The sequence below is a fragment of the Rhizobium sp. NLR22b genome (assembly GCF_019685295.1).
Classification (GTDB): Bacteria; Pseudomonadota; Alphaproteobacteria; order Rhizobiales; family Rhizobiaceae; genus Rhizobium.
This window is the reverse complement of sequence record NZ_JABDWM010000029.1, coordinates 1-42332: the sequence shown is the minus strand read 5'-3', so window position 1 is coordinate 42332 and position 42332 is coordinate 1. Positions and strand designations below refer to the sequence as shown.

Genomic DNA, 42332 nt, shown 5'->3' with positions numbered 1-42332 from the left:
AACACAAACCAGCAATCGCCAATCCGCTTGAGTTTCTTTAGAACGAAAGACTTCGTCGCCAGCAGCGCCGCCGCCCTCGTTCAGTGAGTGGGCTTATAGAACCTTCCCCTTTTCTAAGTCAACTGCCCTTTTCGAAAAAAATCATTTTTCTTTCAAGTCATTGTTTTTTCAGGCGAAGTTTCTGTGGAGCCTGTCAGTGCGATCATTTCCCGGATTCTGAGCCGCCTCCACCGAGCCGGAGAAGTAAACATTCGTCGACTTTTCGTGGAAAGAGCGCTCTTTCGTCTCTCGCGCCCCGACATGATCACAATCTGCTGGTCTTTACGGACACATGATTCACACAGGCAAACGCCGGTAGGCTGCCTTTCCAGTGCACGATTTGACTTCAGTGCCCAAAATATGCACATCTTTTGCCCCAGCCAGGATGGCCGAGACATGCTCCCAGAGACGTCAAATGTAAGGACGCGGACCCAACTGCCATGATGACGGAGAAAATGATGATCCGCTCGTTGGGCAACGAGCCTCCGCTTCTGGCCGACGGCAGGCGTGCGCCGGACAAGCGCGAAGTTTCCCTGCGCTGGCTCTCGGGCACGTTCCTCACCGGTATCACGTCGTCTGTTCTGATGGGCGTCGCGCTATTTGCCGCACTTGATGGCCGTCAGCAGCTGGCGATCCCTGCAGAGGCCTATGCGAGTGCTGCCGCAGAGGCCCATGTAGACACGACCGTGGTCCGCGGCGGCCGGCTGATCGCTCCTGCGATCGCCGCGAAACCTTCGGATCGGGCGATCATGGAAGTATCGACCGTCGTCCATGACGGCGAGAAGGAAGTCGTGCGCCGCCAGCCCTTCGCCCATGTGAAGATGACGCTGGCCGCCAACCATGTGACGACAGAGGACTACCCCGATTTCGATCCCCTGGCGATATTTTCCGCCGACGAACCGCAGCCCGCTCCGCAGAGCCGCACCGGCGCACTCTATGGCTCCGACGTTGAATCCGAAGTCAGCCTGAAGACCGTTCCCTTCCCGACCGCCAAGACCGGTATGAAAATGGCCTCTGGCCTGTCGCTCGAGGAGGTAGAGGAAAACGTCCGCTCCAACGGCTCCGTGCTGACCGACGGCAATACGCAGCTCGCGGCCCTCTACTACGTCGATCCACGTCGTTTCTCCAACGAGGAAACCGATGTCGATCTGACCGCGGGCCTGTCCGCCCGCGTGCTCGAGCAGAACATGACGGTCTCTGCGCCGGAATCAATCACGCCGCAGACCGAAGAATTCGCCGACGACGTCCTTCCGGTGCGCGCGGATACACCGATCGCCAAGGCGCTGACGGATTCAGGCTACCCACAGCAATATGCCGATGGCATTGCCAACTATATCTCGCAGCAACTCGGCGCCAGCGATCTCGAAAAGGGTGACGTGCTGCGCATCGGCATCATCCAGAAGGGCGAACAGGCAAAGATCATCCGGGCTAGCGTCTACCGCGGCACGCGCCATCTCGTCACCGTGGCTCTCGACGACAAGGGCAAGTATGTGCCCGGTAGCGAGCCGCCGATGCTGGATGCGATCGCCACGGCCTTCGATGACAATACCTTGGCTCCGCCGCCCGGACAGAACCTGCCGCGCGTCTATGACGGCATCTATCGTGCCGCCCTTTCCTATGGCATGACCAAGGACATGACCGCGCTGATCATCAAGCTGCTCGCAAGCAATGTCGATTTCCAGGCGCAGCTGAGACCGACCGATAAGCTGGAAGCCTTCTTCTCCGTCGCCGACAGCACCGGCCAGGCGACCGAGGATTCCGAACTGCTCTACGTCAACGCCCGTTTCGGCGATACGCAGACGCGCTTCTATCGTTTCCAGGATCCCGACGACGGTACGGTCGATTATTTCGACGAGAACGGCAAGAGCATCCGCCAGTTCCTGCTGCGCAATCCGGTTCCGAACGGCATTTTCAAATCGGGCTTTGGCATGCGCCGCCACCCGATCCTCGGTTTCGCCCGAATGCATACCGGCGTCGATTGGGCGGCACCGCGTGGCACAGCGATCATCGCCGCCGGCAACGGCACGGTCGAAAAAGCCGGCTGGGATTCCGGCGGCTACGGCAACCAGACGATCATCCGCCATGCCAACGGCTATGAATCCTCCTACAATCACCAGAGCGCCATCGCCAAAGGCGTCGTTCCCGGCGCGAAAATACGTCAGGGCCAGGTGATCGGCTGGGTCGGCACGACGGGTGAATCCACTGGCCCGCACCTGCATTACGAGCTGATCGTCAACGGCACCAAGGTAGATCCGCTGCGCATCCGCCTGCCGGGCGGCAAATCGCTGCAGGGCGAGCCGCTGGCGAAATTCGAAGACGAGCGAAAGCGTATCGATACGCTGCTGAACAACCAGACGCCGGATCAGGTGGCGAGCAAGTAATCTCAAGACGAAAATGGCGGCCAAAGCCGCCATTTTATTTCCCTGTAACCAATTTAAGCCGCTTGGCTTACCGTCTGCCGCGTTGTGAACTGCAACCGGTCCGAACCGTTCGTCACCTTGACAGTCGATCCGTCCGGCACCTGACCCGACAGGATCTGCTCGGCCAGCGGGTCCTGCACGAACTTCTGGATCACCCGCTTCAGCGGCCTTGCGCCGTAAATCGGGTCGTAACCCTTGTTCGCCAGCCAGTGCCGGGCTTCCTCGTCGAGATCGATGACGATCTTGCGTTCGGAGAGCAAGGCCACCAGCCGCTTCAACTGAATGTCGACGATCGCACCCATCTCTTCACGCTTCAAACGATGGAAGAGGATGATCTCATCGATGCGGTTCAGGAATTCCGGCCGGAAATGCCCACGCACGACGTCCATCACCTGCTCGCGAACCGTATCGCTATCGTCGCCGTCCCTGAGCTGGGTCAGATATTCGGCCCCGAGGTTCGAGGTCATGATGATCATCGTGTTGCGGAAGTCGACCGTCCGCCCCTGACCGTCCGTCAGCCGCCCATCGTCAAGCACCTGCAGCAGGATGTTGAAGACGTCGGGATGCGCCTTTTCGATCTCGTCGAACAGCACGACCTGATAGGGCCTACGACGCACGGCTTCCGTCAACGCCCCGCCTTCGTCATAGCCGACATAGCCGGGAGGTGCACCGATCAGCCGGGCGACGGAGTGTTTTTCCATATATTCCGACATGTCCATGCGCACCATCGCCGTTTCGTCATCAAAGAGGAAGCGGGCGAGCGCCTTGGTAAGCTCCGTCTTGCCGACGCCGGTCGGGCCGAGGAAGATGAACGAGCCGATCGGCCGGTTCGGATCTTGCAGGCCGGCGCGGGCGCGGCGGACGGCGCGCGACACGGCCTGAACCGCATCGCCCTGGCCGATCACCGATCTCGCCAGCTCGTCTTCCATCCGAAGCAGCTTGTCGCGTTCCCCCTCCAGCATCTTGTCGACCGGAATGCCGGTCCAGCGGGAAACGACATGGGCGATATTGTCGGGGCTGACCACCTCCTGCACCATCGCGCCGCGCTCGCCGTCCTGCTTCTCGGCTTCGACCAGCTGCTTTTCGAGATCGGGAATGACGCCGTAGGTGAGCTCGCCGGCGCGCTGGAATTCACCCTTGCGCTGGGCAATCGCCAGTTCGTTGCGGGCGTCGTCGAGCTGCTTCTTGAGATCGGCGGCAAGGCCGAGCTTCTGCTTTTCCGCCTGCCAGCGGGCCGTCAGCGCGTCGGCCTCCTCTTCAAGCGCGGTGAGTTCAGTCTCCAGCCGCTTCAGCCGGTCGGCGGAAGCAACGTCGGTTTCCTTCTTCAGCGCCTCGCGCTCGATCTTCATCTGAATGATCCGGCGGTCGAGTTCATCGAGCTCTTCCGGCTTGGAATCCACCTGCATGCGCAGTCGCGCGGCGGCCTCATCCATCAGATCGATCGCCTTGTCGGGCAGGAAGCGATCCGTGATATAGCGGTTGGACAGCGTCGCGGCCGCAACCAGCGCCGCATCGGCGATGCGAACCTTGTGATGCTGCTCGTATTTTTCCTTGAGTCCGCGCAGGATCGAGATCGTATCTTCGACCGTCGGTTCGTCGACGACAACGGGCTGGAAGCGGCGGGCAAGCGCCGGATCCTTCTCGACATGTTTGCGATATTCGTCGAGCGTGGTTGCGCCGACGCAATGCAGTTCGCCACGGGCAAGGGCAGGCTTTAAAAGATTGGAGGCATCCATCGCTCCGTCCGCCTTGCCGGCGCCGACCAGCGTGTGCATCTCGTCAATGAACAGGATGATCTCGCCGTTTTCCGCCTGGACCTCATTGAGGACCGCTTTCAGCCGCTCTTCGAATTCGCCGCGGTATTTCGCGCCGGCAATCAGGGCGCCCATGTCGAGCGCCATCAGCTTCTTGTCCTTGAGCGATTCCGGCACGTCGCCGTTGACAATGCGCAGCGCCAGACCTTCGACGATCGCCGTCTTGCCGACGCCCGGCTCGCCGATCAGCACCGGATTATTCTTGGTGCGGCGCGACAGGACCTGGATGGTGCGGCGGATCTCGTCGTCGCGGCCGATCACCGGATCGAGCTTGCCCTCGCGGGCTTCGCCAGTCAGGTCGCGGGCGAATTTCTTCAGTGAATCGAAGCCCTGCTCGGCACTGGCGGAATCCGCCGTCCGGCCCTTGCGGATATCGTTGATGACCTGGTTTAGGCCTTGGGCTGTCACGCCCGCATTCTTCAGCGTCGAATAGGTCGAAGCCGAGGATTCGATCGCCAGCGCCTGCAGCAGACGTTCGACCGTGACAAAACTATCGCCGGCTTTCTTGGCCACCTCCTCGGCGGTCGAAAGCACCTTGGCGAGCGGCTGCGCCAGATAGATGTTGCCGTTGCCGCCTGATATCTTCGGCAACTTGGCAAGAACCGCGTCATTGGCAAGGCGAGCAGCCTTGGCATCGCCGCCGGCACGCTCGATCAGCGAGGCCGCCATGCCCTGATCGTCATCGAGCAGAACTTTGAGCACATGTTCGGGTGAAAATTGCTGATGACCCTGCGCCAGCGCATAGGTCTGGGCCGACTGGATGAAACCGCGCACCCGCTCGGAATATTTCTCGATATTCATATTCTACCTCCATTGATCGCCCTGCCCTTACGAGGCGCAGACCGATGATTGAGATCGACCCCCTGAAAAGGCAGGCCGCGCTTGGCCCGTCTGGGATTTGGGCGAAGCAGTCGAGGAGAATATGGTACGCTGTTCCGGGAGTTTAAAGACCCCGTAAGACGAAAATCCCCGGCACGAAGGCCGGGGATTTCCAAGGAAATCCGAACAGATGGCAGAGCACCCGGCTCTCTCCGAAGGGAGCGGCCAGATCCTTATTCCGATGCGGCGTCCGCCAGAACCGGCGCCTCGGCGGAAGCCCCCTCGCCTTCGGAGGCTGCATCGCCGTCTGCGCCCCGACGCGGGCGACGGGGACGATTGCCGGGGCTGCGACGACGGGGCTGGCGTTCGCGTGACTGGCCGGCAGAGCCTTCCTCGTCCATGGCGACCTCGGCGGGAATGCCTTCGATCTCCGGCTGCGGGCCGGTTCCGTCGATGATTTCGGGCTGGGGTGCCGGGGCAGGCGCCGCAACGGGTGCCGGCGCTGGCTTTGGCTGTGCCTGCGGTTGATGCTGCCTGCTCTGCGGCGGCTGGACGACGACGACATCGTCGCCATCATTGTCGCTGGTATCGATGTCGTCGCTGTCGCGATCCGCCGCGTCGCGGTCATTGTAGTCGCTGCGATCGTCGCGCTGGAACCGCTCCTGCATCTGCGCCTGAGCGCTGGCGATGATCCGATTGTAATGTTCGGCGTGCTGAAGATAATTCTCGGCTATCACACGGTCGCCGGAGCTCTGGGCATCACGGGCAAGCTGCGCATATTTCTCGGCGATATGCTGTGCAGTGCCGCGAATCTTCACATCGGGGCCGGAGCTGTCATAGGTCCGGGTCAGCGGGTTGCCGCCCTTGCGGTTGAAATTGTTGTTATTGTTATTTCCGCCGCCGCCGCCATTGTTATTGTTGTTACCACGCCCTCGACCGCGCTTGTTTTGCTGTCCTGGCCTCATAGATCGTTCACCTGAATTCTCTGTTTGTGATGGATACATGGCACCAACCGCCATGACCGGAAGACCGGGTCAGGACCTTTGTGCCGCGAGCATACTGCGCCTTTGCGCCGACCTGCCGCTTGGTTCTCAAGTCAGTTTGACTGATTCACGCGTTGGGTCGTGTTTAACCGTTGAAACTCTCGTTTAAAAGAGCGGACCCCCGAGGCAAACCAAGTACCGAACGAATCTCGTTCATTCCTATCTGCCCAACACGTGCCCGCAACCTATATTGCTTCCCTCGGAAATCCAAGCCTTTTCTTCGCAATAGCAATAATGTCCGCCCCGATGCCGCAATTATCGCCTTTTACGCGAGCGCGAAAACGAGCGCCCTGTCGTTCTGACCATAATCCTTCACAGATTTGAGGCACCTGAAACCTTTCGCTTCGAAGAGCGCCGTCACATCGTTTCGCTGATCGTAGCCGATTTCCAGTCCGAGAACCCCGTCGGGCCTCATGAACCTTGCCGCATCCTTGGCTATGGCTTTGTAAGCGTCAAGCCCATCCGGGCCGCCATCCAACGCTGCAACCGGATCAAATTTCGTCACTTCGGGAGCGAGATCGTGAATGACACTGGAGGCAATATAGGGCGGATTTGAGACAATCGCGTGAAATGAGCCCTGGATGTTCTCGAACCATTTCGACTGCACGGCCTGAAAACGATCCTGCAACCCGTTTCTTTCTGCATTTGACTTCGCCGTCCTAAGTGCATCAGCCGATATGTCGCTGCCGATACCTGACGCCTCGGGACATTCGCTCAAGAGCGCGAGGCATATCGCCCCACTCCCGGTTCCGATATCAAGAATATGGAGATGGCGTTGCGGCTTTGCAAGATCCTTCAGATAAGGAAGCACCGTATCGACCAGGATTTCCGTATCCGGACGCGGCTCCAAAGTTTCCGCCGACAAGCCAAGCGGCAGGCCATAAAATTCCCGCTCGCCTAGAATACGATGCACCGGCTCATGGCCGAGCCGGCGCTCCAGGGCCCTCGAAATTGTCTCCGCCTGATCGGAAGAAAGCCTCTCAGCCGACCGCGTCAAAAGCTCCGTCGACGACAGTTTCAAAAGGCCAGCGACAAGCAGCCGCGCATCGGTCACCGGATCGACAATGCCCGCCTCTGTGAAACGACGGCGCGCTTCGGCAAGCATATCGGCGACCGTAGCACTCATAGTTGTTCGCCGAGCTGCGCCAGCTGGCTTGCCTGATAATCGGCCATCAGCGCGTCGACGACCTCTTCGATCTCGCCTTCCATCATCCGGTCGAGCTTGTAAAGCGTCAGATTGATGCGATGGTCCGTGACGCGCCCCTGGGGGAAATTGTAGGTACGGATGCGTTCCGATCGATCGCCGGAGCCGACCTGGCTCTTGCGATCGGCCGAGCGCTCGCTATCGGCCCGCTGCCGCTCGGCATCGTAAAGCCTGGAGCGCAAGACCTGCATCGCCTTGGCGCGGTTCTGATGCTGTGATTTTTCCGAGCTGGTGACGACGATGCCGGTCGGCAGATGGGTGATGCGCACCGCCGAATCCGTCGTATTGACGTGTTGGCCGCCTGCGCCCGACGAGCGCATCGTATCGATGCGGATGTCTTCCGGCCGGATGTCGATGTCGATCTCCTCGGCTTCCGGCAGCACCGCCACCGTCGCGGCCGAAGTATGGATGCGCCCGCCTGCTTCGGTCTCCGGTACGCGCTGCACCCGGTGCACGCCGGATTCGAACTTCAACTTGGCGAAGACTCCTCGGCCTGTGATCGTCGCGATGATTTCCTTGTAGCCGCCGGCTTCACCCTCGCTGGCCGAGAGCACCTCTACCTTCCAGCCCTTTTCCGACGCGAAACGCTCGTACATCCGGAAAAGATCACCGGCAAAAAGGGCAGCTTCCGAGCCGCCGGTGCCAGCGCGGATCTCCAGGATCGCGCTTTTTTCGTCGGCTGCGTCCTTCGGCAGAAGCAGGATCTGCATTTCCTGCTCCAGCGCCTCGATCCGCGCTTTCACTTCGGGCAATTCGAGTTCGGCAAGATCGCGCATCTCGCGATCGACCGATTTATCCTCGAGCAGCGTTTCGAGATCGGCAAGCTCGGCGCCAGCCTTCTCATAGGCGCGGATCTTCGTCACGACCGGCTGCAGCTCGGAATATTCGGATGCGAGCTTCACATAGACATCGGCGGCCGGCCCGGCCGACATGCGCGCCTCGATCTCGCCGAAACGGCGTTCAAGCTCGCGCATTTTTTCAACGGGAAGCTTCGCCACCCTGCACTCCGATTCTTCTTGTATTTCTCTAAAGGGGAATATTGTGGCTCTCGGCGAAGCGGGCAAGCACCTCGCGCATCGGCACCGTGCTGCGATGATCGTCCAGCACTTCGTCCATCACCTTTGCCAGGGCCCCGACATCAAGCCCGAGCAGCATCGCCTTCACCGGGCCGATCGAGGCCGGCGACATCGAGATCGACCGAAAGCCGATGCCGAGAAGCGCCATTGCCGAAAGCGGCTTGCCGGCAAGTTCGCCGCAAAGCGTCACCGGCGTCTTGTTCCGATCCGCCCCGCGCACGACATCGCGCAGGATCCGCAAAAACGGCTTGCCGAGTGGGTCGAAGCGATCAGACACCCGCGCATTGCCACGATCGACCGCCATGGCAAACTGGAAAAGGTCGTTGGAACCGACCGACACGAAATCGACCGCCTCCATCAGCTCGTCGAGCTGCCAGAGCAGCGCGGGCACCTCCAGCATCGCTCCGAATTGCAGCTTGCGCGGCAACCCGTGCCCGAAGCGCGACAGATGCTGTACTTCCTTCTGCAGGAGTTCGCGCACCATCTTCAGCTCGGAAACCTCGGTCACCATCGGCACCATCAGCTTCAGCTCGGTGCCGGCCGATGCCTTCAGCATGGCGCGCAGCTGGGTGCGCAACAATCCCGGCCGGTCGAGCGACAGCCGGATGGCGCGCCAGCCGAGTGCGGGATTTTCCTCCTCGTGGCCTCGGAAATAAGGCACCACCTTGTCGCCGCCGATATCGAGCGTGCGGAAGGTGACGACGCGGCCCGCCGCCTGTTTGATCACATTGCGGTAGAACTGCTCCTGCTCTTCCGCCTTCGGCATGGTCGAGGCGATCATGAACTGCAGCTCGGTGCGGAAGAGACCGATGCCCTCCGCACCCGATTCCGAGAGCTGCGGCAAGTCGACCAACAGGCCGGCATTCATCATCAGCGAAATCCGCTGGCCATCCTTGGTGACCGGCTCGATGGCGCGCAGCGCCCGGAACTGCTCCTGCCGCCGCGCCCGAAAACGCACCTTTTCCTCGTAGGAGCGCCGGTGATCGGCCATCGGCCGGAGGTGCACATGCCCTTCGTCGGCGTCGATGATCACGGCATCGCCATTCTCGGCGAGCGCGACAACACCCGCTGCCTGGCCGATGACGGGAATGCCCATGGCGCGGGCGACGATCACCACATGGCTCGTCACCGCCCCTTCTTCCAGCACCAGTCCACGGACATTGGCGCGAGGGTAATCGAGCAGCTCGGCCGCCCCCATGGCGCGCGCCAGGATGACCGCATCATTGGGGAAACCTTCGGCGGTCGTGCGCCCGGTATAACCCGTCAACTGCCTGAGCAGCCGGTTCGCCAGATCTTCGAAATCATGCATGCGTTCGCGCAGATAAGGGTCGGTCAGCCGCATCATTCGCGCCTTGGTGTCGCTCTGCACCTTTTCGACCGCCGCTTCCGCCGTCAGGCCGTTGCGGATCGCTTCCTCGAGCTTGCGCACCCAGCCCTGGTCGTGCGCGAACATGCGATAGGTTTCGAGCACCTCGCGATGCTCGCCTTCCATCGACACGTCGCGGCGAGACAGCATGTCGTCGATCGAGATCCGCAGCGACCCCATGGCCTCCGCCAGCCGGCGGATTTCCTTCTCCGCATCCTCGTTCAGCAGGTTGGTGACGACGATACGCGGCTCGTGCAAGACGACATAGCCGAGGCCGATGCCGTCATTATAGGTGTCGCCGTCAATCGTCACCGAACGCGTCAGGTCGAGTTCAAGGCCCGGTTTGGTGATCTTCTTGAGCTCGCCGGTGGCGATCATCTCGGCAAGCACCATCGCCGTCGTTTCGAGTGCTTCCACTTCCTCGTCGCGATAGTTGCGGCTCGCCTTGTTCTGGACGACGAGAACACCGAGCGAGCGCCCGGTTCTCAGGATCGGCACACCGAGGAAGGAATGGTAGATTTCTTCGCCCGTCTCCGGCAGGTAGCGGAAAGCCGGATGCGACTGCGCGTCGGAAAGGTTCAGCGGCTGCGCCGAGGCCGCGATCGTGCCGACGAGGCCCTGCCCCATCTTCAGCTGCGCCAGGTGCACCGCCTCGCGGTTGAGGCCTTCGGTCGCGTAGAGTTCGAGCACGCCGTCGGCGCGCAGCACATAGACGGAGCAGACTTCCGCCACCATGTTGCTGGCAATCTGGCGGACGATCCGGTCGAGGCGATCCTGCGGCTCCAGCGGCTCTGCCATCAACTCGCGCAGCCGCCTGAGCAGCACGCGCGGACCGCCGGAAAGGTCTCTCATGGCGTCTCAAGCTCCCGAAACAACGCACTCAGTCCCGGCAGGCTGGCCCTCGTCTCCTCAACCTGAAGGGGCAGGCCGCCCACTGGGAATCAATTCTTATCCAGACCGTAGCAGGAATGCAAAGTCCTGACAGCGAGTTCTGCATAGGGACCGTCTATCAGGATGGAAATCTTGATCTCGGAGGTGGTGATCGCCTTGATGTTGATGCCTTTTTCGGCAAGAGCGCGAAACGCGGTGGCAGCGACGCCCGCATGGCTGCGCATGCCGATGCCGATGACCGAGACTTTCACCAGCCCCGATTCGTTCTGCACGACATCGTAGCCGATCTTCTCCTTGTGGTCGCCGAGCACCTTGATCGCCTTCTCGACGTCACCTGACGGCACGGTGAAGGTCATGTCGGTCTTCGATCCGTCCTCGGAAATATTCTGGACGATCATGTCGACATTGATATGAGATTCGGCAAGCGGCCCGAAGATCGCGGCGGAGACGCCCGGCCGGTCGGCAAGACGGCGAAGCGAGATCTGAGCCTCATCCTTGGCATAGGCGATGCCGGTGACTACTTCCTGTTCCACGATTTCATCCTCGTCACAAATCAGCGTTCCGGGCGGGTTCAACAGATCGCCCATGCCCGGAGCATCGGGATCTTCGAAAGACGAGCGCACGAAGGTACGCACCTTGTGCACCATGGCAAGCTCGACCGAACGCACCTGCAGCACCTTGGCGCCGAGCGAGGCCATCTCAAGCATTTCCTCGAAGGCGATCTTCTTTAGCCTGCGCGCCTGCGGCACGATACGCGGATCGGTCGTGTAGACCCCGTCGACATCGGTATAGATATCGCAGCGATCCGCTTTGACAGCCGCGGCAATGGCGACGGCTGACGTGTCCGACCCGCCGCGCCCGAGAGTGGCGAGGCGGTTGTCAGGCCCCAATCCCTGGAAGCCGGCGATGACGGCGACCTGTCCCTCGCCCATCCGCTTGATGATGTCGGAGCCGTCGATTTCCAGAATCCGGGCCGCGCCATGCGCATTATCGGTTCGGATCGGGATCTGCCACCCCTGCCAGGAGCGCGCATTGATATCCATCGTTTGCAATGCGATCGCAAGCAGCCCAGACGTTACCTGCTCGCCGGAAGCGACCACCGCGTCGTATTCGCGCGCATCGTAAAAGGGAGAATTGGCGCCGATCACCTTCGGCATGCCCTGCACCCAGCCGACCAGCTCATTGGTCTTGCCGGACATGGCCGAGACCACCACTGCGACCTCGTGGCCGGCATCGACTTCGCGTTTCACGTGGCGGGCAACGTTCTTGATGCGATCCAGGTCAGCGACGGACGTGCCGCCGAATTTCATTACGATGCGTGCCATATGCCTCTACCACGTCTGGCGCCGGGAAGCGGAAAATCGGACCCGGCATAACGAGACCCAGGGGTGACCGGTTAGCGAGAGAGCCAGATCCCAGATTCTGGAACCGCTCCAAAAGCCAGGCCCCCAGAGGCCTCAAGTTGCGGCGTCTCTTAGCGAGTTTGGCGGGGTGAGGCAAGCGCGCGCGATAAAAGCAATTGCCGTGCGGTCCCGCGCCTGTCTGCCTCCTGATCTCCGCCCCTTGACTTATGCCCCCGATCGTCCGACTTCACATTTCACGAACGAAGGAGAGGACGATGACGGAAGGCGCCAGGAGCACGATCGACCAGGGCGAAGTGGACCGCTTCTCGGCGATGGCGACGGAATGGTGGAGCCCGACCGGCAAGTTCAAGCCGCTGCACAAATTCAACCCCGTCCGCCTCGCCTACATAAGAGACAAGGCCTGCGAGAATTTCGGCCGTGATCCGAAAAGCGCCCGCCCGCTCGAAGGCCTGCGTGCGCTCGATATCGGCTGCGGCGGCGGTCTACTGTCCGAACCGGTCGCCCGCATGGGTGCCTCCGTCGTCGGCGCCGATCCTTCCGAGAAGAATATCGGCATCGCCTCGACCCACGCGAAGGCTTCCGGGGTTTCGGTCGACTATCGCGCCATCACCGCCGAGGAACTTGCCGACGCCGGCGAGACTTTCGATATCGTCTTGAACATGGAAGTGGTCGAACACGTCGCCGACGTCGAACTCTTCATGACGACCTGCGCAAAGATGGTCCGCCCCGGCGGCCTGATCTTCGTCGCCACCATCAACCGCACGATGAAGGCAGCAGCACTTGCCATCTTCGCCGCCGAAAACATCCTGCGCTGGCTGCCGCGTGGCACCCATCAATATGAGAAGCTGGTGCGCCCGGAAGAGCTGGAAAAGCCGCTCACGGCAAGCGGCCTTGAGATTACCGACCGCACCGGCGTCTTCTTCAATCCGCTGTCCAACCAGTGGAACCTGTCCAAAGATATGGATGTGAACTATATGTTGCTGGCGAAGCGGCCCGCATAGTTCCCGCAGGCAATACGCCGTTTACATGTCAGCGGCCGCTCCCGCCAACATTCAAGAAGACCAGGTGTCCTGACTTTGTTTCAATTTACGTCCTCAGGCAGCACCGGAATGGCGGCGATCTCGATGCCCTCCTCCACAAGAGCCTGTGCCTCGTCGACCGTCGCCTGGCCGATGATGCCGCGAGCATCCGCCTCGCCATAGTGGATCTTGCGGGCTTCCTCGGGGAACTTCGCGCCGACATCTTCGGAATTGGCCTTGACAGCCGCGACCGCCTCTTTCAGCTTTTCCAGGGCCTCCCGGCGCATGGCGTCCATCGCCAGCGTCTGCCTCTCATCCTTCTTGCGCGCGGTCGACACCGAAGGCGCCATCAGGAGCTTGGAAATGGCGGCAGAATGGCAGACTGGGCAGGTCAGGAACCCGCTCGCGACCTGACGGTCGAAATCGGCGCTTTCTGAAAACCAGCCTTCGAATTCATGGGCATTGTCACAGGTAAGGGAATAACGGATCAAGCGGCGACGCCTCCTGCGACTGCCCCCGCGATCTTCTCGACAGAGAATTCCCGGCCATTCCTCAAGTTCGGGATCTTGTCGTGGGCGGCCTTGACCGCGCCTGGATCGATCTCGGCGACGATGACCGCCTCGCCGGTTGCGCCGCCCGAGGCCAGCACCGTCCCCCAGGGATCAATGATCATCGAGTGGCCGAAGGTCTCCCGGCCGTCCTCGTGCCGCCCATCCTCGTGCCGGCCGGCCTGCGCCGCGGCAACGACGAAAACGCCATTCTCGATCGCCCGCGCTCTCAGCAGGATTTCCCAATGCGCCTCGCCGGTCTGCTTGGTGAACACGGCAGGAACCGTCATTACCTCGGCGCCGGCAACGGCCTGAGCGCGGAAAAGTGCGGGGAAGCGGACGTCGTAGCAGATAGCAAAACCCATTTCCGCAAAGGGCAGCGACAGAACGCGGGCTTCCGAGCCGGCGGTATAGAACGCGCTTTCGCGCCAGCTCTCACCATTGTCGAGATCGACGTCGAACATATGGATCTTGTCGTAGCGATTGAGAATCCGCCCGTCAGGACCGAAGAGGAAGCCGCGATTGGCGATCTTGCCATCGGTAAGCGCGATTGCGGTGGAGCCGACATGCATGTAGATGCCGAGTTCGCTGGCAAGCTCGGAGCCCGTTTTGACGATAATATCGCGCGTCTCGTCGGCAAGCACGGCGCGTGCCGCCGCGCGGTCACGCTGCAGCATGCCGGTCATTTCCGGCGTCTGCACATAGGTGGCGCCTCGGGCCGCAGCCTCGCGCACCAGCCGCGCCATCGCTGCAGCGTTCCTCACCGGATCGACCCCGGAGCACATCTGAACGGCGGCGGCCTTGAAGCTCATCGGTTCTTCCTCAAGCCGCCAGCATCGGATCGAGCTTGCCGGCCCGGTCAAGTGCGAAGAGGTCGTCGCAGCCACCGACATGTTCGGCGCCGATGAAGATCTGCGGGAACGTCGTGCGCCCGTTCGCCTTGCCGATCATCTCCTGGCGAAGATCCGGCGAATAGGTCGCGTCGTGCTCGACATAGTCGACACCCTTATGTTCGAGAAGGGACTTGGCGCGGCTGCAATAGCCGCAGAACTGCCGTGTATAGATCGTGACGGGTACCATGATATCTCCAGACGGATGCCGGGTATTTTCTGTCATATAGGCTCGGAGAGAGCCCTTGCAAAGGTCAAAACCGTTATCTCGGCCGCACCCGCCTTCCGCAGCGTCCGGCAGGCGGCGGCGACTGTCGCGCCTGTCGTGTAGACATCATCGACAAGCACAATACGCTTGCCGAAGACGTCGTTCTCGCAGCCTTTGGCAATCGCGAAAGCACCTCTGACATTGTCCTCGCGCGCCTTGGCGCCGAGGCCGACCTGCTGACTGGTGCGCTTGACGCGGATGAGCGTTGCGGCAAGCAGCGGTTTGCCCGATAGGCTCGCCACATGGCGGGCAAGTTCGGCAGCCTGGTTGAATTTACGGGATAGCATACGGGTGCGGTGCAACGGCACCGGGATCAGCGCATCGCAGCTCTCTACCGCGCCGTCGGAGGCACGCAGCATCCAGCCGGCCATCATCGGCGCCAGATCGGTGCGATCGCGATATTTCAATCCGTGAACGAGATCTCGGACGGCGTGGTCATGTGTCGCCGCTGACCGCAACCGGTCGAAAGGCGGCGGATTGGCGATCGCCTCGGCGCTGAGGATGCCGGCGCCGAGATCATGCGAGAAGGGAATGCCGAGCACTTCGCAATAGGGCCGCTCGATAAAGCGGATGCCGGACCAACATTTCGCACACAGTCCGCGATGGCCGCCGGTCGAAATGCCGCAGACGGAACATGCGGGCGGATAGAGAAAATCGGCAAGCGCCGAAAACGGTCGCAGGAGATGCGCCCGGAGCAAATCTGTCGTCCATTCGGAATGGATCCGTTTCATAGGGTCGAGACTAGCCTGTTCTCTTCGAAAGGAAAATCGCCTTGCCGCTGCAGCGAGCCGGGACTATGGACATCCCCATGGAAACGATCTTCGACAGAGCCCTGATCGCCGCACATCGCCATCGCGCGCTTGTTAACAACGACCTGAAAGCCGCTTTCCTGCTCGACATCGCGGCGGAGGAAATGGCGGAGAGACTTGATGTCGTCGAGCGGCGCTTCGAAACCGCCGTTGAATTGCATGGCACGACCGGTGCACCCGCCCGCGCGGCAATGGCGACGGGCAAGATCGGCACGATGATCCGCGTCGAGAGCGAGAAGGCCTATGCGGGCCCGGGCGAAACTTTTGTCGAGGCGACGCTCGAGGAGGTGCCGCTTGCGCCGCAATCGGTCAATCTCATCCTCGCGCCGCTCAACCTTCATCTGACCAACGATACGCCCGGCGTTTTCGTCCAGATTCGTCGTGCCCTGAAGCCGGACGGCCTGTTCCTGGCGGCCATTCCCGGCGCCGGCACGCTGCAGGAACTGCGCGACGTATTCTTGGCAGCGGAGGTCGAGATGACGGGCGGCGCAAGCCCGCGCGTCATCCCTTTCGCCGATGTGCGCGATATCGGCAGTCTGATGCAGCGCGCCGGCTTCACCCTTCCGGTGATCGACGCTGAGAACTATACGGTCCGATATGACTCGCTCTTCCCGCTGATGCGCGATCTCAGGGCGATGGGCATGAACAATCCGCTTGCAGCCCGCAGTCGCATGCCGCTGACGCGCGCCTTCTTCCTGCGCGCCGCCGAGATCTACGCCGAGCGCTATTCCGATCCCGACGGACGCATTCGCGCGACATTCTCGATCATCTATGTCTCCGGATGGGCTCCGCACGAGAGCCAGCAGAAACCGCTCCAGCCGGGCTCGGCCAAAGCACGTCTTGCCGACGCTCTGAAAGTGGACGAACACAAGCTCAGGCAGTGATCGTCGACAGCTTCGTCAATTGACGGTGATATTGTTGGTGACCACGTTGAAGACGTTCTGCAGGCTGCCGGTGAAGATGCCGAGACCCGAGACAAGTGCTGTGCAAATGATGGCGGCGATCAGGCCGTATTCGACCGCCGTCGCGCCTGTGTCATCTGCAAGAAATGCTTTCCAAAGACGCATTACCCAACCTTCTGCGTGAACCGCCTGCAACCATCAACTCCACGACCACCGGGCGATGACCGCCATTCCAAGCAACCGGCTTCAGCAACCGGCGCCGACGCCGTAGCCTTGGACGACGCAGACCGAGCCGGGCGTATCCTGAAGGACGCTACGACGAATCGTATAGTGCTTGCCGCTTTCGTTCTTCGGAATCGATCCGGTCGTGATTGTGTCGAAATCGACCGGTGCGCTGGCAAAGACGCTTTTCTTCGAGGAATCCGCAAGCATGGGTGTCAGAATCAGCGTCAGCGCGACCACAGCCGTGCCGAACAGAAGGGCGATATTGAGCGCCCCCGTCCTGCGCGAGGCAGACGAAGCCCGTTCCTTTTCCCGGACAGCTTTCCAGAAATCATCGTCCATGACGTCAAGCCTTTTAATACACGCACGCCAGATGCTTGATTGAGGCCGATCTTTGGCAGAAGGTGTTAAACGATCCATTAATATCCACAGCCGAAAACGCCGCGGCGCAATAATAATCAGCTAATGCTAATGCATGTTGCTTGGAAGCGTGCAGCGGTTCCAGGATGACGATATGCAATGGATAAAATCCAAAGCGCATCGCACCGATCAAATTCAACGGGACTCGCTTTAAAGAAAATCCTGCAGCATCGGGATAAGCGGCTCGTCGGCGGGCGGCATGGGGTAGTCGCGCAGCGCCTGCGCACGCACCCATTTCAAAGCCTGCCCCTCACGGCCCTCAGCAATCCCCTCATAGCGCCGGCAGATATAGAGCGGCATCAACAGGTGGAACGTCTCGTAGGAATGGCTGGCAAAGGTGAGCGGCGCCAGGCAGGCGATCTTAGTCTTGATTCCAAGCTCTTCCTCGAGCTCGCGCACCAGCGTCTCCTCCGGAGTCTCGCCGGGCTCGACTTTCCCTCCGGGAAACTCCCAGAGCCCCGCCAATGACTTTCCCTCCGGACGCTGTGCCAATAGGATACGCCCGTCGGCATCGATCAGCGCACAGGCGGCGACCAGTAATATTTTTCGGCCTGCCTCGCTCATCGCGACTCTCGCTGCCAATAGCAATAATGATAGGCGTCGCGAAAACCGAGGCGCTCGTAGAGCGCGATGGCCGGGCGATTGGAAAGCCTGACCTGCAGCCAGGCCGAGCGGGCGCTGCGCATCCGCGCCCAGCGCAATGCCGAGGTCAAGATTTCAGTGCCGAGTCCCTCGCGCCGCCTGGTTTCGCAAACTGAAAGCGACATGATGCCGGCAAGATCGTTGTCCTGGACGCAGAGCACGGTCGCGAGCGGTCCCTCCACGGCGTTCTCGATCATGAACAGACCCGACGGCGGCTTGATCGCCGAAATGATTTCGGCAAGCGCCGGCTTCAGGCTCAGCGGCGCCCTGTCGACCGCCAGGTTGGCATCGACGAAACGGCCGACATCATGGGTCGGCAGATGATCGAGCGTATCCGGCAACTCGGCCCCGGCGAGATCGCAGGTCATCACCACGGTCTCGTCGAACCGTGTCCACTTCTGGGCGCTGAGAAGCTCGATCAGCACCGGCGAGGCGAGCGGCGTCTGGCGGACCACGGCGGCGCGACCATAGGCCTCGAACTTCCGGCTCGCCTTTTCCAGACGGATCTCGACATCGCGATGGTCCGAGGGGTCGAGCGGCACGATGGAATTCAGCCGGTTAGACGGGTGGCCCGCCGTCAGCCGCACCTGCCAGCTGCCGTCATATTGCACGGACGCCGCCGGCCAGGCGCGAAAGCCGACGGCCTCCAGCCTGCGGACCAACGGCAGATTCTTTGAAGATATGGATGCCTGGACCAATGGACGATCAGCTCCGATAGTCGCCATTGATTGCAACATATTCTTTGGTGAGGTCGCAGGTCCAGACGGTTGCCGACCCCGTGCCGAGGCCGATATCGACTTTAACGGGGATATCCTGCGCTTTCATCACGTTTGAGGCGGCTGCCTCGGAATAATCCGGGTCCCGCTCGCCGTTGACGGCGACCCTGATATCCCCGAACCAGATGGCGAGCCGGTCGCGATCCGCCATCTCCCCGGATTTGCCGACAGCCATGACGATACGGCCCCAATTGGCGTCTTCGCCGGCGGCCGCCGTCTTGACCAGCGGCGAATTGGCGATCGACAGTGCGATGCGCTTGGCGGCGGCATCGCTCTCGGCGCCCGTTACGGTGATTTCGAGCATCTTGGTGGCGCCTTCGCCGTCGCGCACCACCTGCAGCGACAAGTCCTTCAGCACTTCGTTGAGGGCGGCCCGGAAAGCGGCAAGGCGCGGATCGTCGGCGCGTTCGATGCGGGGCTGGCCGTCCGCAGCCGCAGCCCCCGTCGCAAACAGCATCAGCGTATCGGAGGTGGACGTGTCGCTGTCGACGGTAATGGAATTGAAGGTCGGTCCGACGCCGTCGGACAGAAGCGCCTGCAGCGCTTCGGACGCGATATCGGCATCAGTGACGACGAAGGAGAGCATGGTCGCCATGTCGGGCGCAATCATGCCGGCGCCTTTGGCAATGCCGTTGATCGTCACGGCCACGCCGCCGATCTCGGCGCTGCGGGTCGAAACCTTGGGATAGGTATCGGTCGTCATGATCGCCTTGGCGGCTTCGAACCAGAAATCGCCGGTCGCCTCGGCCTGCATCCTGTCAAGGACGCCGGCGAATTTGGTGGCATCGAGCGGCTCGCCGATGACGCCGGTCGATGCCAGATAGATCTCGTTTTCGCGGCAGCCGACGGCCGCCGCAGCCGACTTCGCCGTCAGCGCGGTCGCCTGGCGGCCTTTCATGCCGGTAAAGGCATTGGCGTTGCCTGAATTGACGACGACGGCGCGCGCAGTGCCGTGCGGCAGGTTCGCGCGGCAGAAATCGACTGGCGCGGAGGGGCATTTGGAACGGGTGAAGACGCCCGCGACCGATGCCGGTTTATCGAAGACCATCATCAGCACGTCGGTGCGGTTCTTGTACTTGATGCCGGCCGACGCCGTCGCCATGCGCACGCCGCGCAGCGAAGGCATCGGAACGAAGGATTTCGGGGCGAGCGGCGAAACGGAACCGGACATGATGAAACCTGCCAATGGGCATTCCCCGGCGACTGAACGAACCGGCTCGCCGTCCGGAAATGCGACAACAACGATAAGGAAGGGCCCGGAAGAACCGGGCCCTGATGCGAATATTACTGCTTCGGCGCCGGCTGGGCGGGCTCGCTGCCCGGCTCCGGCTGCTTGTTGGCCTCGTCGTAACCCTTGCGCAGCGTCTCGTCCGAAATTTCGATCTTGGCAGACGACTTGGCCTCATTGAGGAGGGCAAGATACTTGTCGCGCATGACGAGCTGACGAACCTGGTCCTGCACCTGGTCGAAAGGCGGCGGCGGAGCGTCACGTTTGTCCTCGACCTTGATGACATGATAGCCGAAATCGGTCTTGACGGGCGTTTTCGAATAGGCGCCCTTCTCGAGCGCGAAGGCCGCGTCCTCGAATTCCTTCACCATACGGCCGCGCGAGAAATAGCCGAGATCGCCGCCTTCCGACTTGTTCGGATCAGTGGATTTTTCCTTGGCGAGTTCGGCGAAATCCTTGCCGGCGTCGAGCTGCTTGATGATGTCCTTGGCTTCGTCCTCGGTCTTGACCAGGATGTGGCGGGCGTGGACTTCCTCCTGCTTCGGCAGGGCTGCGACTTCCTTGTCGTAACGAGCCTTGATTTCGTCAGGGGTTACGGTGTCGACGACGTGCTTCTTGAAATAGGCATTGTGAAGCTCGCGATCAGCGAGGTACTGCATGCGCTTCTTGAATTCGTCGGTCTGGTCGAGCTTCTCCGTCGTCGCGCCGGCCGCAAGCAGCTTCACATCGATGGCGGCGGACAGGGCTGCGACCTTCTTCTGGTCGTCCGGAAGCTGCGCCAGCTGCGGATCGAGGTTGGCGACGGCGAGATCGAGCTCAGACTGGTGGATCTCCAGATTGCCGACCTTGGCGACAACAGCGTCCTCTGCATGGGCCGGAGCCTGGAATGCAACAAAAGTTGCAAACGCCAGCACGGCGAATTTATTGGTGCTCAACATCAAATAACCCTTCACAGTTACATCGCCGGCTTCAGCATCGCCTGTTCCAGCTCAAAATAGCCATCAACACCGGATTGTGGCCTTTCTGTATCCGCCAAATCCGTTGACATCATTCGACCCCCCTCTTATCTGTCACGCAACCTCGCGTCCAGAACAGTTTCCGGGCGTTTCAAGGCGTGCGCCTGATTTTCGGCTGGGCCGCGGACAAGAAACGTCGCGGATGAATATTGAGAAAGGACCAGTCACATGGTCAGCTTTGGCGGTATAGCCCGCAAGTTATTTGGGTCGTCCAATGATCGCCGCGTGCGGTCCTACCAGCCGAACGTCGCCGCGATCAACTCCATCGAAGAGAAGACGAAGGCGCTGACGGACGAGCAGCTCGCGGCAAAGACCGTCGAATTCCGCGCTCTTCTCGCCGAGGGCAAGACGCTCGACGACATTCTGATTCCCGCCTTTGCCGTCGTGCGCGAGGCGTCACGCCGCGTTCTCGGCCTGCGACCTTTTGACGTACAGCTGATCGGCGGCATGATCCTGCATTCGAATGCGATCGCCGAGATGAAGACCGGCGAAGGCAAGACCCTCGTCGCCACCCTGCCGGTCTATCTGAACGCGCTTTCCGGCAAGGGCGTGCACGTTGTCACCGTCAACGATTATCTCGCCCAGCGCGATGCCGCGACCATGGGCCGTGTCTACGGCTTCCTCGGCATGACCACAGGCGTCATCGTTCATGGCCTTTCCGACGAGGAGCGCCGCGCGGCTTATGCCTGCGACATCACCTATGCCACCAACAACGAGCTCGGCTTCGATTATCTGCGCGATAACATGAAGTACGAGAAGAACCAGATGGTCCAGCGCGGCCACAATTTCGCGATCGTCGACGAAGTCGACTCAATCCTCGTCGACGAAGCGCGCACGCCGCTGATCATCTCCGGTCCGCTCGACGACCGCTCGGAACTCTACAATACGATCGACGCCTTCATTCCGCTGCTCGCGCCCAGCGATTACGAGATCGACGAGAAGCAGCGTTCCGCCAACTTCTCCGAAGAGGGCACCGAGAAGCTGGAAAACCTGCTGCGTCAGGCCGGCCTCTTGAAGGGTAACGCGCTCTACGACATCGAGAACGTCGCAATCGTCCACCACATCAACAATGCGCTGAAGGCCCACAAGCTCTTCCAGCGCGACAAGGACTATATCGTCCGCAACGACGAAGTCGTCATCATCGATGAATTCACCGGCCGCATGATGCCGGGCCGGCGTTATTCGGAAGGCCAGCACCAGGCACTCGAAGCCAAGGAAAAGGTGCAGATCCAGCCGGAAAACCAGACGTTGGCATCGATCACTTTCCAGAACTACTTCCGCATGTACGACAAGCTCGCCGGCATGACCGGCACGGCGCAGACGGAAGCGGAGGAATTCGGCAATATCTACAATCTTGACGTTATCGAAGTCCCGACCAACCTGCCGATCAAGCGTATCGATGAGGACGACGAGGTCTATCGGACCTTCGACGAGAAGTTCAAGGCGATCATCGACGAAATCCTCGATGCCCACAAGCGCGGCCAGCCGGTGCTCGTCGGTACGACCTCGATCGAGAAGTCGGAGCTGCTCGCCGAGCGCATGCGCAAGCAGGGCTTCGACAATTTCCAGGTGCTGAACGCCCGCTATCACGAGCAGGAAGCCTATATCGTCGCCCAGGCCGGCGTGCCGGGCGCCGTTACGATCGCCACCAACATGGCCGGCCGCGGCACCGACATTCAGCTCGGCGGCAACCTGGATATGCGCATCGAGCGCGAGCTCGGCGAACTCGAAGCCGGTCCGGAGCGCGACGCCAGGATCCAGGCGATCGTCGAGGAGATCAAGGAGCTCAAGCAGAAGGCGCTCGCCGCCGGCGGTCTCTACGTCATCGCCACCGAACGCCACGAGAGCCGTCGCATCGACAACCAGCTGCGCGGCCGCTCTGGCCGTCAGGGCGACCCCGGCCGCTCGAAATTCTACCTTTCGCTCCAGGACGATCTGATGCGCATCTTCGGCTCCGATCGCATGGACAGCATGCTGACCAAGCTCGGCCTCAAGGAAGGCGAGGCGATCGTCCACCCGTGGATCAACAAGGCGCTCGAGCGCGCGCAGAAGAAGGTCGAAGCCCGCAACTTCGATATCCGCAAGAATTTGCTGAAGTATGACGACGTTCTCAACGATCAGCGCAAGGTGATCTTCGAGCAGCGCCTCGAACTGATGGAATCGACCAATATTTCCGAGACCGTCTCCGACATGCGCCGCGAAGTGATAGAGGATCTGGTTGAGAAGCATATCCCCGAGCGCGGCTATGCCGAACAGTGGGATGCCGTCGGCCTGAAGGCCGGCGTTGCCAATATCCTGAACCTCGATCTGCCGATCGAGGAGTGGTTCAAGGAAGAAGGCATCGGCGAGGACGACATTCGCGAGCGCCTGACGCAAGCCGCCAATGCCGCCTTTACCGAAAAGGCCGAGCGCTTCGGCGACGACATCATGCATTATGTCGAACGCTCGATCGTCATGCAGACGCTCGATCATCTCTGGCGCGAGCACATCGTCAACCTCGACCATCTACGCTCCGTCATCGGTTTCCGCGGCTATGCCCAGCGCGATCCGCTGCAGGAATACAAGTCCGAAGCCTTCGAACTCTTCACCGGCCTCCTCAATAATCTGCGCGAGGCGGTCACCGCCCAGCTGATGCGCGTCGAGCTGGTGCAGCAGGCGCCCGCTGAGCCGGAACCGCCGCTGATGCAGGCCCATCATCTCGATCCGACGACCGGAGAGGACGATTTCGCCCCGATCTACCAGGCCTCTGAAGTCATCGTCTCACCCGAGAACCGCAATCCGGACGACCCCGCCACCTGGGGCAAGGTCGGGCGCAACGAGGCCTGCCCTTGCGGTTCCGGCAAGAAATACAAGCATTGCCACGGTGCCTTCGAGCAGGTCTGAGGCAAATCGCGAAAAGCTGGAATGCCGCCTTCGGGCGGCATTTTTCTTTTCTGCGGCAGCGCCGAGAACCCGATCTTCATAGCTTGATGGCAGCCCGATCCGGAACCGTTTCTTAACCCTGTTCTGTCAAGACTTCGGGGGCGATTTGCCTGACCTTTAGAGTTTTGCGTGTTCATCATGGCGGTCATAGAAACAGCGGAGAAACTGCTGCCCGCGGGCCTGCGCCCGATCGGCGGCCGCACGCTGCGCATGTTTGCCGCCATGCTCACCGAAGGCGGCGAAAAAGCGGCCGCCCGGCGGATGGCGCTGACGGCCTTCTCGATCCGTATCCTCAGCGCCGCGCTCGCCTTTATCTCCCAGATCGTGCTCGCACGGCTGATGGGCGAATATGAATATGGCATCTTCGTTTTCGTCTGGGTGCTGATCGTCGTCTTCGGCGATCTCTCCTGCCTTGGCTTCCACACCGCGATCGTCCGCTTTCTGCCGCAGTACAAGGCGGCGGGCGCCTTCGACGAAATCCGCGGCCTGACCGGCACGGCACGCATCTTTGCGATGCTTTCCGGCACAGTGATGCTCGCCGCCGGCATGATCGGGCTGCATTTCTTCGGCGATAGGATCGAAGCCTATTACGTCATCCCGATCTTCCTCGGCCTGCTTGCCATGCCGATGATCGCGCTTGGCGATATTCTGGAAGGCACGTCGCGGGCGAACCATTGGCCGGTGATGGCGCTGAGCCCGGTCTATATCGTCCGGCCGGTCCTCATCATCGCCTTCATGCTGATCGCGATTGCGATGGGCGCAGAGCATACGGCCGTCACGGCCATGCAGGCGGCGCTTGCCGCCACCTTCGTCACCGCGCTTGGCCAATATGGCGCGACACTCTATCGTCTTCGCCGGCACTATGACGAAGGTCCGCGCAAGATCGATTTCCTCGCCTGGCTCAGTGTAGCCTTCCCGATCTTCCTGATCGAAGGCGTGAGTTTCCTGCTCACCAATTCAGATGTCGTCGTCGTCGGCATTTTCCTTGAACCGCACGACGTCGCTATCTATTTCGCCGCCGCCAAGACCATGGCGCTGGTGCATTTCATCAATTTCTCCGTCAAGGCCGCTTCCGGCCCGCGCTTTTCCTCGATTATTGCCGAAGGCGACCACGCTCAACTGGCGGCGGCCGCCGCCGACGCCGCCCGCTGGACCTTCTGGCCGGCGTTCGGAGTCGGCCTCGTCGTGCTCGCGGCCGGCCACCTGCTGCTGTCGCTGTTCGGCGGCGCCTTCACGTCAGGTTATCTTGTCATGGCGATCCTGCTCGCCGGCATCCTTGCCAAGTCACTGGTCGGCCCGGCCGAAACGCTGCTGATGATGGCGGGCAAGCAGAACCTCTGTGTGGCTCTCTATGCCGGCGCATTGGCCGCCAATGTCAGCCTCAACCTTGCTTTGATCCCGCACTACGGCATCGAAGGCACCGCCGTCGCCACCGCCTCGGCCATGGCAGTCGAGGCTATCCTCCTGCATGTCGCCGTGCGCCGCACGCTCGGCATCGTCCTCTTCGCCTTCGCCAGCCCCTCCGCCGCAACGCCAGAAATGAGAGTTCGATAGATGGTGCGCCTACCACCCGTCACCGAAAGCACCGACAGCATCAGCAACCGCATGATCCATGAGCTCGCGGCGCTGCATTTTGAAGCGCCGCAGGCCGAGGCCCGCGCCGAGATCGGCCGGCCGGGGCGCGAGCTCTGCCTCTATCCCGGCAAGCTCGGCTACGAACTTCAGGACGAGCTCGACTTCCTTTCCAACCGAGCGATGGAACCGAACGTCTTTTTCTCCGGCCGCTTCCTTGCGCCCGCCATGCCGCGGATCGAAGACCGGCAAGTAAATTTCGCCCTGATCCGCGATTACAGCGCCGGCCGCAGCCGCATGCGCTTCCTCCTGCCGTTTTCGGTCGACAGACCGGGCTTTGCCGTCGGCCCCTCGATCATCCGCGGCTGGTCGAACAGCTTCGGTCCGCTCGGCACACCGCTCGTCGACAGCGAAGATGCGGCCGAAACCCTCGACAATTTCTTCGAAGGGCTGATCGCTCCCGATCTCAACCTGCCGAGCACACTGGTCTTGCCGGACCTGAGATTGAACGGCATTTTCGTGCGCATGCTCAAGGCCGTGGCGCTCGGCCGCAACCTTCCGCTCACCGTGACCAATCCCTATCAGCGCCCGATGCTGCAGAGTGAGGAAGAGGCGCCCGCCTATCTCGGCAAAACCATCTCCTCGTCGCACATGCGTGAGATGCGCCGCCAGTGGCGCCTGCTGGAGGAACAGGGAACGGCGGTCTATGCCGTCGCCCGCCAGCCGCGCGACGTCCACGTCCGTTTCGAGGAATTCTTGGCGATGGAGGCTGGCGGCTGGAAGGGCAAACGGCGAAGCGCTCTCGTCACCGATCGCTACCATACCGCATTCGCGCGCGAGGCCGTGTCGAACCTTGCCGCCGTCGACGCCGTGCGTATCCACACGATCGATCTCAACGGCAAAGCGATCGCTGCCATCGTGGTGTTGATGATGGGCGGCGAGGCCTATACCTGGAAGACCGCCTATGATGAGAACTATGCCCGCTATTCGCCGGGCAAGCTCTTGATGAGCGAACTCACGGAATGGCATCTCGATGACGCCAATATCGTGCGCTCCGATTCCTGTGCCGTCTCCGACCATCCGATCATGAGTCGCTTGTGGCAGGAGCGCGAGGAGATGGGAACTTTGGTCATCGGCCTGACCCAGAACGGCGACCGCGACATGCGCCAGGCCGCCGCCCAGCTCCACATGTACCGCAGCACGCGCAACATGGCGAAGATGCTGCGCGAGAAGATCATGTCGCTCACCGGCCGAGGCTAAAGCATCTCCGGGCGGCGCTCAGCCCTCAGCCGCAGCTTTCTCTCGCAGCAGCCGGCGGATGACCTTGCCGGTTGTCGTCAGCGGCAATGACTCGACGAATTCCACCTCGCGCGGATATTCGTGCATCGAAAGCCGCATCTTCACCCATTCCCTGATTTCGGCGGCCAGCGACTCGCTCGGCGAATGACCGGGTGATAGCACGATGTAGGCCTTGACGATCTCGGTGCGCACCGCATCGGGTTTGCCGACGGCCGCGGCAAGCTGCACGGCGGGATGGCCGATCAGGCAATCCTCGATCTCGGCCGGGCCGATGCGATACCCGGACGAGGTGATGACGTCGTCGTCACGGCCTTCAAAGGTGACGTAGCCGTCTTCGTCCTGCCGGCCGATGTCACCGGTAAGCAGCCAGCCGTGAAGAAATTTTCGCGCGGTCGCCGCCGCATCGTTCCAATAGCCGAGGAACATCACGGGATCGGGACTCGCGATGGCGATCTGACCGGATTCGCCCGCCGGCAGTTCGTCACCGGCCTCGCTGACGATCGCGACGCGATGGCCGGGCACCGCGCGTCCGATGGCGCCCGCCTTGGTGACGCCAAAGGCAGCACTCGACGACAGCACGAAATTGCATTCCGTCTGGCCGTAGAATTCGTTGACGGTGATGTCGAGCGTGCGCCGCGCCCAGTCATAGGTCTCGCGGCCGAGCGCTTCTCCCGCCGAGCCGATGGTGCGCAACACCAGATCATATTTCGACCGCGGATCGGAAACCGACCGCATCAGCCGCAGCGCCGTCGGCGGGATGAAGGCATTGCGCACCTTCATCTCCGCCATGATCCGATAGGCCGTGTTGGCATCGAATTTCTGCGCCGGCGACGAGACGACGGGAACGCCGAGCAGAAGGCTCGGCAGCAACGCGTTGAGAAGACCGCCGGCCCAGGCCCAGTCGGACGGGGTCCAGACCTTGTCGCCCGCCTTGGGAAACCCTTCATGGGCGAACTGCATGCCGGGAATATGCCCGGGCAGAACACGGTGGCCATGCAATGCGCCCTTGGGCGGCCCTGTCGTGCCCGAGGTGAAGATCATCAGCGCCGGATCGTCGGGCGTTGTCTTCTCTCCCTCGAAGACCGGCGCATGCGAGGCGGTCAGATCGGCAAAGGAGAGGGCGTCGCGAGCGCCGCTGACACTGATCACATGTCGCAGTTCCGGCAGGCGATCGCGGATTTGCCGGACCCGATCAAGGCCGAAATCATTGGTGATAATTGCCGCCGCGCCTGAGATTCTGAGCCGATATTCAAGCGCCTCGACGCCGAACAGCAGCGCCAGCGGCAGGGCGATCGCGCCCATCTTATAGATTGCGACGTGCGCAATCACGGTCTCGAAGGACTGGGGCACCAGCAGAGCGACGCGATCGCCACGCTTGATGCCGAGGGATGCCAGCGCATTGGCGAACATCGAAGAGGCCGCGGAAAGTTCACCATAGGTCAGCGAAAGATCGTCGCCGTCCGGGCTGAAATGCTCCAGACAGACGCGTTCCGGATCTCGCACCGCCCATTCGTCGCTGACGGCGCGGCCGATATTGAAATCCTCCGGAATCCGCCAGGAAAAATCACGGCAGAGATCGTCATAACGATCAAGGGACGGCAGTCGCATAGTCGAGTTCCGGTGAAATGCTGCGGCAGCTAACACCGTGCGGCGCGGATACGCAAGCTGCAGAGAAAAACGAGCCGATCACACACCATTGTATGCGTAGTCCGCAGATTGTTCATTCAGCCCCTGCGACTTTCGCAGTTGCGCACTAGATCATGAAACGCCGCGCGGGGTTATCTCAAGTCTTGGAGCGTTTCATGGAATACGTCAAATTCGGAAAGACCGGGCTCGAAGTCTCGAAAGTCTGCCTCGGCTGTATGACCTTCGGTGATCCCGGCCGCGGCAATCATGCCTGGAGCCTGCGGGAAGAGGAAAGCCGGACGATAATCAAGCAGGCGATCGACCTCGGAATCAATTTCCTCGACACCGCCAACACCTATTCCAACGGCTCTTCGGAGGAGATCGTCGGCCGTGCCATCAAAGACTTCGCCAAGCGCGAAGACATCGTGCTTGCGACCAAGGTGTTCAACCGCATGCGGCCGGGCCCGAACGGTGCCGGTCTGTCGCGCAAAGCGATCTTCGACGAGATCGACAATAGCCTGCGGCGCCTCGGCACCGACTATGTCGATCTCTACCAGATTCATCGTTTCGACTATACGACGCCGATCGAGGAAACGCTGGAAGCGCTGCATGACGTCGTCAAATCGGGCAAGGCACGTTATATCGGCGCCTCATCCATGTATGCCTGGCAATTCACCAAGGCGCTCTACGTCTCCCGGCTGAACGGCTGGACCGAGTTCGTCAGCATGCAGGACCACCTGAACCTGCTCTACCGCGAGGAAGAGCGCGAAATGCTGCCCCTCTGCGCAGACCAGAAGATCGCCGTCATTCCCTGGAGCCCGCTGGCCCGCGGCCGTCTGACCCGCGACTGGGACGAGACGACGGCGCGTAGCGAAACCGACGAATTCGGCAAGACGCTCTACACGCAGTCCATCGATGCCGACCGCAAGATCGTCGATGCCGTCGCCGAAATCGCCAGAGCCCGCAGCATCTCCCGCGCCCAGGTCGCCACCGCCTGGATCCTGCAGAAGAGCGTGGTGACCGCGCCGATCATCGGCGCATCCAAACCGAACCACCTGACCGATGCCGTTGCCTCGCTCTCGGTCAAACTCACCGCCGAGGAAATCGCGGCCCTGGAAGCCCCCTATGTCCCGCACGCCGTCGCCGGCTTCAAGTAACCGCCGGCGGGATCGAGCTGCCGACGCATCGTCACCAGAAACTGCTCGGCAAGCGCCCTGTCCTCGACGGCGCGGGCGAGAATAACGGCCCCCATCATCGATGAGAGCGTCGTCGCTGCATTGGCGCGGCGCTCGTCCTCGGTCTTTCCGGGAACGATATCGGCAAGTGTGTCGACCAATACGGACAGCCCGTCGCTGAAGACGGCGCGCATCGCGCCGTGGCTGCGGCTCACCTCCTGAATCAAAGTCGCGAAAACACAGCTGCCGCCCGGATCGTCAACCGTGCGCCAGTGAATATAATGGTCGAGAAGTGCCTGCAGCGGCCGGTCGGGAGACTCGGCAATATGTTCCTTCCAGCGCCTCTCGACCTTGTCGATCAGCTTGCGGCTGACCTCAAGCGCCAACTCGTCCTTCGAACTGAAGTGGCCGTAGAAGCCGCCATGCGTCAGCCCCGCCGCCTTCATGATATCGACGACACCGACGCCGTCGAAACCGTTCTCGCGAAAGAGCACGCCGGCAACACTGAGTATCTTCTCGCGGTTCTCGGCAAATTTTTCGCGGCTGACCCGCATCTTCATCTCCAGAAATCGTCGCTTGACAAAATATATGATGTCCATCATCAATAAGCAAGAAATATGATGATCATCATGTAAATCGGCTCTGTATCTTCTCCACCTGAATTCGAATGGAATCCCCTCATGGTTTCAGCAGTTCTTGCCTCCTCCCTTGCGCGGCGCAACATTCACTACGGTTGGGTCGTCGTTGCCGCGACCTTCCTGACCATGCTGGTGACGGCAGGCGCCATGGGCGCCCCCGGCGTCCTCATCAAGCCGCTCCAGGATGAGTTCGGCTGGGAAACGTCGCAGATTTCCTCCGCTCTGGCGATCCGCTTGATCCTTTTCGGTTTCATGGGTCCGTTCGCCGCCGCCTTCATGAATTATTTCGGCGTGCGAAAGGTCATCGTCTTTGCACTGGCGCTGATTGGCGCAGGCTTCATCGGTTCGCTGTTCATGACCAGGCTTTGGCATCTGCTGGCGCTGTGGGGCATCGTCGTCGGCTTCGGCACCGGCCTGACGGCCATGGTGCTGGCGGCAACGGTTTCGACGCGCTGGTTTGTCAAGCACCGCGGCCTTGTCGTCGGCATGCTCTCGGCGAGTTCGGCAACCGGCCAGCTCGTCTTCCTGCCGCTGATGGCGGAACTCACCGAACGTTACGGCTGGCGTGCCACCGTGTTCTTCGTCTGCGCCATGATCATGGTTGCCGCGCTTCTCGTCCTTCTCTTCATGCGTGACCGCCCGTCGGACGTGAACCTGCCATCGCTGGGAGAAGCCCATGTCGCGCCAGCGCCGGCCCGCACGACGCTCGGCGCTGCGCTGATGACGCCGATCACCACGCTCCGCGAAATATCGACGACCTCGACCTTCTGGATCCTGTTTGCCACCTTCTTCATCTGCGGCCTCAGCACCAACGGCCTGATCCAGACCCATTTCGTCACCCTCTGCGGCGATTTCGGCATCGTGCCGGTGGCAGCCGCCAGCGTGCTTGCCGTCATGGGCATCTTCGATTTCTTCGGCACCATCGGCTCCGGCTGGCTCTCCGACCGCTTCGATAATCGTTGGCTGCTGTTCTGGTATTACGGCCTACGCGGTCTCTCGCTGCTCTACCTGCCCTTCAGCGATTTCAGCTTCTATGGCCTCTCGATCTTCGCGATCTTCTACGGTCTCGACTGGATCGCCACCGTGCCGCCGACCGTCAAGATTGCCGCCGACCGCTTCGGCCGCGAAAAGGCCGGCCTCGTCTTCGGCTGGGTCTTTGCCGGCCATCAGCTGGGCGCCGCCACCGCCGCCTATGGCGCCGGCCTGTCGCGCACGGAGCTGTCGAGCTACCTGCCCGCCTTCTTCGTCGCCGGCGCCTTCTGCCTCTTGGCTTCGATCCTGGCGATCACACTGAAGAAGTCCGGCCTGACCAACCCGGCCCCTGCCGCCGCCCACTGATATGAAACAGGATCCGGCCTCGAGACCAGGCCGGATCTTCCAACGCTTCATTGCGATAACTTCGCCGGCCCGTCTTGCGCGCGCGGGCGCTCGCATGTTAGACAGCCGCCCGTCCGTATCCGTTGCCCCATTGGCGGAATTGGTAGACGCGCTCGACTCAAAATCGAGTTTCGAAAGAAGTGCTGGTTCGACCCCGGCATGGGGCACCAGCCTCCGCTCTGTGAGCTTCGGTCGGCGAGCCGAAGAGAGCATTGAGGCGGATGCAGCCGCGCCGCAGTTCCGTCAGGAACGAAGGCGGACTGGTTCGATTATGCTCCGCTTAGCGGCACCATTATCCCGAATACAATCGTGTCACGCCTCCGCATCATCAAGCTGACGCGGAAGCACGGAACGAATTCACATCTGCCCGAAACTACTTGTTCTTCAGCAGCCACATCTTGCCGGCCATCGTGATGCCGTAGACATCTTTTGATGCGTCATCGTCGAGATGCCGCCGCTCGAGGAAGCCCGGCTCTCTCAACTCGCCCAGCGTCTTAGCCGCGACCGATTTCACCTTCTGCGGCCGCTCTTTCCAGCGGTCGGTCTTTGCGTAGGTCACCGTCGCGTTCTGATGCGTCCATTTATTTGCCGGCTGAGGATAGAGATCTCCGGCCTTGGCGAGTTTAAGTGCGACGATCTGGGATGGGGTAAGCTCAATCATACTGAAAAATTCCTGTGCGGGGTTCTGTGCGCCGAAAATGCGCTTCGAACGAAAGGGTGCCCATAACACCGCCTGATCACTTCCACCACCGTATTGCGCGTGCGTGCCATTCGAAACGCGAAAACCCGGCTTGCGGGAGCCGGGCTTCGTCTTTGTCGCGAATCTTCGTCAATAGCAGCGCCTAACCGTCCGGGTTACTTCGCCTTCATCGGTCTGACGGGTGACGCTCCTGGTTTCGCAGCCATCATGTCGGTAGCGGCGGTGCTCACGTTCGCGCACAGCGCCGAGAGTGACGCCGCGCTCACTGATGGTGATGCCGGGCCGCTCCCGCTCGTAACGATAGTCATCGTCATACGAACGCTCCCTGACATAGACGCTGTCGGCGAGAACAGGCGCTGCAAACGAGCAGGCGGCAAGGGCCGTCACGGCACAGTTCAGAATGATCTTTCGCATGTCGTTTCTCCTTGTCTAAAGGGCCAACGAAGCAAAAGGGAAGTGGTTCCGACATAGGCGGCAAACCTGTCATTCTGGAGTGGACGCGGAATTTATTGTTCGTGACCAAGCCGACGCTTCCGAGAGCAGCCGCAAAACGCAAATCAACTATTTAATTTTGCTTGCGCTTCGTCCAAGGTGGCGCCGTTACCATCAGGCGAGGGCAGACGTGCATCAGGAAGTGGGACTCATCGCGACGGTCGCCGTCAGTTTTGTTTTCGCGGCGGTCCTCGGTTATGGCGCCGACCGGCTGCGACTGCCGCCGCTCGTTGGCTATCTGATGGCCGGCATCCTGATCGGGCCACTCACACCAGGTTTCGTCGCCGATACCGCCCTTGCCGGCCAGCTTGCCGAAATGGGTGTCATCCTGCTGATGTTCGGCGTCGGCCTGCATTTTTCCGCTTCCGACCTGCTTGCCGTACGCGGGATCGCCGTGCCGGGCGCGATCGGCCGAATTATTCTGGCCACTCTGCTGGGTATCGGCCTCTGTACGCTCTGGGGCTGGAGCCTCGGCGCCGGCGTCGTGTTCGGGCTCAGCCTCTCGGTAGCGAGTACGGTCGTACTCCTGAAGGCGCTGGAGGAGCGCAATCTCGTCAATGCGCCGAGCGGGCGCGTGGCCGTCGGCTGGCTGATTGTCGAGGATCTGGTGATGGTGCTGGCGCTGGTGCTGCTGCCGGCGCTGGCAGAGCTTCTCGGCGGCCACGCCGTTGATACGAATCACGGCCTCGGTGAGCTGCCGCTGGTGTTGACGATCGGACTGACCTTGTTCAAGGTGCTGGCCTTCGCCGCGATGGCAATCTTCCTCGGCCCCCGTATCGTGCCCTGGCTGCTGACGATGATCGCCCGCACCGGCTCGCGCGAACTCTTCACGCTGACGGTGCTGGCAATCGCGCTCGGCATCGCTTTCGGCTCGGCGGCGATTTTCGGTGTCTCCTTTGCACTCGGCGCCTTTTTCGCCGGCGTCGTCATGAGCGAATCCCAGCTCAGCCACAGAGCAGCGGCCGATTCACTGCCCTTGCAGAACGCCTTCTCCGTGCTGTTCTTCGTCTCGGTCGGCATGCTCTTCGACCCCTCGATCCTGGTTCGCCAACCGTTGGCCGTGATCGGCGCCCTGGCGCTCGTCATTCTCGGCAAGGCCGTCATCACCTTCGCCATCGTCATGATGCTGCGATATCCGATCGGCATGGGGCTGACCTTGGCCGGCGGCCTTGCCCAGATCGGCGAATTTTCCTTCATCCTTGCCGGCCTCGGCGTCTCGCTCGGGCTTCTGCCGCATGAAGGCCAGGATCTGATCCTTGCCGCAGCGATCCTGTCGATCACACTCAACCCGATCGTGATCATCGCAACCGAGGGCCTGAAGAAACATATCCATGCGCAATGGCCCTCGTTCTTCGAAAATTTCGGCAGAAAGAGGCAGAAGACGCTCGGCAAAGAACTGGAAAAAATCAGGGCGCTCGGCGAGGAACGAGAACGCCAGCATCAGTTGAAGATGCAGCAGCTGATCGAAACCTTTCCGCTGTTCTCTCAGGTCGGGGAAGATGCACAGGAAGAGCTGCTGCTGCTCTTCAAGGCGAAGTCGGCTCCACCAGGCGAACGCGTCATCCGTCGCGGCGATCGCGGCGACAGCATGTATTTCATCTCCTCAGGCGCGGTCGAAGTACGTCTCGCCAGCGGTGCGATCCGCCTGGAACCGGGCGCCTTCTTCGGGGAAATGGCGTTGCTGAGCGGCGGAAGGCGCACGGCAGACGTCATCGCCGTCGACTTCTGTCAGTTCGAGGTGCTCGAGCGGCGCGATTTCAATATGTTCATGTCGCATCATCCCAACTTGCGCGCCGTCGTCAGCGAAATGGCGCAAAAACGCACCGAAATGAACGTCCTGCGTCAGCAATGGGAAAAGTCGATGGATCTATCCTGACGCGGCGATCGTCTCAGCCCGCCGGCCAATAGCCGTCAGAGCGGAAATCGTCCGGGATCGGGTCGAGCCGCGACAAGGTCTCGGCCGCGAAATCGATCTGCATCGACAGGTATCTCAGGGAGGCCAGCATCGGCACGCCGGTGGCAAATTCCCGAATGCGGGACGGGTGATAACCACTTTCCTTGAGCCGCCGGTTCGCTTCCCGGCGCACATCTTCCCGGCTCGGTCCCGAACCCGCTTCGGCCCGGTCATTCATCTGCACGGCCCGCCCAAGGCCGCCTTCAATCACTTTGAACATTCTCATGCCACCCTGCACGTCGACCACGTAAACCTTGCCCTAGAATGGCCGATTCGCAATCCCATGAAATCTTGGGAGAGGCGGCGACGCCTCCGCATCACAAAATTTTTAGACGACGGTGGCACGAAGGACACGGGCGAGCATTTACAGCGCCGCATACGACCCCTAAAGCTTTTTGCACCGCAATAGGAAAGGAATGGAATGCTTCGCAGACTTTACGACTGGACCATGTCTCTGGCCTCGCGCAAATCGGCCGAAGTCTGGCTCGCCGTCATCGCCTTCGTCGAAAGCTCCGTCTTTCTCGTCCCCGCCGATGTGCTGTTTCTGCCGATGGCGCTTGCCAAGCCGGAACGCTCCTATCGCTATGCGCTGATCGCGACCGTCGCCTCCGTGCTCGGCGGCATCGCCGGTTGGGCGCTCGGCTTTTACGCCTACGAGACGGTGGCGCGGCCGGTTCTCGCATTCTACGGCAAGCTCGATGCCTTTGAGCAGATGAAGGCCTATGTCACCTACGAGTGGATCCTGTTGCTGCTCGTCACATCAGGTCTCGCACATCTGCCGCCGATCAAGATCGTGACCATCCTGTCCGGCGTCATCCACGTCAATCTCGGTCTTTTCATCGTTTCGGCGATCGTTGCGCGCGGCGCGCGTTTCCTGTTCCTCGCCTGGCTGCTGCGCCGCTACGGCGAGCCGATCCGGCATTTCATCGAAAAGCGCCTCGGCCAGATCGTCGGCATCGGTGCCGGGGCCGTGATCGTGCTATATGTCGGCTACCGCTCTTTCGCTCACTAGGCCCATCTTGCGGAGTTCCGCCATGACTGCCATCTCTTCGCCGCTCGTCCGCCCCGGCTTTACCTATTCGATATTGCTCGCTATCGGCATGGCGGCGGTGGTCGGCGCCGCGCTCGGCTTCCAATATATCGGCGGCTATATTCCCTGCGCACTCTGCCTCTTGCAGCGCCAGCCCTATTATTATGCCATCCCGATCGCCATTCTCGCCGCCATATGCGAGCTTGCCGGTCTGCCGAACTGGATTTCACGGGCAATGCTGCTTGCGGCCGGCATCCTGATGCTGGTGACGGCCGGCATGGGCGTCTATCACGCCGGCGTGGAATGGCATTTCTGGCCGGGGCCGGCGACCTGCTCGACGACCGCAAACAGCATGACGAGCAATGCCGGCGATCTGCTGACCGAGCTCAATACGATCAAAGGTCCATCCTGCACCGATGCAGCGCTGCGGGTGCTTGGCCTGTCTTTTGCAGGTTGGAACGTGATCGCCGGTATTCTGCTGGCAGCTTTCGCCTTCGTCGGCGTCCGCAAATCTGCGTGAGGCGAGCCTATCAGGGCTGCAGTTCGGTATCCCAGTAGAGATAGTCGAGCCAGCTTTCATGCAGATAGTTGGGCGGAAACAGCCGGCCGTTATTGTGCAGATCCTGCACCGTCGGCTGGTAGGGCTTTTGCGCCGGGAACATGCCCGCCTGCTTCGGAAGCTTGCTGCCCTTGCGCAGATTGCAGGGCGAGCAGGCTGCCACGACATTCTCCCAGGTCGTCTCGCCGCCATGGGCACGCGGGATGACGTGGTCGAACGTCAGATCGTCATGAGAGCCGCAATACTGGCACTCGAACCGGTCGCGCAGGAAGACGTTGAACCGGGTGAAAGCCGGATTGCGCGATGGCTGAACGTAAGTCTTCAGGCACACGACACTCGGAAGCCGCATCGAAAAGCTCGGTGAGGAAACCGAATGTTCATATTCCGCGATGATGTTCACACGGTCGAGAAAGACCGCCTTGATCGCGTCCTGCCAGGACCAGAGCGACAAGGGATAATAACTCAGCGGCCGGTAGTCAGCGTTCAGGACGAGCGCCGGCAGGGCCTGCGGGGAGACTGCAATCGTCAAGGGACTCTCCTGATCGATTCGGCATCTGCATCTGTATATTAGGCCGGTTGTTACAGGATTGTGAAGTCCAATAAATTCAGAGGATAAAGGCAATTTGAAGAGTGTTGCCGATCAGCCGATCGGCAGCATGTCGCGCCGCATTTTCGTGGCGTAATAGGCCCAGAAAAGCCGCGCCGCCACTGAGCGCCATGGCGACCAGACTTGCGAGAGCCTGGCAAGCGCCTTGGCTTGCGGCCGCGCCGCAAGTCCAAGCGCGGTACCGACGGCATTCTGCAGCGCCACATCGCCGGCTGGAAAGACATCGGCATGGCCGCCGCAGAACATCAGATAGACCTCCGCCGTCCACGGACCGACGCCCTTTAAGGCGGTGAGTTCACCAAGCGCTTCGTCCGGCGGTTTCAGGCAGAGGCCGGAAAGATCGAGGCGGTCGGAGACAACCGCTTCAGCAATCCGCGACAGCGTGTCGGCCTTGGCGCGCGACAGGCCGAATTCCCGCCATGCTTCCGGCGCAAGCAGCACGTAGCCTTCGGCCGTCAACGGCCCGTCCGCCGGCAGCATCCGCCGCCAGATCGCCTCGGCGCTGGCGCGCGAGACCATTTGCGAGACGATGATATGGGCAAGGCCGGCAAAGCCGGGTTCACGCAACCGCAATGGGACAGGCCCTGCATCCGCCGCGATTGGTGCAAGGCGAGGGTCGAGGCGCAGCAATGCTTCGAGCCCCAGCCTGACGTCATCGTCGTTACGGATGATCTGCACGCGTCCTCCCAGTGGTTCGAAACCAAAATCCGTGGCAGAAGAAAGCATGACCACGAGCGAGCGTCAAAAGCCTGTCTTTCGTTTTGCGCCGAGTCCGAACGGACCGCTGCATCTCGGCCATGCGCTGTCGGCCTTTTTGAACCGCGACATGGCCGAAGCCGAAAATGGCCGCCTGCTGCTGCGCATCGAGGATATCGACCAGGCGCGCTGCACCCCCGAATTTGAGGCCGGCATCCTGAGGGACCTCGACTGGCTTGCTATCGATTGGGAAAGCCCGGTGCGGCGGCAGTCGGAACATTTCCCGGAATATCAGGCGGCGCTCCACGCATTGATCGAGCGCGGCCTGGTCTACCCCGCCTTCCTGACGCGCGGCGAGGTGAAGGCACGTGTCTCCGCCTACGAGGCAACGGGCCAATCCTGGCCGCGCGACCCCGATGGCACGCCACATTACCCGCCGATTGATCGCGAGCGGCTCGAGGCCGAATGGCGGGATATTCTTGCCTCCGGGAAAAAACATGCCTGGCGGCTCGATATGCGCAAGGCGCTCGACCTGATCGGCGAACTGCTGTTCTGGACCGAAACCGGCGACGGCAGGACGGGCGAGATCGCCGCCGAACCCGAGGTCTGGGGAGACGTCATCCTGTCTCGCTCGGATGCACCCTCGAGCTATCATCTTTCGGTGGTCGTCGACGATGCGCTGCAGGGCGTCACCCATGTCGTGCGTGGGCTCGACCTCTTCCACGCCACGTCGGTCCACCGGCTGCTGCAGGTGCTGCTCGGCCTGCCCCAGCCTCTCTATCACCATCATCGTCTCATCCTCGACGCCGATGGCCGCAAGCTTTCGAAAAGCGAAGGTGACAGCGGCCTTGCCGAATTGCGTGCCCAGGGCATGTCAGGGGCCGATATTCGCCGCCTTGTCGGGCTCTGACCGCCGTTCGGCACGCTCTCTGCCGACGATCGAAAGCGTGTGCGAGAACATCCGGAAGACGCGGAACTTGATCAGCGCCGCGTTGATCTCTGCGCCGATGATGAAGATGACGCCGACCATGTAGAGGAAGATCAGCACGATCATCACCGAGGCGAGACCGGCATAGGTCGCCGTATAATTGGCGAAGGTCGCAAGATAATAGGCAAAGACCAGCGCGCCGGCGAGCCACAGAAGCAGCGTCAGCAGCACGCCGGGAATGACGTCGAACACCCGCCGCTTACCGGCCGGCAGCCACAGATGCATGACGAGCAGCCCGACGGTGAGCACGACAAGCGTGCCGTAGATGCGCCAGCTGAAGACGATGTCGAGCGTATCGGCAAACAGCGGAAGCCATTTCCTGGCATAGTCGAGAGCCAATGGCACGGCCACCAGCAGAATGCTGATCGCCGCGAAGATGATGACGGCAATCAGCACATAGCCGAGGCTGGCGAGGCGGGTGAAATACCACGGCCGCGTTTCCTGCACCCGATAGGCACGGTTGAGCGAGATGCGCAGCGCTTCGACGCCGTTCGAGGCGAAATAGGCAGCCGCCAGCACCGAGACCGTCAGCAGCCCGCCGCGCTGAATGGTCAGGACCTGCAGCACCTGGTCGGCGAGCGGCTTGGCGATCGCTTCCGGCCAGGTGTCGAAGATCAGATGGATGGCGGTGGAGGAAAACTGATCGGCGCCGAGGAAGCTTGCAAGCGCCGTGCCGAAGATCAGGAAGGGAAAAACCGCAAGCAGGCTCGACAGCGCCACGTGGCTCGCCATTGCAAATCCGTCATCCTCGACCATGTGACAGATCGCGTCGTAGACCACGTCGTAGATCGTGCGCAGCACCTTCCGCATTCCGTCCCCGGCTTCCAGATTGTATCCTCTGGCCGAATATGGGAAACGAGTCTCATTTTGTACAGGAATCATTCCATGGCGGAACAGCGCACAATCGTCGTCACCGGCTGTTCCTCCGGCATCGGCGCTTACTGCGCCCAGGCGCTGAAGGCCGATGGCTGGCGTGTCTTTGCGACGGTGCGCAAGGCGGATGATCTGCCGGCACTGGAAGCCGACGGCATCGAGGCCTTCGTGATGGATTATGCCAGGGCCGAGACGATTTCCGACTTCGTCGGCGCGGCCCTCGGCCGCAGCGGCGGCCGCATCGACGCGCTCTTCAACAATGGTGCCTACGGCCAGCCTGGCGCCGTCGAGGATCTGTCGACGGCGGCGCTGCGCGCACAGTTCGAAGCGAACTTCTTCGGCTGGCACGAATTGACGCGGCAGCTCATCCCCTCGATGCGCAAACATGGTCACGGACGGATCGTGCAATGCTCCTCCATTCTCGGCCTGGTCCCCTATCGCTATCGCGGTGCCTATACCGCCTCGAAATTTGCGCTCGAGGGGCTCAGCATCACCCTGCGTATGGAGCTTTACGGCAGCGGCATCCATGTGAGCCTGATCGAGCCTGGGCCGATCGCCACGCGTTTCACCGCCAACGCGCTCGCAAAGATCAGGGAAAACATCGATCTCGAGAATTCGCCGCACGCAGCAGATTATGCCAGACAGTTGGCGAGGCTCGACGGATCGGGGCCGGTCAACCGCCACAAACTTGGCCCCGACGCGGTCTACTCCGTATTGAAACAAGCATTGAACTCGAAAAGACCAAAGCCACATTATCCTGTAACGACTCCGGCTAAACAGGGCATGCTCCTGAAGCGACTGCTTCCGGCAGACCTCTTCTACAATCTGATGCGCTGGACCGATTGACCGAGAAAGCTGAATACCATGTCCACGGCCACCTATATCCTTGCGATCATCGTCATGGGCATCGTCGCCCTCGTGCTGATCCGCGGCCTCTTCAACATGATGAAGGGCGGTGATGCCAACCTTTCCAACAAGCTGATGCAGCTTCGCGTCCTGCTGCAGGCAATCGCCGCCGTCCTGATTATGATCACGCTCTGGCTGACCGGCGGCGGCCGTCCGAGCTGACGGAAACTATGGAGTGGTTGGTGTGATGAGGAGTGGGAATGACCAAGGAGACGTGATCCCGGATGGGGTGTCTCTTCACGCAGCATCAAGTTTGGCGAAAGGGCCAACTCCATTCTCCGTCATCCTCGGCATTGAGCCGAGGATCTATGCCACGGCCTCTGATCGATGCGATCTGGATGCTCGGGTCAAGCCCGAGCATGACGGAGGTCGGGGTGGAACGACAATCCTCCCGCTAGGCGGTGCGACATGGTAAAACTCAACAAGATCTACACCAAAACCGGCGATGACGGCACGACCGGGTTGGTGTCCGGCCCGCGTCGGACAAAGGACGATCTGCGGGTCGAAGCCTATGGCACGATCGACGAGGCCAATTCCGCGATCGGCCTGGCGCGGCTGCACACATCAGGCTTGCCCGAACTCGACGCCATGCTGATGTCGATCCAGAACGATCTCTTCGATCTCGGCGCGGATCTCGCCACACCGGATATCGGTGAGACGCCGGCCTACGAACCACTGCGGATCATCGAGACTCAGGTCGCCCGCGTCGAGAGCGATATCGATCAGTTGAACGCCGGTCTCGAGCCGCTGAAATCCTTCATCCTGCCGGGCGGCAGCCCCGCTGCCGCATATCTGCACCTTGCCCGTACGATTGCCCGGCGCGCCGAACGTCTGATGGTAGCGCTTGCCCACACCGACGGCGAAATCGTCAGCGAGTCGGCGAGGAAATACGTCAACCGGCTCTCGGATTTCCTCTTCGTCGCTGCGCGCCATGCAAATGACCGGGGCCAAGCAGATGTGCTTTGGGTTCCCGGAAAAAACAGATAGGTTCGCCGCGACGACGATCGCCGGGGGGCCTTTATGTTCATACCACTTCACGACGCCAATACGCTGAAATATATCAAGGTCCAGTGGGTGACCCTCTCGCTGATCGCGCTGAATGTCGCAATCTGGCTATTCACCAGCCTAGAGAGCGAGCAGGCAGCCCAGGCGACAACAGTCGGGCTCGGTTACATCCCGGCCATCGTCTTCGGCGATGCGGTGCTGGCGCCGGGGCTCGAAATCGTGCCGGAACCGCTGACTTATCTCACCTATGCCTTCGTCCACGCCGGCTTCTGGCATCTCGCCGGTAACATGATCTTCCTCTGGGTCTTCGGCGACAATGTCGAGGATGCGATGGGGCATCTGCGCTTCCTGATGTTCTACCTCGCCTGCGCAGCCGCCGGCGCGCTCTGCCACGGCCTGTTCAGCATGACGTCGCAAGCGCCGCTGGTCGGCGCATCGGGAGCGATCTCCGGCGTGGTTGCCGCCTATGTCATGCTGCATCCGCGCGTCAGGGTTTGGGTGCTGGTCTTCTTCCGTGTGCCGTTGCCCCTGCCGGCTTTCGTGCCGCTGCTTTTGTGGATCGGGCAGCAGTTCGTCATGCTGGCGATCACACCCGAAAGCGATGTTTCCTGGGGCGCGCATGTCGGCGGCATCATTGCCGGAGGTATTTTAATCCTCGTCTTGCGCCGGTCCGGCGTGCCGCTCTTCGACCGGGAGATCGTCACACCTCGGGCCGTTAGAAACAGTCCCGGCGCCGTTCCGAGCATCGCCGCCGGAACGGGGGGCGGGATAGGGCAGCGCTTCCCCTGGGGTCGGCGCTCATAGCGATATTGACGTGAACGTAAACGTCCATATATTGCCCGTCAAATCGCCTGCCTGCGTCATGCGAGCGTTGAAATTGGAGGAAAAACGCGTATCCATGTCGCCATTCGACAATCGGAGCAGCGCCTGAGCGCGCATTTTCTAGAAAAGTCTCTGAAGCCAGTTTTCCCTGAAGGAAGGACCCCATGAAGATTCTCGTGCCCGTCAAACGGGTTGTCGACTACAACGTGAAGATCCGGGTGAAGCCGGATGGCACGGGTGTCGAGCTTGCCAATGTGAAGATGTCGATGAACCCGTTCGACGAGATCTCGGTGGAAGAGGCGCTGCGGCTGAAGG

At 61.3% G+C, this 42332-nt stretch carries 40 protein-coding genes, 1 tRNA gene and 1 pseudogene; 18 read left to right on the top strand and 24 right to left on the bottom strand.

The genetic code is table 11. The features are described from left to right. Positions 1-479: 479 nt before the first annotated feature. Positions 480-2420, top strand: coding sequence for a M23 family metallopeptidase (locus tag HJC00_RS29990; protein WP_221165066.1), 1941 nt, complete (start codon positions 480-482; stop codon positions 2418-2420). Positions 2421-2473: 53 nt separating this feature from the next. Here the strand turns inward: HJC00_RS29990 and clpB are convergent, their stop codons facing one another. From clpB to HJC00_RS29960, 6 genes are all read right to left on the bottom strand, one after another. Further along, positions 2474-5074 (bottom strand): ATP-dependent chaperone ClpB, encoded by a 2601-nt coding sequence (gene clpB, locus HJC00_RS29985; RefSeq protein WP_210632842.1) that lies wholly within the window; start codon positions 5072-5074, stop codon positions 2474-2476. A 251-nt stretch (positions 5075-5325) separates the two neighbouring features. Beyond that, positions 5326-6057, bottom strand: coding sequence for a DUF4167 domain-containing protein (locus HJC00_RS29980; protein ID WP_210632843.1), 732 nt, complete (start codon positions 6055-6057; stop codon positions 5326-5328). A gap of 343 nt (positions 6058-6400) precedes the next feature. Further along, complete coding sequence (gene prmC, locus HJC00_RS29975; RefSeq protein WP_210632844.1) at positions 6401-7261, bottom strand: peptide chain release factor N(5)-glutamine methyltransferase; 861 nt, start codon at positions 7259-7261, stop codon at positions 6401-6403. Continuing rightward, a complete protein-coding gene (gene prfA, locus HJC00_RS29970; RefSeq protein WP_210632845.1) occupies positions 7258-8337 on the bottom strand; it encodes a peptide chain release factor 1 in 1080 nt (359 codons plus the stop codon). The genes prmC and prfA overlap by 4 nt, the downstream gene beginning before the upstream one ends. A 28-nt stretch (positions 8338-8365) precedes the next feature. Continuing rightward, positions 8366-10633 carry a phosphoenolpyruvate--protein phosphotransferase gene (gene ptsP / locus HJC00_RS29965; RefSeq protein ID WP_210632846.1) on the bottom strand — a complete coding sequence of 756 codons (2268 nt, stop codon included), beginning with the start codon at positions 10631-10633 and terminating at the stop codon, positions 8366-8368. A gap of 89 nt (positions 10634-10722) precedes the next feature. Continuing rightward, entirely contained in the window at positions 10723-11997 is a 1275-nt protein-coding gene (locus HJC00_RS29960) for an aspartate kinase (RefSeq protein ID WP_221165065.1), read from the bottom strand. A gap of 293 nt (positions 11998-12290) precedes the next feature. Here HJC00_RS29960 and ubiG point away from each other — a divergent pair, with 293 nt between their 5' ends. Beyond that, on the top strand, positions 12291-13037 hold the full coding sequence (ubiG, locus tag HJC00_RS29955) for a bifunctional 2-polyprenyl-6-hydroxyphenol methylase/3-demethylubiquinol 3-O-methyltransferase UbiG (protein WP_221123592.1): 747 nt from the start codon (positions 12291-12293) through the stop codon (positions 13035-13037). Between the two features lie 80 nt (positions 13038-13117). Here ubiG and HJC00_RS29950 read toward each other — a convergent pair whose 3' ends face one another. The 4 genes from HJC00_RS29950 to HJC00_RS29935 are packed head-to-tail and all read right to left on the bottom strand — an operon-like array spanning position 13118 to position 15492. Continuing rightward, a complete protein-coding gene (locus HJC00_RS29950; RefSeq protein WP_184460190.1) occupies positions 13118-13546 on the bottom strand; it encodes a DUF1178 family protein in 429 nt (142 codons plus the stop codon). Next, positions 13543-14415 (bottom strand): carbon-nitrogen hydrolase family protein, encoded by an 873-nt coding sequence (locus tag HJC00_RS29945; RefSeq protein WP_210632848.1) that lies wholly within the window; start codon positions 14413-14415, stop codon positions 13543-13545. The genes HJC00_RS29950 and HJC00_RS29945 overlap by 4 nt, the downstream gene beginning before the upstream one ends. A gap of 10 nt (positions 14416-14425) precedes the next feature. Continuing rightward, positions 14426-14683 (bottom strand): glutaredoxin 3, encoded by a 258-nt coding sequence (gene grxC, locus HJC00_RS29940; RefSeq protein ID WP_221147783.1) that lies wholly within the window; start codon positions 14681-14683, stop codon positions 14426-14428. Positions 14684-14715: 32 nt separating this feature from the next. After that, positions 14716-15492, bottom strand: a complete 777-nt coding sequence (locus HJC00_RS29935) for a ComF family protein (protein ID WP_221156619.1) — start codon at positions 15490-15492, stop codon at positions 14716-14718. A 77-nt stretch (positions 15493-15569) separates the two neighbouring features. Between HJC00_RS29935 and HJC00_RS29930 the strand changes: the two genes are divergently transcribed. After that, positions 15570-16454: a methyltransferase domain-containing protein gene (locus HJC00_RS29930; RefSeq protein ID WP_221147781.1), complete on the top strand. Its 885-nt coding sequence runs from the start codon at positions 15570-15572 to the stop codon at positions 16452-16454. A gap of 15 nt (positions 16455-16469) precedes the next feature. Here HJC00_RS29930 and HJC00_RS29925 read toward each other — a convergent pair whose 3' ends face one another. The 6 genes from HJC00_RS29925 to HJC00_RS29900 all read right to left on the bottom strand — a co-directional run bounded on the left by HJC00_RS29925 (position 16470) and on the right by HJC00_RS29900 (position 20698). Then, a complete protein-coding gene (locus tag HJC00_RS29925; RefSeq protein WP_020922387.1) occupies positions 16470-16637 on the bottom strand; it encodes a Flp family type IVb pilin in 168 nt (55 codons plus the stop codon). A gap of 81 nt (positions 16638-16718) precedes the next feature. Beyond that, positions 16719-17036, bottom strand: coding sequence for a hypothetical protein (locus tag HJC00_RS29920; protein ID WP_064697586.1), 318 nt, complete (start codon positions 17034-17036; stop codon positions 16719-16721). Between the two features lie 228 nt (positions 17037-17264). Then, positions 17265-17678 (bottom strand): 8-oxo-dGTP diphosphatase MutT, encoded by a 414-nt coding sequence (gene mutT, locus HJC00_RS29915; protein WP_210632852.1) that lies wholly within the window; start codon positions 17676-17678, stop codon positions 17265-17267. Then, complete coding sequence (locus tag HJC00_RS29910; protein WP_210632853.1) at positions 17675-18481, bottom strand: N-acetyltransferase; 807 nt, start codon at positions 18479-18481, stop codon at positions 17675-17677. Before HJC00_RS29910 ends, mutT begins: the two co-directional genes overlap by 4 nt. After that, positions 18462-19703 (bottom strand): bifunctional glutamate N-acetyltransferase/amino-acid acetyltransferase ArgJ, encoded by a 1242-nt coding sequence (argJ, locus tag HJC00_RS29905; RefSeq protein WP_221165064.1) that lies wholly within the window; start codon positions 19701-19703, stop codon positions 18462-18464. The genes HJC00_RS29910 and argJ overlap by 20 nt, the downstream gene beginning before the upstream one ends. 113 nt (positions 19704-19816) lie before the next feature. After that, the gene (locus tag HJC00_RS29900; RefSeq protein ID WP_210632854.1) at positions 19817-20698 is read right to left on the bottom strand and encodes a peptidylprolyl isomerase; all 882 of its coding nucleotides are present in this window, start codon (positions 20696-20698) and stop codon (positions 19817-19819) included. A 246-nt stretch (positions 20699-20944) separates the two neighbouring features. Here HJC00_RS29900 and secA point away from each other — a divergent pair, with 246 nt between their 5' ends. The 3 genes from secA to HJC00_RS29885 all read left to right on the top strand — a co-directional run bounded on the left by secA (position 20945) and on the right by HJC00_RS29885 (position 26530). Then, entirely contained in the window at positions 20945-23659 is a 2715-nt protein-coding gene (gene secA / locus HJC00_RS29895) for a preprotein translocase subunit SecA (protein WP_221165063.1), read from the top strand. 177 nt (positions 23660-23836) lie between these two features. Next, positions 23837-25252 carry a lipopolysaccharide biosynthesis protein gene (locus HJC00_RS29890; protein ID WP_221147779.1) on the top strand — a complete coding sequence of 472 codons (1416 nt, stop codon included), beginning with the start codon at positions 23837-23839 and terminating at the stop codon, positions 25250-25252. Beyond that, positions 25253-26530 (top strand): GNAT family N-acetyltransferase, encoded by a 1278-nt coding sequence (locus HJC00_RS29885; RefSeq protein ID WP_210632857.1) that lies wholly within the window; start codon positions 25253-25255, stop codon positions 26528-26530. An 18-nt stretch (positions 26531-26548) separates the two neighbouring features. Here HJC00_RS29885 and HJC00_RS29880 read toward each other — a convergent pair whose 3' ends face one another. Continuing rightward, positions 26549-28177 carry an AMP-binding protein gene (locus HJC00_RS29880; RefSeq protein ID WP_221165062.1) on the bottom strand — a complete coding sequence of 543 codons (1629 nt, stop codon included), beginning with the start codon at positions 28175-28177 and terminating at the stop codon, positions 26549-26551. 194 nt (positions 28178-28371) lie between these two features. On the opposite strand from HJC00_RS29880, the gene HJC00_RS29875 reads away from it, so the two are divergent. Continuing rightward, complete coding sequence (locus HJC00_RS29875) at positions 28372-29352, top strand: aldo/keto reductase (RefSeq protein WP_221165061.1); 981 nt, start codon at positions 28372-28374, stop codon at positions 29350-29352. Here HJC00_RS29875 and HJC00_RS29870 read toward each other — a convergent pair. Beyond that, entirely contained in the window at positions 29319-29924 is a 606-nt protein-coding gene (locus HJC00_RS29870) for a TetR/AcrR family transcriptional regulator (RefSeq protein ID WP_221165060.1), read from the bottom strand. The two genes, HJC00_RS29875 and HJC00_RS29870, sit on opposite strands and share 34 nt — an antisense overlap. Before the next feature lie 126 nt (positions 29925-30050). On the opposite strand from HJC00_RS29870, the gene HJC00_RS29865 reads away from it, so the two are divergent. Both HJC00_RS29865 and HJC00_RS29860 read left to right on the top strand, forming a co-directional pair. Next, positions 30051-31346: an MFS transporter gene (locus tag HJC00_RS29865; RefSeq protein ID WP_210632861.1), complete on the top strand. Its 1296-nt coding sequence runs from the start codon at positions 30051-30053 to the stop codon at positions 31344-31346. 124 nt (positions 31347-31470) lie between these two features. Continuing rightward, a tRNA-Leu gene (locus tag HJC00_RS29860) sits at positions 31471-31555 on the top strand. A gap of 203 nt (positions 31556-31758) precedes the next feature. On the opposite strand, the gene HJC00_RS29855 is transcribed toward HJC00_RS29860, so the two are convergent. Both HJC00_RS29855 and HJC00_RS29850 read right to left on the bottom strand, forming a co-directional pair. After that, positions 31759-32046, bottom strand: coding sequence for a hypothetical protein (locus HJC00_RS29855; protein ID WP_221165059.1), 288 nt, complete (start codon positions 32044-32046; stop codon positions 31759-31761). Positions 32047-32214: 168 nt separating this feature from the next. Next, positions 32215-32499, bottom strand: coding sequence for a hypothetical protein (locus tag HJC00_RS29850; RefSeq protein WP_210632863.1), 285 nt, complete (start codon positions 32497-32499; stop codon positions 32215-32217). Between the two features lie 208 nt (positions 32500-32707). Between HJC00_RS29850 and HJC00_RS29845 the strand changes: the two genes are divergently transcribed. Beyond that, positions 32708-34453, top strand: a complete 1746-nt coding sequence (locus tag HJC00_RS29845) for a cation:proton antiporter (RefSeq protein WP_221165058.1) — start codon at positions 32708-32710, stop codon at positions 34451-34453. A gap of 13 nt (positions 34454-34466) precedes the next feature. Here HJC00_RS29845 and HJC00_RS29840 read toward each other — a convergent pair whose 3' ends face one another. Then, the gene (locus HJC00_RS29840; RefSeq protein ID WP_210633038.1) at positions 34467-34757 is read right to left on the bottom strand and encodes a hypothetical protein; all 291 of its coding nucleotides are present in this window, start codon (positions 34755-34757) and stop codon (positions 34467-34469) included. 195 nt (positions 34758-34952) lie between these two features. On the opposite strand from HJC00_RS29840, the gene HJC00_RS29835 reads away from it, so the two are divergent. Next, entirely contained in the window at positions 34953-35543 is a 591-nt protein-coding gene (locus tag HJC00_RS29835; RefSeq protein ID WP_210632865.1) for a YqaA family protein, read from the top strand. A 22-nt stretch (positions 35544-35565) separates the two neighbouring features. After that, the gene (locus HJC00_RS29830; protein WP_210632866.1) at positions 35566-36081 is read left to right on the top strand and encodes a disulfide bond formation protein B; all 516 of its coding nucleotides are present in this window, start codon (positions 35566-35568) and stop codon (positions 36079-36081) included. Between the two features lie 10 nt (positions 36082-36091). On the opposite strand, the gene HJC00_RS29825 is transcribed toward HJC00_RS29830, so the two are convergent. Both HJC00_RS29825 and HJC00_RS29820 read right to left on the bottom strand, forming a co-directional pair. Further along, positions 36092-36649, bottom strand: a complete 558-nt coding sequence (locus HJC00_RS29825; RefSeq protein ID WP_064710619.1) for an HNH endonuclease — start codon at positions 36647-36649, stop codon at positions 36092-36094. Between the two features lie 111 nt (positions 36650-36760). Then, entirely contained in the window at positions 36761-37453 is a 693-nt protein-coding gene (locus HJC00_RS29820) for a DNA-3-methyladenine glycosylase (RefSeq protein WP_210632867.1), read from the bottom strand. Here HJC00_RS29820 and gluQRS point away from each other — a divergent pair. Next, positions 37452-38333 carry a tRNA glutamyl-Q(34) synthetase GluQRS gene (gene gluQRS / locus HJC00_RS29815; protein WP_210632868.1) on the top strand — a complete coding sequence of 294 codons (882 nt, stop codon included), beginning with the start codon at positions 37452-37454 and terminating at the stop codon, positions 38331-38333. The genes HJC00_RS29820 and gluQRS overlap by 2 nt on opposite strands. On the opposite strand, the gene HJC00_RS29810 is transcribed toward gluQRS, so the two are convergent. Then, a complete protein-coding gene (locus HJC00_RS29810; protein ID WP_210632869.1) occupies positions 38298-39221 on the bottom strand; it encodes a YihY/virulence factor BrkB family protein in 924 nt (307 codons plus the stop codon). The genes gluQRS and HJC00_RS29810 overlap by 36 nt on opposite strands. A 75-nt stretch (positions 39222-39296) precedes the next feature. On the opposite strand from HJC00_RS29810, the gene HJC00_RS29805 reads away from it, so the two are divergent. The 5 genes and pseudogenes from HJC00_RS29805 to HJC00_RS29785 all read left to right on the top strand — a co-directional run. Further along, positions 39297-40130: an SDR family oxidoreductase gene (locus tag HJC00_RS29805; RefSeq protein ID WP_221165057.1), complete on the top strand. Its 834-nt coding sequence runs from the start codon at positions 39297-39299 to the stop codon at positions 40128-40130. A gap of 18 nt (positions 40131-40148) precedes the next feature. After that, positions 40149-40352, top strand: coding sequence for a twin transmembrane helix small protein (locus HJC00_RS29800; RefSeq protein WP_221165056.1), 204 nt, complete (start codon positions 40149-40151; stop codon positions 40350-40352). Between the two features lie 246 nt (positions 40353-40598). Continuing rightward, a complete protein-coding gene (locus HJC00_RS29795) occupies positions 40599-41177 on the top strand; it encodes a cob(I)yrinic acid a,c-diamide adenosyltransferase (RefSeq protein WP_210632872.1) in 579 nt (192 codons plus the stop codon). Positions 41178-41210: 33 nt separating this feature from the next. Next, on the top strand, positions 41211-41999 hold the full coding sequence (locus HJC00_RS29790; protein WP_210632873.1) for a rhomboid family intramembrane serine protease: 789 nt from the start codon (positions 41211-41213) through the stop codon (positions 41997-41999). Between the two features lie 182 nt (positions 42000-42181). Continuing rightward, a pseudogene (locus tag HJC00_RS29785) lies at positions 42182-42332 on the top strand (electron transfer flavoprotein subunit beta/FixA family protein); the annotation flags it as partial.

What these genes read in the sequence shown, in the direction of transcription:
- HJC00_RS29990 (WP_221165066.1), top strand. Translation starts at nt 480, where the DNA reads ATGATGACGGAGAAAATGATGATCCGCTCGTTGGGCAACGAGCCTCCG.
- HJC00_RS29920 (WP_064697586.1), bottom strand. Translation starts at nt 17,036, where the DNA reads ATGGACGATGATTTCTGGAAAGCTGTCCGGGAAAAGGAACGGGCTTCG.
- mutT (WP_210632852.1), bottom strand. Translation starts at nt 17,678, where the DNA reads ATGAGCGAGGCAGGCCGAAAAATATTACTGGTCGCCGCCTGTGCGCTG.
- HJC00_RS29870 (WP_221165060.1), bottom strand. Translation starts at nt 29,924, where the DNA reads ATGCGGGTCAGCCGCGAAAAATTTGCCGAGAACCGCGAGAAGATACTC.
- HJC00_RS29945 (WP_210632848.1), bottom strand. Translation starts at nt 14,415, where the DNA reads ATGAGCTTCAAGGCCGCCGCCGTTCAGATGTGCTCCGGGGTCGATCCG.
- HJC00_RS29790 (WP_210632873.1), top strand. Translation starts at nt 41,211, where the DNA reads ATGTTCATACCACTTCACGACGCCAATACGCTGAAATATATCAAGGTC.
- HJC00_RS29980 (WP_210632843.1), bottom strand. Translation starts at nt 6,057, where the DNA reads ATGAGGCCAGGACAGCAAAACAAGCGCGGTCGAGGGCGTGGTAACAAC.
- HJC00_RS29855 (WP_221165059.1), bottom strand. Translation starts at nt 32,046, where the DNA reads ATGATTGAGCTTACCCCATCCCAGATCGTCGCACTTAAACTCGCCAAG.
- HJC00_RS29850 (WP_210632863.1), bottom strand. Translation starts at nt 32,499, where the DNA reads ATGCGAAAGATCATTCTGAACTGTGCCGTGACGGCCCTTGCCGCCTGC.
- grxC (WP_221147783.1), bottom strand. Translation starts at nt 14,683, where the DNA reads ATGGTACCCGTCACGATCTATACACGGCAGTTCTGCGGCTATTGCAGC.
- HJC00_RS29805 (WP_221165057.1), top strand. Translation starts at nt 39,297, where the DNA reads ATGGCGGAACAGCGCACAATCGTCGTCACCGGCTGTTCCTCCGGCATC.
- HJC00_RS29795 (WP_210632872.1), top strand. Translation starts at nt 40,599, where the DNA reads ATGGTAAAACTCAACAAGATCTACACCAAAACCGGCGATGACGGCACG.
- HJC00_RS29875 (WP_221165061.1), top strand. Translation starts at nt 28,372, where the DNA reads ATGGAATACGTCAAATTCGGAAAGACCGGGCTCGAAGTCTCGAAAGTC.
- secA (WP_221165063.1), top strand. Translation starts at nt 20,945, where the DNA reads ATGGTCAGCTTTGGCGGTATAGCCCGCAAGTTATTTGGGTCGTCCAAT.
- prmC (WP_210632844.1), bottom strand. Translation starts at nt 7,261, where the DNA reads ATGAGTGCTACGGTCGCCGATATGCTTGCCGAAGCGCGCCGTCGTTTC.
- HJC00_RS29885 (WP_210632857.1), top strand. Translation starts at nt 25,253, where the DNA reads ATGGTGCGCCTACCACCCGTCACCGAAAGCACCGACAGCATCAGCAAC.
- HJC00_RS29910 (WP_210632853.1), bottom strand. Translation starts at nt 18,481, where the DNA reads ATGGCGACTATCGGAGCTGATCGTCCATTGGTCCAGGCATCCATATCT.
- argJ (WP_221165064.1), bottom strand. Translation starts at nt 19,703, where the DNA reads ATGTCCGGTTCCGTTTCGCCGCTCGCCCCGAAATCCTTCGTTCCGATG.
- HJC00_RS29830 (WP_210632866.1), top strand. Translation starts at nt 35,566, where the DNA reads ATGACTGCCATCTCTTCGCCGCTCGTCCGCCCCGGCTTTACCTATTCG.
- ptsP (WP_210632846.1), bottom strand. Translation starts at nt 10,633, where the DNA reads ATGAGAGACCTTTCCGGCGGTCCGCGCGTGCTGCTCAGGCGGCTGCGC.
- HJC00_RS29960 (WP_221165065.1), bottom strand. Translation starts at nt 11,997, where the DNA reads ATGGCACGCATCGTAATGAAATTCGGCGGCACGTCCGTCGCTGACCTG.
- gluQRS (WP_210632868.1), top strand. Translation starts at nt 37,452, where the DNA reads ATGACCACGAGCGAGCGTCAAAAGCCTGTCTTTCGTTTTGCGCCGAGT.
- HJC00_RS29835 (WP_210632865.1), top strand. Translation starts at nt 34,953, where the DNA reads ATGCTTCGCAGACTTTACGACTGGACCATGTCTCTGGCCTCGCGCAAA.
- HJC00_RS29930 (WP_221147781.1), top strand. Translation starts at nt 15,570, where the DNA reads ATGGAAACGATCTTCGACAGAGCCCTGATCGCCGCACATCGCCATCGC.
- HJC00_RS29865 (WP_210632861.1), top strand. Translation starts at nt 30,051, where the DNA reads ATGGTTTCAGCAGTTCTTGCCTCCTCCCTTGCGCGGCGCAACATTCAC.
- HJC00_RS29890 (WP_221147779.1), top strand. Translation starts at nt 23,837, where the DNA reads ATGGCGGTCATAGAAACAGCGGAGAAACTGCTGCCCGCGGGCCTGCGC.
- ubiG (WP_221123592.1), top strand. Translation starts at nt 12,291, where the DNA reads ATGACGGAAGGCGCCAGGAGCACGATCGACCAGGGCGAAGTGGACCGC.
- HJC00_RS29800 (WP_221165056.1), top strand. Translation starts at nt 40,149, where the DNA reads ATGTCCACGGCCACCTATATCCTTGCGATCATCGTCATGGGCATCGTC.
- HJC00_RS29820 (WP_210632867.1), bottom strand. Translation starts at nt 37,453, where the DNA reads ATGCTTTCTTCTGCCACGGATTTTGGTTTCGAACCACTGGGAGGACGC.
- HJC00_RS29880 (WP_221165062.1), bottom strand. Translation starts at nt 28,177, where the DNA reads ATGCGACTGCCGTCCCTTGATCGTTATGACGATCTCTGCCGTGATTTT.
- clpB (WP_210632842.1), bottom strand. Translation starts at nt 5,074, where the DNA reads ATGAATATCGAGAAATATTCCGAGCGGGTGCGCGGTTTCATCCAGTCG.
- HJC00_RS29925 (WP_020922387.1), bottom strand. Translation starts at nt 16,637, where the DNA reads ATGCGTCTTTGGAAAGCATTTCTTGCAGATGACACAGGCGCGACGGCG.
- HJC00_RS29810 (WP_210632869.1), bottom strand. Translation starts at nt 39,221, where the DNA reads ATGCGGAAGGTGCTGCGCACGATCTACGACGTGGTCTACGACGCGATC.
- HJC00_RS29840 (WP_210633038.1), bottom strand. Translation starts at nt 34,757, where the DNA reads ATGAGAATGTTCAAAGTGATTGAAGGCGGCCTTGGGCGGGCCGTGCAG.
- HJC00_RS29935 (WP_221156619.1), bottom strand. Translation starts at nt 15,492, where the DNA reads ATGAAACGGATCCATTCCGAATGGACGACAGATTTGCTCCGGGCGCAT.
- HJC00_RS29900 (WP_210632854.1), bottom strand. Translation starts at nt 20,698, where the DNA reads ATGTTGAGCACCAATAAATTCGCCGTGCTGGCGTTTGCAACTTTTGTT.